This is a genomic window from Clostridium polynesiense (assembly GCF_000820705.1).
GTDB lineage: Bacteria > Bacillota > Clostridia > Clostridiales > Clostridiaceae > Clostridium_AA > Clostridium_AA polynesiense.
This window is the reverse complement of record NZ_CCXI01000062.1, coordinates 1-57671: the sequence shown is the minus strand read 5'-3', so window position 1 is coordinate 57671 and position 57671 is coordinate 1. Positions and strand designations below refer to the sequence as shown.

General features: G+C 32.2%; 59 protein-coding genes, 1 tRNA gene and 3 pseudogenes (1 of these 63 running past the window's edge). 5 read left to right on the top strand and 58 right to left on the bottom strand.

Annotated features, from left to right (window positions below):
• Positions 1 to 1475: the 5' portion of a YifB family Mg chelatase-like AAA ATPase gene (locus TA89_RS05880; RefSeq protein WP_040211707.1), read on the bottom strand. 55 nt of this gene lie to the left of the window's left edge; the window shows 1475 of its 1530 coding nt (coding positions 1-1475); its start codon is at positions 1473 to 1475; its stop codon lies beyond the left edge, outside the window.
• 95 nt (positions 1476 to 1570) lie between these two features.
• Between TA89_RS05880 and TA89_RS05875 the strand changes: the two genes are divergently transcribed.
• Positions 1571 to 1942 carry a YraN family protein gene (locus tag TA89_RS05875; protein ID WP_040211705.1) on the top strand — a complete coding sequence of 124 codons (372 nt, stop codon included), beginning with the start codon at positions 1571 to 1573 and terminating at the stop codon, positions 1940 to 1942.
• Here TA89_RS05875 and TA89_RS05870 read toward each other — a convergent pair whose 3' ends face one another.
• The 20 genes and pseudogenes from TA89_RS05870 to pta form a co-directional block, all read right to left on the bottom strand.
• Positions 1943 to 2749 (bottom strand): ribonuclease HII, encoded by an 807-nt coding sequence (locus TA89_RS05870; RefSeq protein ID WP_040211703.1) that lies wholly within the window; start codon positions 2747 to 2749, stop codon positions 1943 to 1945.
• Between the two features lie 16 nt (positions 2750 to 2765).
• Positions 2766 to 3608, bottom strand: coding sequence for a ribosome biogenesis GTPase YlqF (gene ylqF / locus TA89_RS05865; RefSeq protein WP_040211701.1), 843 nt, complete (start codon positions 3606 to 3608; stop codon positions 2766 to 2768).
• Between the two features lie 71 nt (positions 3609 to 3679).
• Positions 3680 to 4027, bottom strand: coding sequence for a 50S ribosomal protein L19 (gene rplS / locus TA89_RS05860; protein ID WP_040211700.1), 348 nt, complete (start codon positions 4025 to 4027; stop codon positions 3680 to 3682).
• Between the two features lie 118 nt (positions 4028 to 4145).
• Entirely contained in the window at positions 4146 to 4865 is a 720-nt protein-coding gene (gene trmD / locus TA89_RS05855; protein WP_040211698.1) for a tRNA (guanosine(37)-N1)-methyltransferase TrmD, read from the bottom strand.
• Positions 4855 to 5355 (bottom strand): ribosome maturation factor RimM, encoded by a 501-nt coding sequence (rimM, locus tag TA89_RS05850; protein ID WP_040211696.1) that lies wholly within the window; start codon positions 5353 to 5355, stop codon positions 4855 to 4857. Before rimM ends, trmD begins: the two co-directional genes overlap by 11 nt.
• Positions 5356 to 5407: 52 nt before the next feature.
• Complete coding sequence (locus TA89_RS05845) at positions 5408 to 5635, bottom strand: KH domain-containing protein (protein ID WP_040211694.1); 228 nt, start codon at positions 5633 to 5635, stop codon at positions 5408 to 5410.
• 50 nt (positions 5636 to 5685) lie between these two features.
• Complete coding sequence (gene rpsP, locus TA89_RS05840; protein WP_040211693.1) at positions 5686 to 5931, bottom strand: 30S ribosomal protein S16; 246 nt, start codon at positions 5929 to 5931, stop codon at positions 5686 to 5688.
• Between the two features lie 39 nt (positions 5932 to 5970).
• Positions 5971 to 7320: a signal recognition particle protein gene (gene ffh / locus TA89_RS05835; RefSeq protein ID WP_040211691.1), complete on the bottom strand. Its 1350-nt coding sequence runs from the start codon at positions 7318 to 7320 to the stop codon at positions 5971 to 5973.
• A 15-nt stretch (positions 7321 to 7335) separates the two neighbouring features.
• Entirely contained in the window at positions 7336 to 7677 is a 342-nt protein-coding gene (locus tag TA89_RS05830) for a putative DNA-binding protein (protein WP_040211689.1), read from the bottom strand.
• 68 nt (positions 7678 to 7745) lie between these two features.
• Positions 7746 to 8654, bottom strand: coding sequence for a signal recognition particle-docking protein FtsY (gene ftsY / locus TA89_RS05825; protein WP_040211687.1), 909 nt, complete (start codon positions 8652 to 8654; stop codon positions 7746 to 7748).
• Positions 8655 to 8666: 12 nt separating this feature from the next.
• Positions 8667 to 12227 (bottom strand): chromosome segregation protein SMC, encoded by a 3561-nt coding sequence (smc, locus tag TA89_RS05820; RefSeq protein ID WP_040211685.1) that lies wholly within the window; start codon positions 12225 to 12227, stop codon positions 8667 to 8669.
• A 227-nt stretch (positions 12228 to 12454) separates the two neighbouring features.
• Complete coding sequence (locus tag TA89_RS05815) at positions 12455 to 12715, bottom strand: stage V sporulation protein S (RefSeq protein WP_040211684.1); 261 nt, start codon at positions 12713 to 12715, stop codon at positions 12455 to 12457.
• Between the two features lie 82 nt (positions 12716 to 12797).
• The gene (locus TA89_RS05810) at positions 12798 to 13874 is read right to left on the bottom strand and encodes an elongator complex protein 3 (protein WP_040211682.1); all 1077 of its coding nucleotides are present in this window, start codon (positions 13872 to 13874) and stop codon (positions 12798 to 12800) included.
• Complete coding sequence (gene rnc, locus TA89_RS05805) at positions 13867 to 14562, bottom strand: ribonuclease III (RefSeq protein WP_040211680.1); 696 nt, start codon at positions 14560 to 14562, stop codon at positions 13867 to 13869. The genes TA89_RS05810 and rnc overlap by 8 nt, the downstream gene beginning before the upstream one ends.
• A 108-nt stretch (positions 14563 to 14670) precedes the next feature.
• A complete protein-coding gene (acpP, locus tag TA89_RS05800; RefSeq protein ID WP_040211678.1) occupies positions 14671 to 14904 on the bottom strand; it encodes an acyl carrier protein in 234 nt (77 codons plus the stop codon).
• A 101-nt stretch (positions 14905 to 15005) separates the two neighbouring features.
• Positions 15006 to 16010: a phosphate acyltransferase PlsX gene (plsX, locus tag TA89_RS05795; RefSeq protein WP_040211676.1), complete on the bottom strand. Its 1005-nt coding sequence runs from the start codon at positions 16008 to 16010 to the stop codon at positions 15006 to 15008.
• A gap of 53 nt (positions 16011 to 16063) precedes the next feature.
• A complete protein-coding gene (rpmF, locus tag TA89_RS05790) occupies positions 16064 to 16246 on the bottom strand; it encodes a 50S ribosomal protein L32 (RefSeq protein ID WP_040211674.1) in 183 nt (60 codons plus the stop codon).
• A 13-nt stretch (positions 16247 to 16259) separates the two neighbouring features.
• Positions 16260 to 16760: a YceD family protein gene (locus TA89_RS05785; RefSeq protein ID WP_040211715.1), complete on the bottom strand. Its 501-nt coding sequence runs from the start codon at positions 16758 to 16760 to the stop codon at positions 16260 to 16262.
• 153 nt (positions 16761 to 16913) lie between these two features.
• Positions 16914 to 18113: pseudogene (locus tag TA89_RS05780) on the bottom strand (acetate/propionate family kinase).
• 23 nt (positions 18114 to 18136) lie between these two features.
• Complete coding sequence (gene pta, locus TA89_RS05775; protein ID WP_040211672.1) at positions 18137 to 19135, bottom strand: phosphate acetyltransferase; 999 nt, start codon at positions 19133 to 19135, stop codon at positions 18137 to 18139.
• A gap of 194 nt (positions 19136 to 19329) precedes the next feature.
• Here pta and TA89_RS05770 point away from each other — a divergent pair, with 194 nt between their 5' ends.
• Together TA89_RS05770 and ylbJ are read left to right on the top strand one after the other, a co-directional pair.
• Complete coding sequence (locus TA89_RS05770; protein ID WP_040211670.1) at positions 19330 to 20547, top strand: nucleotidyltransferase; 1218 nt, start codon at positions 19330 to 19332, stop codon at positions 20545 to 20547.
• 88 nt (positions 20548 to 20635) lie between these two features.
• Positions 20636 to 21778: a sporulation integral membrane protein YlbJ gene (gene ylbJ / locus TA89_RS05765; RefSeq protein ID WP_040211668.1), complete on the top strand. Its 1143-nt coding sequence runs from the start codon at positions 20636 to 20638 to the stop codon at positions 21776 to 21778.
• Here the strand turns inward: ylbJ and TA89_RS05760 are convergent.
• The 6 genes from TA89_RS05760 to TA89_RS05735 all read right to left on the bottom strand — a co-directional run bounded on the left by TA89_RS05760 (position 21761) and on the right by TA89_RS05735 (position 27468).
• A complete protein-coding gene (locus TA89_RS05760) occupies positions 21761 to 22276 on the bottom strand; it encodes an ATPase (protein ID WP_242850091.1) in 516 nt (171 codons plus the stop codon). The two genes, ylbJ and TA89_RS05760, sit on opposite strands and share 18 nt — an antisense overlap.
• A 10-nt stretch (positions 22277 to 22286) precedes the next feature.
• On the bottom strand, positions 22287 to 22769 hold the full coding sequence (gene coaD / locus TA89_RS05755) for a pantetheine-phosphate adenylyltransferase (protein WP_040211664.1): 483 nt from the start codon (positions 22767 to 22769) through the stop codon (positions 22287 to 22289).
• A complete protein-coding gene (gene rsmD, locus TA89_RS05750; protein WP_040211662.1) occupies positions 22769 to 23329 on the bottom strand; it encodes a 16S rRNA (guanine(966)-N(2))-methyltransferase RsmD in 561 nt (186 codons plus the stop codon). Before rsmD ends, coaD begins: the two co-directional genes overlap by 1 nt.
• A gap of 69 nt (positions 23330 to 23398) precedes the next feature.
• A complete protein-coding gene (recG, locus tag TA89_RS05745; protein ID WP_040211660.1) occupies positions 23399 to 25432 on the bottom strand; it encodes an ATP-dependent DNA helicase RecG in 2034 nt (677 codons plus the stop codon).
• 40 nt (positions 25433 to 25472) lie between these two features.
• A complete protein-coding gene (locus TA89_RS05740) occupies positions 25473 to 27110 on the bottom strand; it encodes a DAK2 domain-containing protein (protein ID WP_040211659.1) in 1638 nt (545 codons plus the stop codon).
• Positions 27111 to 27120: 10 nt separating this feature from the next.
• On the bottom strand, positions 27121 to 27468 hold the full coding sequence (locus TA89_RS05735; protein ID WP_040211657.1) for an Asp23/Gls24 family envelope stress response protein: 348 nt from the start codon (positions 27466 to 27468) through the stop codon (positions 27121 to 27123).
• A gap of 196 nt (positions 27469 to 27664) precedes the next feature.
• Between TA89_RS05735 and rpmB the strand changes: the two genes are divergently transcribed.
• Complete coding sequence (rpmB, locus tag TA89_RS05730; RefSeq protein WP_040211655.1) at positions 27665 to 27856, top strand: 50S ribosomal protein L28; 192 nt, start codon at positions 27665 to 27667, stop codon at positions 27854 to 27856.
• 135 nt (positions 27857 to 27991) lie between these two features.
• Here the strand turns inward: rpmB and TA89_RS18545 are convergent, their stop codons facing one another.
• From TA89_RS18545 to spoIVA, 21 genes and pseudogenes are all read right to left on the bottom strand, one after another.
• Complete coding sequence (locus TA89_RS18545; RefSeq protein WP_187119269.1) at positions 27992 to 28150, bottom strand: hypothetical protein; 159 nt, start codon at positions 28148 to 28150, stop codon at positions 27992 to 27994.
• A 61-nt stretch (positions 28151 to 28211) separates the two neighbouring features.
• Positions 28212 to 28847, bottom strand: coding sequence for a thiamine diphosphokinase (locus tag TA89_RS05725; protein WP_040211653.1), 636 nt, complete (start codon positions 28845 to 28847; stop codon positions 28212 to 28214).
• A gap of 1 nt (position 28848) precedes the next feature.
• Positions 28849 to 29499 carry a ribulose-phosphate 3-epimerase gene (gene rpe / locus TA89_RS05720; protein ID WP_040211651.1) on the bottom strand — a complete coding sequence of 217 codons (651 nt, stop codon included), beginning with the start codon at positions 29497 to 29499 and terminating at the stop codon, positions 28849 to 28851.
• A complete protein-coding gene (gene rsgA / locus TA89_RS05715; RefSeq protein WP_040211649.1) occupies positions 29493 to 30362 on the bottom strand; it encodes a ribosome small subunit-dependent GTPase A in 870 nt (289 codons plus the stop codon). The genes rpe and rsgA overlap by 7 nt, the downstream gene beginning before the upstream one ends.
• Before the next feature lie 92 nt (positions 30363 to 30454).
• Positions 30455 to 32347 carry a Stk1 family PASTA domain-containing Ser/Thr kinase gene (gene pknB, locus TA89_RS05710; protein ID WP_052447338.1) on the bottom strand — a complete coding sequence of 631 codons (1893 nt, stop codon included), beginning with the start codon at positions 32345 to 32347 and terminating at the stop codon, positions 30455 to 30457.
• A gap of 2 nt (positions 32348 to 32349) precedes the next feature.
• Complete coding sequence (locus TA89_RS05705; protein WP_040211647.1) at positions 32350 to 33069, bottom strand: Stp1/IreP family PP2C-type Ser/Thr phosphatase; 720 nt, start codon at positions 33067 to 33069, stop codon at positions 32350 to 32352.
• Between the two features lie 11 nt (positions 33070 to 33080).
• Positions 33081 to 34115 carry a dual-specificity RNA methyltransferase RlmN gene (gene rlmN, locus TA89_RS05700; RefSeq protein ID WP_040211645.1) on the bottom strand — a complete coding sequence of 345 codons (1035 nt, stop codon included), beginning with the start codon at positions 34113 to 34115 and terminating at the stop codon, positions 33081 to 33083.
• A gap of 2 nt (positions 34116 to 34117) precedes the next feature.
• A complete protein-coding gene (rsmB, locus tag TA89_RS05695) occupies positions 34118 to 35443 on the bottom strand; it encodes a 16S rRNA (cytosine(967)-C(5))-methyltransferase RsmB (RefSeq protein WP_040211643.1) in 1326 nt (441 codons plus the stop codon).
• An 8-nt stretch (positions 35444 to 35451) separates the two neighbouring features.
• Entirely contained in the window at positions 35452 to 36138 is a 687-nt protein-coding gene (locus TA89_RS05690; RefSeq protein ID WP_040211641.1) for a zinc metallopeptidase, read from the bottom strand.
• Between the two features lie 2 nt (positions 36139 to 36140).
• Positions 36141 to 37078: pseudogene (gene fmt, locus TA89_RS05685) on the bottom strand (methionyl-tRNA formyltransferase).
• 12 nt (positions 37079 to 37090) lie between these two features.
• Positions 37091 to 37537, bottom strand: a complete 447-nt coding sequence (gene def, locus TA89_RS05680; RefSeq protein WP_040211639.1) for a peptide deformylase — start codon at positions 37535 to 37537, stop codon at positions 37091 to 37093.
• Between the two features lie 19 nt (positions 37538 to 37556).
• Complete coding sequence (gene priA / locus TA89_RS05675) at positions 37557 to 39749, bottom strand: primosomal protein N' (RefSeq protein ID WP_040211637.1); 2193 nt, start codon at positions 39747 to 39749, stop codon at positions 37557 to 37559.
• A gap of 34 nt (positions 39750 to 39783) precedes the next feature.
• Complete coding sequence (gene coaBC, locus TA89_RS05670) at positions 39784 to 40974, bottom strand: bifunctional phosphopantothenoylcysteine decarboxylase/phosphopantothenate--cysteine ligase CoaBC (RefSeq protein ID WP_040211635.1); 1191 nt, start codon at positions 40972 to 40974, stop codon at positions 39784 to 39786.
• A complete protein-coding gene (gene rpoZ, locus TA89_RS05665) occupies positions 40974 to 41192 on the bottom strand; it encodes a DNA-directed RNA polymerase subunit omega (RefSeq protein ID WP_040211633.1) in 219 nt (72 codons plus the stop codon). The genes coaBC and rpoZ overlap by 1 nt, the downstream gene beginning before the upstream one ends.
• Positions 41193 to 41197: 5 nt before the next feature.
• Entirely contained in the window at positions 41198 to 41800 is a 603-nt protein-coding gene (gene gmk, locus TA89_RS05660) for a guanylate kinase (protein WP_040211631.1), read from the bottom strand.
• Positions 41800 to 42069, bottom strand: coding sequence for an extracellular matrix/biofilm regulator RemA (gene remA / locus TA89_RS05655; RefSeq protein ID WP_040211629.1), 270 nt, complete (start codon positions 42067 to 42069; stop codon positions 41800 to 41802). Before remA ends, gmk begins: the two co-directional genes overlap by 1 nt.
• Before the next feature lie 14 nt (positions 42070 to 42083).
• Positions 42084 to 42968: a YicC/YloC family endoribonuclease gene (locus TA89_RS05650; RefSeq protein ID WP_040211627.1), complete on the bottom strand. Its 885-nt coding sequence runs from the start codon at positions 42966 to 42968 to the stop codon at positions 42084 to 42086.
• A gap of 355 nt (positions 42969 to 43323) precedes the next feature.
• The gene (locus TA89_RS05645; RefSeq protein ID WP_040211625.1) at positions 43324 to 44313 is read right to left on the bottom strand and encodes an asparaginase; all 990 of its coding nucleotides are present in this window, start codon (positions 44311 to 44313) and stop codon (positions 43324 to 43326) included.
• 422 nt (positions 44314 to 44735) lie between these two features.
• Entirely contained in the window at positions 44736 to 45512 is a 777-nt protein-coding gene (locus tag TA89_RS05640; protein ID WP_040211624.1) for a PhzF family phenazine biosynthesis protein, read from the bottom strand.
• 237 nt (positions 45513 to 45749) lie between these two features.
• Positions 45750 to 45825: transfer RNA gene (locus tag TA89_RS05635), tRNA-Pro, on the bottom strand.
• Between the two features lie 176 nt (positions 45826 to 46001).
• The gene (gene spoIVA, locus TA89_RS05630) at positions 46002 to 47480 is read right to left on the bottom strand and encodes a stage IV sporulation protein A (RefSeq protein WP_040211622.1); all 1479 of its coding nucleotides are present in this window, start codon (positions 47478 to 47480) and stop codon (positions 46002 to 46004) included.
• A 239-nt stretch (positions 47481 to 47719) separates the two neighbouring features.
• Here spoIVA and TA89_RS05625 point away from each other — a divergent pair, with 239 nt between their 5' ends.
• Positions 47720 to 48748, top strand: a complete 1029-nt coding sequence (locus TA89_RS05625) for a patatin-like phospholipase family protein (RefSeq protein ID WP_040211620.1) — start codon at positions 47720 to 47722, stop codon at positions 48746 to 48748.
• A 110-nt stretch (positions 48749 to 48858) separates the two neighbouring features.
• Here the strand turns inward: TA89_RS05625 and TA89_RS05620 are convergent, their stop codons facing one another.
• The 10 genes and pseudogenes from TA89_RS05620 to ftsZ all read right to left on the bottom strand — a co-directional run.
• On the bottom strand, positions 48859 to 49851 hold the full coding sequence (locus TA89_RS05620; protein WP_040211618.1) for an NAD(P)H-dependent glycerol-3-phosphate dehydrogenase: 993 nt from the start codon (positions 49849 to 49851) through the stop codon (positions 48859 to 48861).
• Between the two features lies 1 nt (position 49852).
• Entirely contained in the window at positions 49853 to 51169 is a 1317-nt protein-coding gene (gene der, locus TA89_RS05615) for a ribosome biogenesis GTPase Der (RefSeq protein WP_040211616.1), read from the bottom strand.
• A gap of 3 nt (positions 51170 to 51172) precedes the next feature.
• On the bottom strand, positions 51173 to 52486 hold the full coding sequence (locus TA89_RS05610; RefSeq protein ID WP_040211614.1) for a radical SAM protein: 1314 nt from the start codon (positions 52484 to 52486) through the stop codon (positions 51173 to 51175).
• A gap of 103 nt (positions 52487 to 52589) precedes the next feature.
• Positions 52590 to 53288, bottom strand: a complete 699-nt coding sequence (gene pgeF, locus TA89_RS05605; RefSeq protein WP_040211612.1) for a peptidoglycan editing factor PgeF — start codon at positions 53286 to 53288, stop codon at positions 52590 to 52592.
• Between the two features lie 98 nt (positions 53289 to 53386).
• Positions 53387 to 53841: pseudogene (gene nrdR / locus TA89_RS05600) on the bottom strand (transcriptional regulator NrdR).
• A 57-nt stretch (positions 53842 to 53898) separates the two neighbouring features.
• On the bottom strand, positions 53899 to 54159 hold the full coding sequence (locus TA89_RS05595; protein ID WP_040211611.1) for a YlmC/YmxH family sporulation protein: 261 nt from the start codon (positions 54157 to 54159) through the stop codon (positions 53899 to 53901).
• Between the two features lie 91 nt (positions 54160 to 54250).
• Positions 54251 to 55024, bottom strand: coding sequence for an RNA polymerase sporulation sigma factor SigG (gene sigG / locus TA89_RS05590; protein WP_040211609.1), 774 nt, complete (start codon positions 55022 to 55024; stop codon positions 54251 to 54253).
• 80 nt (positions 55025 to 55104) lie between these two features.
• Positions 55105 to 55812, bottom strand: a complete 708-nt coding sequence (gene sigE / locus TA89_RS05585) for an RNA polymerase sporulation sigma factor SigE (protein WP_040211608.1) — start codon at positions 55810 to 55812, stop codon at positions 55105 to 55107.
• 58 nt (positions 55813 to 55870) lie between these two features.
• On the bottom strand, positions 55871 to 56620 hold the full coding sequence (locus TA89_RS05580; protein ID WP_052447337.1) for a sigma-E processing peptidase SpoIIGA: 750 nt from the start codon (positions 56618 to 56620) through the stop codon (positions 55871 to 55873).
• A 162-nt stretch (positions 56621 to 56782) separates the two neighbouring features.
• Positions 56783 to 57671 (bottom strand): cell division protein FtsZ (ftsZ, locus tag TA89_RS05575; protein WP_040211607.1); only part of this gene is annotated, 889 nt, incomplete at its 5' end.

Genomic DNA, 57671 nt, shown 5'->3' with positions numbered 1-57671 from the left:
CCTTCCTCAATTAAGTCCTTACCTCTTAAATCGCATATGGTTCTGGCAACTTTCAAAATTCTATCATAGGCTCTTGTGCTTAAATTATAAGTTTCATATATTTTTTTCATAAGTAAAGTACATTTTTCTGAAAGGATACAGAATTTTGTTAAATGTGAATGAGTCATTTCGGCATTGCAGCTGATGTTATTTTTTTTAAACCTCTCCTCCTGTATCTTTCTTGCTGAGATAACCCTATCTCGTATTGTGCTGGAAGCTTCGCTTTTTACATTATTATTGATATCGTTAAAGTTTACAGGAGCTACATAGGTATAAATATCTATTCTGTCAAGAAGAGGTCCCGATAATTTTTTTAAATATCTTTCAATTTCCTTTTCACTGCAGCTGCACTGATTATAGAACTCTTTAAAGGTATATTTTCCACATGGACAAGGATTTAAGGCTCCTATAAACATAAAATTTGCAGGATATGATACTGAGCCTGATTGTCTGGAAATATTTATTAGTCTATCTTCCAAAGGCTGTCTTAGCGCTTCAAGTGACTCTTTTTTAAATTCTAAAAGTTCATCCAAAAACAATACACCCTTATGAGCTAAGGTGACTTCCCCTGCTTTAAGATCATTTCCTCCTCCAATTAATGCGTAGGTGGAAGAGGAGTGATGTGGACTTCTAAAAGGTCTTTTCTTTATGAGGGCTTCTTCAGAATGAACCTTCCCTGAAACGCTGTAAATCCTTGTCACCTCCACCGCCTCATTATAGCTTAGAGGAGGCATTATTGATGGTACACGCTTTGCGAGCATTGTTTTACCGACTCCAGGGGGGCCGAACATAAGTACATTATGACCGCCTGCACATGCTATTTCTAAAGCTCTCTTACAGCTAATTTGACCGATTATATCCTGAAAGTCAAATTCCTGTATAAAAGGTTTTTGTTCATTATTACTATTACAATATGGTAAACAATCTTTAAAGAGAAGAAAGTTTACACACTGTTCCAGAGAAGAGAAGTTATATATCCCTATTTCTTTAATTAAAGAGCATTCTTCTTTATTTTTTTCCGGAACAATAAAATTTTTAATATTGTTTTTGCTTCCTTCCATTACTAGGTTTAAAGCGCCCTTCACCGCTCTTATTTCACCACTTAATGAAAGTTCTCCTATAAATAAATAATTAAATAATTCTTTTTCATTAATATATCCTGAGCAGGCCAATATACCTATTGCTATTGGTAAATCAAACATAGAACCTACTTTTTTTATATTTGCCGGTGCAAGGTTAACGGTTATCCTTCCTATAGGGAAAGTATAACCTGAGTTTATTATTGCAGCACGGACTCTTTCCTTTGCTTCCTTAACCGCCGTATCGGCTAATCCAACTATGTTAAAGCTGGGCATTCCTTTTGCAATATCTACTTCTACCTTAACAAGAAGCCCCTCTATTCCGTAAAGAGCGGCACTGTTTATTTCAATGGCCATAAAATCACCTCTAAATAAAAATTATTGCCACATTAAATAATTTTATAATGACTACATTAATTGTGGTAATAATAAATAATAGGAGGATAGATTCTATGAATGATTTGAGAAAGACCATAGGTAGTTATGGGGAGGAGCTGGCGGTTTTATATCTTGTGAATAATGGATACAGTATAATAAAAAGAAACCTTAGATGCTCTAAGGGAGAAATAGATATTATTGCAGTTAATGGAGAAATAGTTTCTTTCATTGAAGTAAAAAGCAGGTATAACTCAGCATTTGGATTACCAGCGGAGTCTATAACCTGCTTTAAAAAGAATAGAATAATAAGTTCAAGTAAGTATTTCATTCATCGATTGAATTTATATAATTATTATATCAGGTTCGATATTATTGAAGTATATTTTAATCATAGTAATAATGAATATACAATTAGATTTTTAGAGGACGCCTTCAGATTGTTTTAACTAAACAAAATTTCTAACAAAGGATTTTCTATGAATCTCACATATACCCTTATTAGCAATAGCTTCAATGTGTTTTTTGCTTCCATAGCCTGCATTGCTATTAAAATCATAATCAGGGTATACCTTGTGATATTCCTTCATAAGATTATCTCTATATACCTTTGCAATAATTGACGCACAAGCTATACTTGCGCTTTTTGTGTCACCTTTAATAACAGCTTCATTTTTTCCGTTGTAGTCTTTTATCTTATAGCCATCGGAAAGCACAATGTCTGGAGTAATTGGAAGCCCTTTTACCGAGTCTAAAAACACTTTGTTATTGCAAAAGGATATTCCTTTTTCGTCTATAACCTTATTTGAACAGCTGGCTATTGAATAAGCTAAAGCTTTGTTTTTAATTTCCTTTGATATCTCTTCTCTTAATGCCGATGATAAAGACTTTGAATCGTTTATAAACAATATAATATCCGTTAAATCATTTAAGTCTAATATTACAGCAGCCGCTACAATAGGTCCTGCTAAAGGGCCTCTTCCCACCTCATCTACCCCTGCAAGAACTGCATTTTTAGAAAAAGCCTTATCAAAAGAATATAATCTATTAACTCTTTCTATTTCTTGAAGCTTTTTATTCTTTTCTTTAATTAGCTTATCACAAAGCATTTTAACATTTTTTCTGCTGTCGCTTCCTAACAGGGTAGTTAACAGGGTGAAATTATAATCTGTCATATTCAGCAAATCTATATTTTTTATTATGTGACATATTTGTTTATAATTATTATTTAATATTTTTTCATCTATTTCAATCATAATAAATTCCCCCGGTTTAATAAGGTCTTTCTAGGGATATTTTCGAAATTTTCCCAGCTCTGAATTCATCTAAAAGAATAGCAGCAATCCTATTATAGTCTATAGCATTTTTACTCATAATACATCCTCGTTTTAAGGCTATATTGTCTAAATTTTCCAATGAGGAATCTGACAGGTCGGTAAGTTTATATCTTTCCATGAGTTCATTGGGATACAAATTCTGCAGGGTTTCCACAAGCTTTAAAGCAAGTTCCTCGGTATCCATTATCTCGTCTTTTATAGCTCCTGTAAAAGCCAGATTAAGAGCGGCTTCGTCATCAAACTTAGGCCATAAAATACCAGGAGTATCTAAAAGTTCTATACCCATCTTTGTTTTAATCCACTGCTTATTTTTGGTAACTCCTGGTCTATCACCAACCTTAGCAATGGAGTTTTGTGCCATTTTATTTATAAAGGAGGATTTGCCTACATTAGGGATTCCCACTACCATAGCCCTTATAGTGAGGTTTACTACGCCTTTATTTTTCAATCTCTCTAGCTTTTCTTTTAACAGCAGATTAAGCTCAGGTTTAATGTTTTTTAAACCTGTTCCTGTTAAACTATTTGCTTCAATAGCTTTAATGTTATCTTTGCTTAATTCCTTAATCCATTCTTTAGTTATACCTGTTTCGCTTAAATCACTTTTGTTTAATAATATTAATCTGGGCTTAGTGCCGCAAAGCTCTTCTATTTCAGGATTGGAGCTTGATTTAACTATTCTTGCGTCTCTTATTTCTATAACGGCATCTACGAGTTTTAAGTTTTCTTTTATCTCTCTACGGGTTTTCACCATGTGACCTGGAAACCAATTAATAGCCATATGCTATCACATCCTTAAGTATTATTTTGTTATAAGAAAAATGGGACTAAATTAGCCCCATTAATTAGTTTCTATTTAATAAGTTCTTTTACCTTAGCAGCCTTACCAACTCTATCTCTTAAGTAGAATAGCTTAGCTCTTCTTACTTTACCTCTTCTTGTTACTTCGATTTTTTCAATTATAGGAGAATTAACTGGGAAAGTTCTTTCAACTCCGGTGTTATAAGCAAGTCTTCTTACAGTGAAAGTCTCTCTTATTCCGCCGTTTTGTCTTTTAATAACAGTTCCTTCAAACATCTGAACTCTTTCTCTGTTATTTTCTTTTACCTTAACATAAACTTTTACAGTGTCACCTACATTAAATTGAGGTAAGTCATTTCTTAACTGCTCTTGTTCTATGGATCTTATTATATCGTTCATGTGCTTTCCCTCCTTAGCGATGAATTTAACGTTCATGCCTCAATAAAAAGGTAGAGGAACGTCCGTACTAGCACAAAGGTTATTTTAGCATATACACCTGTATAATTCAATATTTATTTTAGCTTTCCTGGAATTTTTTTAATATTTTTTTATCTTCTTTAGTTAAATTATATTTATTATAAAGATCTGGCCTTTTTGCTTGAGTAATCTGCAGAGATTTAGCCTTTCTCCATTTTCTTATATTTTCATGATGTCCGGAAAGCAGTATTTCTGGAACTCTTTCTCTTTGATAAACCTCAGGTCTGGTGTATTGAGGATATTCTAGAAGGCCGTTATAAAATGATTCCTCTTCATAGCTCTCGCTGGAGGAAAGAACACCAGGTTTAAGTCTGCATATGCTATCCACTATAGGTATGCATGCCATTTCTCCACCTGTTAATACAAAATCTCCTAATGAGATTTCTTCGTCAATGTATTTATATATTCTTTCGTCCAAACCTTCATAGTGACCGCACAGAAAGATTAAATTCTTTTCCTCAGAAAGCTCGTTTGCCTTCTGCTGATTAAATGTTTCACCTCGTGGCCCTAGGAAAATAACCTTTCCAGGATTATTTTCCTTAACCGTATTAATACAGTCCACTATGGGCTGAGGAGACATTACCATTCCGGCACCTCCTCCATAAGGATAATCATCTACCTTTTTATGCTTATTTGAAGAATAATCTCTTATATTATATAAATCTATATCTATTATTCCGTTTTTAATAGCCCTTCCTATTATACTGTGCTGGAAAACATCAAACATTTCAGGAAACAGAGTTAAAATACTAATCTTCATCCATCCATTCTCCTACAGGTCTTATAATAATTTTTTTTTCTTTGATATCAATTAAAGGCACAAATTCTTTCATAGCGGGAACTAACACCTCTTTTTTATCTTTCTTTATCCAATACACATCATTGCTTCCGGTTTTTATTACCTCATGAACCTTACCAATGTACTCATCCTTTGTATCGAAGACCTCACATCCTACAAGGTCAGCTATAAAATAAGTATCTTCCGGGAGATTTACTGCATCTTCTCGTCTTACATTGATATATTTGGTTTTGAGCTTTTCACCCTGTTCAATGCTATCTATACCCTCTAATTTAATGATAACTCTATCATTCTGTAGCTTGCACCAGGATACCTTAACCTCTTTATCATCAATAATAACATACTTTAATTTTCTAAACCTTCTAGTATCATCTGTTAATGGATAAATTTTTAATTCCCCTTTAATACCATGAGTATTTATAATTTGTCCAACTGCCAATAAGTCACTCAAATTATCACCACCAAATATTAATAAAAGAGCTAGGATCCCCTAACTCTTTTATTTAGATTATTTCAACTACTACCCTTTTATTTTCTTTTATAGCAGCAGCCTTTACCACAGTTCTGATAGCTTTTGCTATTCTTCCCTGTTTACCAATAACCTTGCCCATATCTTCAGGAGCAACCTTTAATTCAAGTATAATAGATTGCTCTCCGGCAACTTCTTTTACTTGAACTAAATCTGGATTATCCACTAATGACTTAGCTATAATTTCAACTAATTCCTTCATTTATACTTCTGCTGACTATTTAAATGTCAGCAGAATTCACCTCCCGAAAACTATTTGTTAATACCAGCTTTTTCAAATAGCCTTTTAACAATATCAGTTGGTTGAGCTCCATTTTTTACCCATGTAGCTGCTTTTTCTTCGTCGATTTTAATAACTGCTGGTTCTGCAACTGGATTATAATAGCCAATTTCTTCGATGAATCTTCCATCTCTAGGGCTTCTAGAATCAGCAACAACAACTCTATAGAAAGGAGCTTTTTTAGCACCCATTCTTCTTAATCTTATCTTTACTGCCATTTAAATCACCTCCTTCAAGTCTGTCTTATATCAACTAATTCAGAAAGGAAACTTACCGAATAAGCCTTTTTTACTGCTTTTTTGCATTGACTTCATTTGCTTTGTCATTTTATTCATGTTTTCAAAGTCCTTAAGAAGTTTATTCACCTGCTGTACTGTAACACCAGAACCATTTGCAATTCTTCGTTTACGTGAGGGTGAAGCTGATATGAGAGAAGGATTTTTCCTTTCTCTTTGAGTCATGGAATTAATAATAGCTTCAACTTTAGACATTTCCTTCTCGCTTTGACTTAAATCTATACCTTCAAGCTGCTTTGAATTGAATCCTGGAATCATTTCTATTATTTTTGTTAATGGTCCCAGCTTTTTCATTTGATTCATTGCAGATAAAAAGTCTTCAAAGTTAAATTCTTGAGTGAGCATTCTGCTCCCCAATTCTTTAGCTTCTTTTTCATCAATAGCTGGCTGAGCCTTTTCAATTAAGGACAGAATATCCCCCATACCTAGTATTCTTGATGCCATTCTTTCAGGATGAAAAACTTCTATGTCGTTCATCTTCTCACCAAGACCTACAAATTTAATGGGTTTACCTGTAATTTCTCTTATGGAAAGCGCTGCTCCTCCACGAGTATCACCATCCAGCTTAGTTAAAATAACGCCGGAAATATCCAGACTGCCGTTAAAAGAATCTGCGACATTTACTGCATCCTGACCTGTCATTGAATCTACTACAAGCAAAATTTCATTTGGCTTTACTGAACTTTTAATGGATTTAAGCTCCTCCATAAGTTCTTCATCTATGTGTAATCTACCTGCGGTGTCTATAATAACTACATTATTTGCATTTGCTTTTGCATGCTCTATAGATGCTTTTACTATATCTACCGGATTAGTTTTATCACCCATGGCAAATACAGGGATATCAATTTGTTTTCCAACTACCTGAAGCTGTTTAATAGCTGCAGGTCTGTATATATCTGCTGCCACCAGTAGTGGTTTTTTATTCTTTTTACGTAAGTATAAAGCTAACTTACCGCACATGGTAGTTTTACCTGCACCTTGAAGCCCTACCAGCATTAATACCGTTATTCCGCTATCTGAGTAGGCTATCCTGCTTTCTGTTCCACCCATCAAACGTGTTAGCTCTTCATTAACTATCTTAATAACGCTTTGACCAGGAGTTAAGCTTTGTAAAACTTCTGAACCGGAACATTTTTCTGTAACTCTATTAATGAAGCTTTTTACAACTTTAAAATTAACATCAGCTTCCAACAGTGCAAGCTTAACTTCTCTCATGGCTTCTTTGATATCTTTTTCAGATAGCTTACCTTTACCCTTTAGTTTTTTAATTGTGTCCTGAAGCTTAGACGCCAATCCTTCAAAAGCCATGCTGACCCTCCTATATTATAAATCTTCTAATATATCTTCAATATCCTTTACTACTAAATTTAAATCATCTTTGTTTAATGATTTAATACTGCTCAATTTCTCCAAGATTAATTTTTTCTTTTCAGTTAAAGCAAAATTACTTTCCATTAAACCTAATTTGTTTTCATAAGTTAAAAGTTGTTTATAGCATCTTTTAATGGCATCATAAATTGCCTGCCTGCTGGTTTTATTAAGTTCAGCAATTTCTGAAAGAGAAAAATCTTCATTGTAGTAAAGATTCATTATCTTTTGTTGTTTTTCTGTTAAGAGCTCTCCATAATAATCTAGAAGTATGGAAATCTCTACTCTATCTATCATATAATCACCTATCACAAAAATGATAATATCAGATTTAAAATACCCTGTCAAGTATTTTTACTTAACACCTAAAATAATGCATCTGTAAATGCTTGAGAATCAAATTCTTGTAGATCTTCAATTCCCTCACCAACACCAATGTATTTTACAGGAATATTTAATGTGTTTTTAATGGATATAACTACTCCGCCTTTTGCAGTACCGTCTAGTTTAGTAAGTATTATCCCGTCAATAGGACATACCTCCATAAATTGTTTTGCTTGTATAATTGCATTTTGTCCTGTTGTACCATCTAGTACAAGTAAGGTTTCTTTTGTACTTTCGCCGTATTCTCTATCAATAATTCGGTTAATTTTTGCAAGTTCATCCATTAAGTTTTTCTTGTTGTGAAGTCGGCCTGCGGTATCACAGAGAAGCACATCAACTCTTCTGGCTTTTGCAGCTTGTATTGCATCATATACCACCGCAGCGGGATCTGAGCCTTCTTGATGTCTTACGATATCAACACCTGCTCTATTGCTCCATATTTCAAGCTGATCAATGGCCGCTGCTCTAAATGTATCTGCCGCAGCTAATAAAACTTTTTTATTATCTTTTTTGTATTTTGAAGCTATTTTCCCAATGGATGTGGTTTTTCCTACTCCATTGACTCCTATTACAAGCATTACCTTGGGATAATCCTCTGCGGTAATATTACTGCCTTTATCTAATATTTCTCTTATAACCTCTTTAAGGCATGGTTTAATTTTTTCAGGATCATTGATTTTATTTTCTCTTATCTTTTCTTTTAATTTATCTATTATGGTTATAGTGGTGTCCATTCCAATGTCCGATGTTATTAATATTTCCTCCAGCTCATCATAAAGGTCATCATCGATGCTTACTGCTAAGTTAAATAATTCATTTACCTTATCCGTAAGACTGTTTCTGGTTTTATTAAGCCCGGATTTTAGTTTGTCAAAGAAACTGTCTAACATGGTATACCTCCTTTATTTTTTTGATAAATCTAGTGAAACCACTTTAGATACACCTTTTTCCTCCATTGTTATACCGTAAAGTACGTCGCAGGCCTCCATAGTACCTTTTCTATGGGTAATAACTATGAACTGTACACGCTGGGAAAAACTCTTCATAAATTCAGCATATCTGTAAACATTAGAGTCATCTAAGGCCGCCTCAATTTCGTCAAGTATACAGAAAGGAGTTGGTTTCATTTTTAATATTGCAAATAAAAGTGCGATAGCAGATAATACTTTTTCTCCACCAGACATTAAATTGATATTTTGAAGCTTTTTGCCTGGAGGCTGAACATTAATTTCTATGTTTGCTGTGAGTTCATCTCCCTCAGATAATATTAAATCACCGCTTCCTCCTTTAAATAATAACTTAAAGGTTTCATTAAAGTTCTCTTTTAAAATTTTGAAGTTTGTAGAAAATAAATGCCTCATCTTTTCAGTCATTTCATTTATAACATTTAGTAATTCGTTTTTTGCATTTATTAAGTCCTCTTGTTGAGAAGACATAAAACTGTACTTTTCACTTATTTCTTTATATTCCTCTATAGCACCTACATTTACATTTCCTAATAAATTTATGCTTTCTTTTAAGTGTTTTATAGTTCTTTTTACATAATCCATATCTGTAATAGCTATAGACTTCGCTTCTGCCTCTGCATAAGTAAGATTCATTTCCTCATTAAGACGTTTTAAAATGCTCTCTTTCTCCATTTCAAATCTTGCTTTAGCAATTTCAAATTTATGAATTTGCTCCTCCTGTTTTTGAAGAGCAGAAATCTTATCTTCTAATTGAGATTGAATTGCTTTTATTTCATCCTTCAGGGTAACCCTTTTAAATTCAAAGCTTTGAAAATCCTTTTCCATTTTAAGCATTGAATCTTTTAATACATCAATTTCTGATTGTAAAGTCTGTATTTCATTTGTATGTTTTAACTTTTCCTGTGCCATAAGATCAATATCATCATTGAAATGAACTATTTTATTATTATTTGATTCTAATTCCTGAGATATTCTCACCAGTTCATTTATCCTTCCTGATACGATTTCATCCGCCTGAGCCTTTTTAATTTTAAGCTCTGTTAAATTTTGCTTAACCTCATTTATCTCATTTCTCTGAGATGTTAGGAATTTGTCCAATTCTGACAAGGATTCTTTATTTTCATTTTCCTTTTTACTTAGAGCATGAATACTTTCCTCCAATAGCTGTATGTCTTTTAATATATATGAGTTTTTGTTGGATATATCAGTTATTTCTTTTTCAGATACTTTTAAAGAACTCTTAATCCTATTAGCCTCTGAATCTACAGAAGAAATTTTTTCCCTAAGCTTAACTATATCAATATTTTTATAATGTATTTCATCTTTAGAAGAAAGAATAGCATCATCAATGTTTTTATAGTCATTTTTTATTGTCTGAAGATTTTCTGTCAATAAATTTATATTTACTTTAGTATTCTCAAGAGAATTTAATGTATCCTCCAATTCTCTTTTCCTGCTTATTATGCTGGTATTTTTATAATTATTGCTTCCGCCGGTTAAGGCACCTCCAACATTAACTACCTCTCCTGCTAATGTAACTATTTTAAAAGAGTAGCTGCTCTTCTTAGCCACGAGAAGAGCACTGTCCATGTCGCTGCATATTACTGTTCTTCCCAGTACATACTGAATAGCATTATTAAATTTACTGTCATATTCTATAAGTTCACTGGCTATTCCAATATACCCTGCAGTAGACTTGATATTATCGTTGATTGTAAGTTTTCTTCCTCTTATTATTGAAAGGGGAAGAAAGGTAGCCCTTCCAAGTGAATTATTCTTAAGGTACTTTATAAGAAGCTTAGCAGTTTCCTCTTCAATTGTGATTATATCTGAAATTGACCCTCCTAGAGATATTTCAATTGCTGTTTCATGTTCTTTTTGAACTTTTATAATGTCTCCTAAAACAAAAAAACTATCTCTTTTGACTATGAAAGAGTCTTTTTCAGCATGTTGAACCAATGTTTTAACTGCTCTGTTATAACCTTCGTACTGCTTTTCCAAATTGGACAGCATAGTGTAATTTGCTTCCAGTTTATTATACTTGATGTTTTTCTCTTTAAGCTCCTTCTCAATTCTTTCTTTTTCAAGATTCTTATCTTTAAGTTTCTTTCTGAGAGTTAATATGTTATTTTCTAAATCCACTATGTCACTGTTTAAACCTTCAATGGATTTATTGAGACCTGATACTGTGTTTAAATTAATGGCTGCTAAATCTTTATTGTTTGCAATTTGGTTTTCCAGTTCCTTTATTCTTTCGCAATTTTTATCATAGTCGCTTTGAAGAAGCGAACATTTGTTTTTCTTCCCAGAGGCATTTCTAAGCAGTTCAATGGCTTCAGTTCTTAAATTCTCTGAAAGAGACTCTTTTGAGCCAATGCTTTCATTTAAATTTAAAACTTTCTTTTCCAGTTCTAATATCTGCTGTTCCAGAGAAGCTTGATTATTCTGATTAACCTGTAGATCCTTATCTAAGAATTCTTTACTTTCCTTTAATTTCAATAGAGTATTTTCAAGTTCTGATATTGAAGTATTATTTCTCTGAATGTTAGCTTTAATATTAAGGATCTTTTCTTTTAAAATCTGTATCTCATACTCATATTCTTGACATTTTGATTTACCTGAGTAATATTCATTTTTAGCTTCATTATAAAAGGATTCATGTTTATCCATTTCATGGTTCTTATTTTCTAGGTCATTTTTCAATTGACCCTTTAAATACTCCACTTCTTCCATTTGAAGCTTGATATCTTTAATCTTAGTTTCCTCTGTATCAATAGAATTTTTTAATCTTTTAATACTGTCCGTTATAAATGAGATTTCTAATGAATTTAATTCATTGGATAAATCTACAAATTTCATGGCTTTTTCACTTTCAACCCTTAAAGGTTCAAGTCTTTCTTCATAGGTGTTCAAAATATCCTTAATTCTTATTAAATTTTGCTCAGTATTTTGTAATTTTTTTTCTGCTTCTTCTTTTCTGGATTTATATTTAACTATCCCAGCAGCTTCTTCTAATAGTCCTCTTCGTTCCTCAGGCTTACCACTTAAAATTGCATCGATTTTACCCTGTCCAATAATGGAGTAACCCTCTTTTCCTATTCCTGTATCCATAAACAGTTCATGAATATCTTTGAGTCTGCAGTTAGTATTATTAATTAAATATTCACTTTCACCAGAACGGAAAATTCTTCTGGTAATAGTTATATCGCTATAGTCAATAGGTAATTCTCCTGAAGAATTATCAAGGGTCAGTGAAACTTGAGCTAGTCCAACTGGTTTTCTAAATTGAGTACCAGCAAATATAACATCTTCCATCTTACCGCCTCGAAGACTTTTAGCACTCTGCTCTCCTAGAACCCATCTTACCGCATCGGAAATATTACTTTTTCCGCTTCCGTTAGGGCCTACTACAGCGGTAACTCCCTTTTTAAAATTTAATTCAGTTTTATCTGCAAATGATTTAAATCCTCGTATCTCAATAGATTTTAAGAACATATTATTACTCCTTTATCTAGTCAAAGCTACCATTGGTATAAGGCCTATTAAGAAAATGAATACTAACCAAAAAACTAACAATCTGGCTAATTGCTTTCTTTTAGCAGGTTTCATATAATCACCTCATTTTCTCTATTAAGTTTATATTATTATGAACTAAATATCAATATTCTTAGTAATAAAAGTAAGGCCTTAGAGATGTCTCTAAGGCCTGTTATCATCTTAAATTATCTAGGTTCGACAATGAATTTTATAGCTGTTCTTTCCTCGCCTTCAATAGAAATTTCTGAAAATGCTGGAATTACTACTAAATCAATACCGTTAGGTGCTACGAACCCCCTTGTAATAGCAATAGCTTTAACTGCTTGGTTAACTGCTCCTGCTCCTACTGCTTGAACTTCAGCTGTCAGATTCTCCCTTAAGACCGCAGCTAGAGCACCTGCTACAGATTTAGGCTGTGACTGTGCTGATACTTTTAATACTTCCATAATCAATTCCTCCTATAAGTAAGAAAATAATGTAACTAAATTGTAAATTGTTTTACTTATAGTGTTATAATTCTATGAAACTTCAAAATTTCCTTCTATATGGGTCTGTTAACATATATTTATATATCGACAGATAACTACACTCGCAGTCATTAAATATTTTAATTTCGCCTTTTTTAATATCATTTTCTATATTTACTTGTAGAATTATATCGTTTAAATTCTCTAAAGTTCTATAAAAATATTTCTTTTTATCTGCATATAATTTAGAAATATCTTTAGAATTTACATTTATATTATATTTACCTTTTTTTGATTTTAAATAATTAAATATCATATCATTGATTATACTTCCTTCCACCAGTTCCCTGAAGGCAGGATGAAAGGGGCCAGAAATTACATCACCATTAACATTAATGCTTTCTGTAGGCTGTAGTCCGAGTCTAATTATAGGTATATTATTAGCGCAATACATAGTATATAGATGTTTTGTTATACCAACTGCTTCCTCAAGACTATAGGGCTTATATATTCCTCTGTTATACATCATTTCCATAGGAGTATCTTTAATAACCAATGTCGGATATAATCGGCACAAATCAGGTTTCATAGATATGCTTTCCTCTGCAGTTTTAATATCTTTTTCAGGAGTATCACCGGGAAGACCAAGCATTATCTGGTGACCCAAGATAAACCCATATTCTTTTATAAGCTGTGATGCCATTGTAACATCATTTTTATCATGACCTCTGCCTGACAGTTTTAATACTTCATAATCCAATGACTGAACTCCTAGTTCTATGATATCTACAGAGTAGCTTTTTAGATGTTCCAATATCTCAGTATTAATATAGTCAGGCCTTGTAGATAGTCTTATATACTTAACAGCGCCAATCTCTTTATATTTTTTTGCTACTTTCAGCAGTTCTTTCTGCTTCTCTATATTTATTGCAGTAAAGGTTCCTCCAAAAAAAGAAATTTCAATAGTTGCTTCTTTATTAACTATGGTACTTAGATATTCTTTTATTATTTTATCTGCTTTATCCGCTGTTACATCTTCTTCCTTTGAAGCGATAATACTTTGGTTACAAAAAACACAGTTATGGGGACATCCTAGATGAGGGACAAATATAGGTATTATATAATAAGATTTAGACATTTTTCCCCTCCAAGTGTAGTAGAGCTTTTTTTGCAGCACTTTGCTCTGATTCTTTTTTGCTGTAGCCGGAGCCTTCACCCATGATTTTATTTTCAATTAACACTGCAGTATAAAATTTTCTCCTGTGAGGCGGTCCTTCATATTTTACTAAATCATATTTAATTGTTACATCACCTTGTCTCTGCAGGATCTCCTGTAGTCGTGTTTTATAATCCAAAATAATTTGATTATTAGTGGCTTTATCTATAATATCCACAAAGTTATTTATAATAAACTTTTTTACTGTATCAATGCCTTTATCAAGATATATAGATGCAATAACAGCTTCTACACAGTCAGCAAGGAGGGAGGGCCTTTCTCTTCCTCCAGTTAACTCCTCCCCTTTGCTCATTCGTATATAGTTACCTAAATCCAGTTTTTTTGCAATCTCATAAAGAGAACTTTCACAAACGATAAGGGCCCTTAGTTTAGTCAATTCACCTTCGGATTTATCTTTAAAAAAGCTGAAAAGGTACTCAGTTATAGTAAGCTGAAGCACTGAATCTCCAAGGAACTCAAGTCGTTCATTAAACTGAACATTCTTATATTGATTAGCATAAGAACTATGAGTCAGTGCTGTTATTAATAATGCTTTATTTGTAAATTTTATACCTAATTTATTCTCTAAAGAATTAATGCTATTATTCATTTATTAGTTTCAACTCCTGGAAGTATATTCTTCAATCTGCTTTAGAAGTAGATTCAAGAATAAACTTATTAATTTAATAATTAAAGCCCCGAATTAACGGGACTTATATTATTCTTCAGTATGTGACTTTATATATTCCACTACGTCCCCTACTGTAACTATTCCTTCAGCATCCTCATCTGGAATTTCAATTTCAAATTCATCTTCTAATGTCATTATCAACTCAACTATATCAAGAGAATCAGCACCTAGGTCTTCAATGAAGGCAGACTCCATTGTTATAGTATCCTCATCAATACTCAGTTTATCAGCAATTATTGATTTAATCTTTTCGAAAACCATCCCTTTCACCTCCCTAACATATTATATTAAGATAATATTACAGAAATGAAATATTAGTCAATATCATCTTCAGTAATAATTGTTTTTATTTTATTGATGATTTATTCTTCTATATTTAAGTTTTCTACTTCCTGCTTCATTTTATTAATAAAATCATTATCATAGAACTTCTTTGCCTGTCTAATGGCATTTTTAATGGCCAAGGCGTCGGAACTACCATGAGCTTTAATACATATTCCATTGACTCCAATAAAGGGTGCACCGCCGTGTTCTTTATAATCAAATTTCTTTTTAATATTTTGAAACACAGGTTTTAAAAGGACTCCGCCTAATTTGCTCCTAAATGTAGACATTATTTCCTTCTTTATAATGGAAAAAATATTCGAAGCTACTCCTCCATACATTTTTAAAACAGTATTTCCTACAAAACCATCACAAACTAAGACCTGAACATTACCGCTGCTTATATCTCTTGGTTCCACATTTCCTACAAAATTTAAACTAGAGGTAGAAAGAAGCTTATATGCTGCTTTAGTCAATTCATTTCCTTTTTCTTCCTCAGCACCAATATTTATTAATCCTATTTTAGGGTTTGTAACGCCTAAAACATTTTCAAAATAGTTTTTGCCCATAACTGCAAACTGAAGTAAATTTTGAGGTTTGCATTCAGCATTAGCTCCTGAGTCAAGAACCAGAAAATTACCCTTTACCCCTGGCATTAATGGGGCTAAAGCGGGTCTATCTACCCCTTTAATTCTTCCCAAAGTTAACAAAGAAGCTGCAAGAAATGCCCCGGTACTTCCTGCTGATATAACGGCATCACAGGTTCCTTCTTTTACCAATCCTACAGCTCTGTTTAATGTGGAATTTTTTTTCTTTCTTACCGCCTTAACAGGCTGTTCGTTAGGAGAAATTACTTCATCAGCTTTTTCAACTGAAATTCTATTTTTGTCATAGTTATATTTAGAAAGTTCTTTATAGATTACATCTTCATTTCCAGTTAAAGTGATATTTATGTCTTTGAATTCTTCTAAGGCTTTCAAAGCACCTTCAACTACAGCGTGAGGCGCATTATCTCCACCCATACCATCTATAGCTATATTCATATATAATTCTCCTTTTACTTTAATATAAAGAAAAGAAAGTCATATGACTTTCTTTATTTTTCTGACGCAACTACTTCTTTACCTTTGTAATATCCACAACTCTTACATACTCTATGAGCAAGCTTCATTTCATGACACTGTGGACATTCAACAATACCAGGTGCGCTTAATTTAAAAGTTTGAGCTCTTCTAGAATCTCTTCTAGCTTTAGAGAATTTTCTTGCTGGATTTCCCATTTATAACACCTCCTTAATCAGATAAAAACAAGTCCTTAAGCTTTGCCATTCTAATATCAATATCATCCTGTGAGCAATTACATTGAGATTTATTTAAATTTGCTCCGCAGTGTTGGCATAAGCCTTTGCAGTCATTACTGCATAACTTTTTAATGGGAAGAGATAATAAAATATTATTCTTAATAACTTCTTCCATATCTATGCTGTCTTCAGTTATAAAAATAATATCTTCACTTTCCTTTTTAGGATTGTTAGTATATTCTTCAAATATATTTATATCAAAATTTGAAGTATATCTATCCAGACATCTGGTACAGGTAAGTTCTATTACAAAGCTTACCTGTACATCAAAATGAATAATATCCTCTTGAATAGATGCCTTGCCTTTAGCCTTTACAGGAGATTTAAATATAATTTCATCCCCTTGATAAAGGAAAGATTTCATGTTAAAGCTAAGATCAATATCTTTTGCATAGCTTTTTCTTTTGAGTAGTTCATTAAATTCTATTATCATATAATCAACTCTGGGAATACCCTCATGCCATAGCATATTATGCTTAAAAAGCACAGCTCGAGTCTAGAGCGCATTATTCACCCCTTGCAAGTAAATTTACTTTACAAACACAATTTATTATATAGACTAGAATTTTAAAAGTCAAGAAATTTGTTATTTTGAAGAAACAATTTCCATGGTATCTTTAGCAATCATCATTTCTTCATCAGTAGGAATTGTATAAATTTTTACTTTGGAGTCATCAGTATTAATTTCTGTAAGTTTGCCTCTAACTTTATTTTTAGCAGTATCAATCTTTGCACCTAAAAATTCTAATCCCTGGCAAACCGCTTCTCTTGTTTCTGGTGAATTTTCTCCTAGGCCTGCAGTAAATACTATACAATCTACCTTTCCTAACACTGCTGCATAGGATCCTATATATTGTTTTACTTTATAATTAAATAAATCTAAAGCTAATTGTGCTCTTTTATTGCCTTCAGCAGCAGCATTTTCTATATCTCTAAAATCGCTGCTAACTCCTGATAAACCAAGCACTCCTGATTTTTTATTTAATACATCTACTACTTCCTGAGCAGATAAATTTAATTCTTTGCTTAAGAAAGCTGTAATAGCAGGATCGATACTGCCGCTTCTAGTTCCCATTGCTAAGCCTTCAAGAGGAGTAAAACCCATACTGGTATCTACTGAAACGCCGCCTTTCACAGCAGTTACACTTGATCCATTGCCTAAGTGACAAGTAATTATATTTAAGTCTTTAATGTCTTTACCCATAGCCTCTGCAGCTTTAGTAGCAACATACTTATGAGAAGTTCCATGGAATCCATATTTTCTTATTCCATATTCAGTGTAATATTCATAAGGTAAAGCATACATATAAGCCTCCTGAGGCATTGTTTGATGGAAGGCTGTATCAAAAACTGCTACCATTGGTGTATTTGGCATTAATTCCTTGCATGCATTTATTCCTATGATGTTTGGTGGATTGTGCAGAGGAGCTAATTTTACACATTCTTCTAGATAGCTCATAACTGAATCGTCAATTAGTACCGAATTTGCGTATTTTTCTCCTCAGTGAACAACTCTATGTCCTACTGCTGAGATTTCAGACATATCGTTTATTACACCATTTGTCTTATCAACTAATGCATTTAAAACTAATTTTATAGCATCCTTATGGTCTTTCATTGGCTGTTCAATTATAAATTTCTCTCTGCCTTCTACTTTTTGAGTAAGAATAGAACCGTCTATTCCTATTCTTTCTACCAGGCCTTTAGCTAATACAGATTCATTATCCATATTAATAAGCTGATATTTTAGTGACGAACTTCCACAATTAATAACGAGAACTTTCATATGTAACACTCCTTAAAAATAAATTATATATTTTGTGCCTGAACAGCGGTTATAGCTACCACATTAACTATATCTTCATAGGAACATCCTCTTGATAAGTCGTTAATTGGCTTAGCAAAACCCTGACAAACTGGTCCTATAGCCTCTGCATTAGCAAATCTCTGAACCAATTTGTACCCAATATTACCAGCCTGTAAATCAGGGAAAATTAATACATTGGCTTTGCCAGCTACAGGACTGTTAGGCGCTTTTTGGGAAGCTACTTTAGGAACTATAGCAGCATCAAGCTGCATTTCTCCATCTATATGAAGATCCGGTCTCAGTTCCTTTGCGATTTCTGTTGCTTTTCTTACTTTATCTACTAATTCATGATCCGCACTACCCATGGTAGAGAAGGATAACATTGCAACATTCGGTGACATTCCAAATAAGTTTTTAGCGGTTTCAGCAGTTGCAATAGCTATTGAAGCTAATTGTTCAGCATTTGGATTTGGGTTTACTGCACAATCAGAGAATAAAAGCATACCTTCATCTCCGTATTCAGATCCTGGAACAAGCATAATAAAAAAGCTGGAAACTACAGAAACACCAGGAGAAGTTTTAATTATCTGAAGTCCTGGTCTTAATAGATCTCCAGTTGTATGTATTGCTCCAGAAACCATACCATCAGCATCTCCAAGTTTCACCATCATAGTACCGAAGTATAATGGATCTCTAACTATTTTTTTTGCTTTCTCTATGGTCATACCCTTATTTTTTCTTATTTCATAAAATGCGTTAACATAGGTGTCAATTTTATCTGAGGCTTCTGGATCTTCAATTTTAATACCTTCTAAATTTACATTTAACTCAGCTGCTTTTTTCTTAACAACTTCTGTGTTGCCTACTAGAATTACATCTGCTAAGCCATTTTCTTTTATTTTTTGAGAAGCTATTAAATTTCTCTCTTCCTCACCTTCAGGAAGCACTATTCTCTTTCTATCTCTTTGAGCTGCTTCCCAAATATTTTTCATAAGCTCCATGTTTATTTCTCCTTTCAAAGCACACTTGATTACATATATTAATATACAACTTATATGATATACTTTTCAACAATAAAAACATAAAAAGCACTTTATTTGTTAATAATTTATGTACACAATTTAATTTTATGTGTTTTAGCAGTGATTTTAATATATAATTACTAAGTATAAATAATAATTAAAAAGGTGATGATATGAAAACAGCGGCCATAATTTGCGAATATAATCCCCTTCACAAAGGACACATATATCATATGCGTTATACAAAAGAACTAACAGGCTGTGATGCTATAGTTTGCCTTATGAGTGGTAACTTTATGCAAAGAGGCATTCCCTCCATAATGAATAAATGGAACAGGGCTGAAATCGCAGTGCTTTCCGGAGCAGATCTTGTTATTGAGCTTCCTGCTGTCTTTAGTGTATCTTCAGCAGAATTCTTTGCCCAGGGAGCTGTAAAGCTTCTTCAGGATTTATCCATAATAGATTTTCTTTCCTTTGGAAGTGAAAGCGGAGATATAAATCTTATTAAAACTTCAGCAAAGATTATAGGAAGTGAACCTATTGAATACAGGGAGCTTTTAAAAAAACATCTAGATGAAGGACTTCCCTTTGCAAAAGCCCGATCTAAAAGCTTAATAGAATATTTAACTTTAAAAGATATCAACATAAATACAAAGGAAAGCATAGAGAGTTTTATTGAATCTCCAAACAATATTCTAGCGTTAGAGTATTGTAAAGCTCTTGATAAAATAAACAGCATCATTAAACCGGTGACTATAACTAGACATGGAGACGGCTATAACCACAAGGAACTTAGCAGTAACTTTGCCAGTGCTACAGCAATTAGAGAGGCATTGAGGATTAAAAGTCCTGATTTAATTAAGGAACATCTTCCTGATTACACTTATAACAAACTTAAAGAGATTCAGGAAAGTAATTATGAATTCACCTTTGAAGAAGATATGTTTCCTTATTTGAAATATAAGCTTTTATTAAACAATGATTTAAATAAACTTCCTGATGTCTCTGAGGGATTAGATAATAAGATTTATTCCTCCATTATAAATAGTAACAGCCTTAAAGAATTAATATTAAATTCAAAAAGCAAAAGATATACTTATACAAGGTTAAACAGAATATTATGCCAGTATTTTATAGGATTCGATAATTACCAGTTGGATTCCCTAAGAAGAACACCCAGCAGCTATGCAAGAATACTCGCCTTTAATGATAAAGGAAGAATCCTGATAAAAAGGATGAAAAAATCCTCTCAATTAGAACTTATTAATAAAATCCCAAGCAACATCAACAGAATGCTGGAATTAGATATACAGTGCACTAAAGCATACAGTCTTATTAATAAAGCCATTGAACCAAATGACGACTATATAAAAAGTCCTATTTATTTGTAATAGGACTTTTTATATTACTCCCTAGTGATAAATTAATTACGGTCAAAATATAATTAGCTAATCATAAATTAATTTTCCGGGGGTTCTTATGATAATAGTTTCATTGGTTTTAATTGTTATTATTTTAGCATTATTATATACCAAGAGGTTTAATATATTCTACTGCATAGTTTTTACGATGATAATAGTATACCTTCTTTTATATCCCAAGGTATCCATAGAATCTGCCACCTCAGGTTTAAAACTCTTTATGGGTTCAATATTTCCAACCTTGTTTCCTTTTTTAGTGGTATGTAATATGCTTATTTGCTATGATGGCATTAATCTGTATTCAAAAACCGTAGGACCTATTTTGTGTATTCCTCTAAGGTTATCAAAACAGTGTAGTTTAGCTTTAACTATAAGCATTTTATGTGGTTACCCCTTAGGTGCAAAATACAGTACCATTCTCTATGATGAAGGATATATCAGCAGCGAGGAATATGTAAGATTGTTAAATATAGCAACTAATACCAGTCCCCTATTTATAATCGGTTCCGTTGCCACAGTTATGTTTGGGAACACTTACCTTGGGTATCTACTTCTTGTAGCAAACTATCTGTCATGTTTTATAATGTCAATTATACTTTCTCCATCAAAAAGTACTATTAAAATCTCAATAGCAAAGAATAAAAATAATGTAAATTTAGGATTTGCCATGAAGCAATCCCTTGAAGATGCAACAAAAACCTGCATAAGCGTTGCAGGTTTTGTAATATTATTTTCGGTTATCATTCCCATAATAAAAAATAATTATTTATATATTTATTTTACCAATGAACTATCCCAAATATTGAAGCTGGATAAGAATCTATTAAATTCATTATTATTGGGTATGCTGGAAATAACTAACGGATGCTATTTGCTTTCTAAAGCAGAGATTAATCTGGTAGTTAAATTGAGCCTTGCCAGCTTTTTATGCAGTTTCAGCGGATTTTCCATATTAGCACAGGTACATTCCTTTTGTTATAAGCATTCCTGTTTTAAATTTTTTAGATATTTATATAGAAAAATGCTTCAGGGTATTATAAGTTTTATTATAACTTTCTTTGTGGTTTCTGTTAGTTTAAGCACTGTTTCAGCCTTTAGTAACGGCAATGCAGGTAATTCAGTAATATTAATCCCCTTTATGGTATTACTTGTGCTAAGCTTATTTATATATGTAGTTGATGTTTTATTTGATAGATCTTAATTCTTTTATGTTTTCCCGTATATCTGAAGAAGAACTTGAAATATCCTCTGTCAGCTGAACTGCTAAATTTTCCACATTCACTTTTATAGAATTAATGATTTCATTGGTTTTAAGTTCTAATTCTTTTTCCAGCTGGCACAAGATTTCATCTGCATAATCTCTAGCGCCCAATCGAATTGCCTTAGCATCTCTTTGAGCTGCGCTGATTATTTCCTGGCCTTTAATTTGAGCTTCTTTAGTGATATCATGATTTTCCACCTGTTTTTTAATCATGTCCATAGTATCATTTTTTATTGTCTCATACTCTTTTTTTGCTTCGGCCATTATTCTTTCTTTTTCACTAACGATCCATTGAGCCTTTTTTATATCATCAGGAAGATAATTAAATATCTGATCTAGAACTTCTGTGAGTTCTTTTTTGTCAACAAGTACCTTTCCAGTGATAGGAACCTTTGGAGCCGACTCCACAATATCCTGAAGATATTCTAATAGCTGCATAACCTCCATACTAATCACCTCTAAACTTATTTAAGATATCTTTTATGATTTCATCAGGAACAAGATCTTTTAAACATCCTCCAAACTTTGCAACCTGCTTTATAGATGATGAACTAATAAAAGAATATTGGGAATTAGTCATCATAAAAACAGTTTCGATGCTGGGATCTAATTTGTTATTCATCAATGCCATTTGAAATTCATATTCAAAATCTGAAAGAGCTCTAAGGCCCTTAATGATAACATTTGATTGTTTTTCCTTCATATAGTTTACTAGTAATCCGTTAAAACTTTCTACTTTTACATTCTTATACGGTTTTACGACTTTTTTTATCAATTCTACTCTTTCTTCTGTGGTAAAAAGATTATTTTTATCTACATTGATAAGAACTGACACAATTACTTCATCAAATATTCTAGAGCTTCTTTCTATTATATCCAAGTGTCCTTTGGTAATAGGATCAAAGCTGCCAGGATAAACTGCAACTTTCATTATTGCTCCTCCTCGTACTTATAAAAACAAACAGTAGTGTTTCCGTATTTTCTCTTATTAGACAGCATTAATTCATTAATTCCTTCGTATATATCCTCAGAAGAATCAATCTTTGTTACTATAATTCCATCCTTATCTAAAAGCTGGTTTTTATAGATGAACTGGATTGCTTCCGGTATCATGTTTTTTAAATATGGAGGGTCTATAAAAATCACATCAAAAACCTTATTCATATTGCTGAATTTCTTCAGAGCAGAATAAGCATCTGTATTGTAGCTAAAACAGAAATCATTAAATTTTAGATGGTCAATATTCTGTTTTAAATAGGGATAGGTTGTAGAACTCTTATCAATAAGATGACATTCTTTTGCCCCTCTGCTTGCTGCTTCCAGCCCTAAGCTTCCTGTACCAGAAAACATGTCAAGTACTATTGCTTCAGGTATGTATCCCTGAATTATACTGAACATAGATTCCTTAACTCTGTCAAGAGTTGGTCTTGTTTCACTGGTAGGAGGTGAAAATAGCTTTCTTCCCTTTGCTTTTCCTGAAATTATTCTCATTTGAACTCTCCTTCACTGTCATATTTAAAATTTTAGCATAACTAATGGAAGTTTACAATTTTTTGTTGTTTAATTAAAGCAGATGTATTTGGAATTGATTTCTAAGTTATTTAGTATTTCAGTTTTGATTTTAACTTCTTCTGGTAATATGGAATTATATATGGTTTGTGCTTCCAAATTAGCAGCCTTTAATATATTAGCATCGTTTAATATATCAGCTATCATAAATCCACTATCACCATGTTGCCGTGTACCGAAAATTACTCCTGTACCTCTTAGTTTCATATCCTGCTCAGATATGAAGAAGCCGTCGCTGCTTTGTACCAATGTTTCCATTCTTTTTTTAGTAATATTATTTTTAGCATTAGCCAGCAGTATACAATAAGATTCGTATTCCCCTCTCCCTACTCTGCCTCTAAGCTGGTGAAGTTGTGAAAGTCCGAACCGCTCTGCATTTTCAATTATCATTACGCTGGCATTAGGAACATTTACTCCAACTTCAATAACTGTAGTAGAAATTAATATTTGAGTGGAGTTTTCTTTAAATCTATTCATTATACTTTCTTTTTCTTTAGGATTCATTTTCCCGTGGAGAATTTCAATATTGTAATGCTGAAAGAACTTTTCTTTCAACTCTTCGTATAAAGCTTCAACAGATTTAAGCTCTAATTTTTCATTATCTTCGATTAGAGGACATACAATATACACCTGCCTTCCTTTTTTCACCTCGGCTTCAGCGATATTATATGCACTACTTCTATGATTTAAGTCATAAAACAAAGTTTCAATTTTTTTTCTTCCTGGAGGAAGCTCATCTATAACTGAAATATCTAAATCATTGTATAGATATAATGCAAGAGTTCTGGGTATTGGAGTTGCAGTCATTACTAAAACATCTGCTTCTTCATTCTTATTTATCAACCGTCCCCTTTGATTTACACCAAAACGATGCTGCTCATCCGTAATTATTAAACCTAGATTAGAAAATACTACATCCTCTTCAATCAGAGCATGAGTACCTATTACTAGTGCAGGTTCATCTCTTTTCAGCATCTCTTTAATTCGTTTTTTTTCTGAGAGGCCAGTGCTTCCAGTTAATAGATAAACATTCATATTAAAGTTTTTGAAGAGTTTTTTACTTTCTTTATAATGCTGTTCTGCCAGTATTTCTGTGGGTGCCATAAAAGCAATCTGATAACCATTATAATATATATTTAAAGAAGCAATTAAGGCAACTATGGTTTTACCGCTTCCCACATCTCCTTGAACTAATCTATTCATAGGGTAATTTCTCTTTTCGTCTATAAGTATTTCCCTGACCACTCTCCTTTGGGCCTCTGTTAGAGCGTAGGGTAAACTTTCCTTGAAAAGTGATAACTCTTTAGTCATTGTAAAAGGGATTCCTTTTTTACTGTTTTTTAAATGATGTTTTATCATTATCAGTTTTAAAGAATATGAAAAAAGCTCTTGAAATTTTAACCTGTTCACAGCCCTTGATAGTTCCGTAGAATCCTTTGGAAAATGAATGTTTCTTATTGCAGTATCAAGAGGCATTAAATTGTACTTTTTTATTATTCCTTCAGTTAGATTTTCCCTGATTTTTATATTGTCCAGAACTCCATGAATGAGTTTGGATATAATTTTATTGCTTAATGCATCTTTTAGAGAATATTTCGCAATAATACCTTTTTCCTGAAGGAGATTTTTACTTATAATTGGATTTATAATTTCAAGATTATTTCCTATCCTTTTATATTTACCTAGAAGAAATAATTTTTCTCCCTGTCTATAAGCTTTTTTTATATAAGGCTGATTAAACCATTTTCCATATACTATATGATTATCCTGCTGAAACCTTAGAGTAGTTAATAATTTTCCGCTCTTTACTCTTATTTCTTTATCTACTCCCATGTATGTGCACTTTAGAACATATTTCTCATCCTCATTAAAATTTGACAAATCCATATCTTGATTAACGAATTCATAGTCTCTGGGAATGTATAAAAGCAAATCTAAAATTGTGTAAATACCACACTTTTTAAGAGAAGCGGCGGTTTTAGGTCCTACTCCTTTTAAATTTGAAATATCCATATTTATGTTCAATTCATCACCTCTAAATAAAAAAATCGCCTTAGGCGATTTTTTATTCTACAGAAATAATAAAATAATAAAGTGGCTGGTCGCCGTTATAGCTTTGTACATCTAAATCCGGATAATTTTCTAGCTTAGCACGAAGTTCTTCAGCTTTAGCTTCGTCGCATTCTTTACCATAAAATAAAGTAATCAATGCCGAATCTTCATTTACCATATGCTGAATTAACTCTTCAGTTACTTTATAAACGTCCTGTCCAACTTCTTTTATTTTACCTTCTAAAAGTCCTAAAATGTTTCCTTCTTTAATTTCTATTCCATCCATCTCAGTGTCTCTTACAGCGTAGGTTATAGAACCAGTAGCAACTGTGCTTATAACTTCATTCATTTCGTTAATATTATCCTGAAGTTCCGTCTCCGGATTAAACATAGTTAAGCAGGATACACCTTGAGGAATTGTTTTAGTTGGGATAACAACAATATTTTTTTCGCTTATTTCTGCTGCTTGCGTAGCTGCCATTATAATATTTTTGTTATTTGGAAGTATGAAAATATTTTCTGCATTTAGCTTATCTACACACTCTATAATATCCTGAGTGCTTGGATTCATAGTTTGGCCGCCTTCAATAACAAAGTCCACACCTAAATCCATAAATATCTTTTTAATCCCTTCACCGGAAGCTACTGAAATAAAACCGAATTTTTTAGGTTCTTCATTGGCTGCTTCTTCTGATGCATATTCTTTTTCTGCTTGGGAATCTTCTACAATAAGACTTCTATGTTCTTCTCTCATATTATCTATCTTTATCTTAGATAATTCTCCAAGGGCAACTGCTTTTGATAAAACTGTACCTGGATCATTGGTATGGATATGCACTTTTATTACATCTTCATATCCTACTACTATCATTGAATCTCCATACTGATTGATGGTATTTTTAAATTCTTCTGCTTTTGAGCTGTCGCCTAATATTATAAATTCAGTACAATAACCAAATTTAATATCATGATCTTGTAAATTGTGAGCAACAGAAACATTTCCTGATGCCTTGTGATATTCTTCTATTGTTGCTTTTATATCCTGATTTAATGCTTCGTACATTCCCTGAAGCAGAATAAAAAGCCCCATTCCACCAGAGTCAACTACTTTTGCTTTTTTTAAAGCTGGAAGCATTTCAGGAGTTTTATCCAATACAATTTTTGCATGAGTGCATACTTCTTCCATAAGCTCTGTCATATCAGTCTTAGTAGAAGCAACAGCACTTTCTCCAGCACCTCTAATCACTGTTAATATAGTTCCCTCTGTAGGCCTCATAACTGCTTTATATGCAGACTTTGCCCCTTCTGTTAAAGCTTGTGCAAATTCCTGGGCATTTACCTCTGTTTTATTTTCAAGTCCTTTAGAGATTCCTCTGAGTATTTGAGAAAGTATTACTCCTGAGTTACCTCTGGCCCCCATTAAAGCACCTTTAGCAAGAACTTTTGAAGCCTCACCAATAGATTTTATTCCCTTATTTTCTATTTCCTTTACCGCTGCTCTAAATGTCATTGACATATTTGTTCCTGTATCTCCATCTGGTACCGGGAACACATTCAGTGAGTTTACATATTCTTTTTGCTGTTCCAGCTTATTGTTAGCATGAACAACCATATTGTAAAACTGCTCACCATTTATCTTTAAGTATTCCATCTTCAACCTCCTAGACTCTCACCGCTTGAACATTCACTGTAATTGTTGATACTTTAAGTCCAGTGTAATTTTCAACGTTATATCTTACTTTTTGAATTATATTATTTGCAATAACGGAAATTTTAGTACCGTATTCTACCATAACGTATAGATTTATATATAACTCATTATTTTTAAAATTTACTTTTACACCTTTGCTTAAATTTTCAATTCTCATTAGTTCCCATAATCCTTCAGTGGCGCTTTTAGATACCATACCAACTACACCGTAACACTCCATAGTGGACAGACCTACTATTTTTGCAATTACTTCTTCTGAATAAGATATGTGGCCGTTGTCATTAGAAAATCCTAACATTTCTAAATCCTCCTTATTAACTGATATAGTCTATTCTATATTAATATCTGCATTAATTCAATAATTAACAAGTAAATTTAGTTTTTAAATTAATATAAAAGCACATTTTGCTTGCAAATTTTATGAAATCTGTGCTAAAATATAATTTGTCTTAAAGAGGAACTTATCTTCCGTAATCAAGGAGGTGTTTTTTAATATGTCAAGAAAGTGTGAAATATGCAACAAGGGTGTTGTATCTGGAGTTCAATACAGCCACTCACATCGTCAATCCAAGAGAACTTGGGTACCTAATATAAAGAAAGTTAAAGCAGTTGTTAATGGAACACCAAGAAGAGTCCATGTTTGTACAAGATGCTTACGTTCTGGAAAAGTTGAAAGAGCAATATAGCTAATAAAAAATGCAATTGAAAATACAATTGCATTTTTTATTTTATAGCTATTTTTTTAGTATAAACTTTATAATCTTCGATAAAAACCTCGGAAGCTTTATTGCAATTATCTTCATCCTACCCTCCACTGGAAATTACTTATGTTCTGCGAGATTCCAGCCAATGTATATTAAAACAGAACCTGCAATTATAATCCATCCCCAAAAGGGCATAAACACAGCTAGGAGTAGCCCAAGACCTACTGCAGCTACGGCAATTCCAATTTTATTTCGTATTTTACGGTTTAAGCCCATTTTAAATCACCTGTATCATGCTATGTAATATTATATGCCAAATACAGCTGTGGTGTGCTTTTTAATCCTTGGGAAGAATGACCATTAATATACCTTCTGTAAAGGTAATTTCCACCTCTGAATCATTTATTACGTTTGACACGGTGAAAGGGCTCCAGGGCTTCAGGTTATATCCCTTAAGAGGATATTTTACTCCTTTAAGGTTTATATTAGAAACTTCAGAGGAATAGGCCTGAAGTGAAATAAGTTTTCCTTGTTCACCTTTCAAAAATAAAGGCTTATCTATTAGAAATATTTCATTATTTTCATCCTTTATTACTGCTTTAACATTTCTATCTAAGCAGAGTTTCAAAAGTCCCAGATTCCCTAAAAGATGATCCACTCTGCTGCCTGTACATCCTAACATTATAATTTCGTCAGGATTTTGCTCTAAAGCTTTATATACACAAAGTTCTGTATCTGTATAATCTTTTTCAGCCGGAAATTTTTCTATTTTTACTTCATTCTGCTTAAATGCTGTTAATGCTTCCTGAGATATAGAATCTAGGTCTCCTATTAATATAGTAGGATTCAACCCGGCATTAAACAGGTATTCTCCGCCTTTATCTGCACAAATAACATAATCGCTTTCTCCGTATTCTTTAATAAGAGTTTCTTTCTCTGGCAGTTTTCCACCGCCTATAATTAGAATTTTCATTTTAGGCATTTCCTTTTAATACAGCAATATTTTTTTCCATTTCGTTATTTCTAAATACAGATGAACCGGCAACGAGAATTTCTGCACCAGCTTCCTTTATAGATTTGATATTTGTTTCATCTACTCCGCCGTCCACTTCAATTAAGGCACTGCTATGAGTTTCTTTAATAAGCTCTTTGAGCTCTATGATTTTTGAAGTAGTATATTCAATATACTTTTGACCTCCAAATCCAGGGTTTACAGACATAATTAATACTAAGTCTAAATTAGGTAGTATGTATCTTAAAGATGACACAGGTGTAGCAGGATTAAGCGCAACTCCTGCTTTAATACCAAAGCTTTTAATATAATTTACTGCTCTGTCAAGATGTTTTTCTGCCTCATAATGTATAGTAATTAAATCTGCCCCTGCTTTTACAAAATCTTCAATATACCTTGAAGGCTCGGTAATCATTAAGTGTACATCAAAAGTAAGTTTAGTCATATCTCTAATTGACTTTATAACAGGAATTCCGAAGGAGATATTAGGAACAAAATGCCCATCCATTACATCGATATGGAGCAAATCTGCTCCTCCTTGCTCTAATCTTTTGATATCAGCGCCAAGCTGAGAAAAATCTGCTGAAAGAATAGAAGGTGCTATTTTTACCATCTATTATTCCTCCTTTCACTTATTTCTTGTAAATATTTTATATAAAAATCATATCTTTGTTTAGTTATTTTACCATTATCTACAGCTTCTCTAACCTTGCAACCCGGTTCTTTGTAATGAATACATCCTCTAAATTTGCAGTGGGTATCAAAATCATTAAATTCAGGAAAATAATTTTTAAGTTCGTCTTTTTGTATATAGTTTAATTCTAAGGTTGAAAATCCAGGGGTATCCACTACTAAACCGGAATGTACTTCGATGAGTTCACTATGCCTCGTAGTATGTTTCCCTCTGCCGATCTTTTCACTAATACTTCCTGTTTCCATATGATTTTTCCCTAAAAGTTTATTTAAGAGTGTTGATTTGCCAGCACCAGAAGGTCCGCACAAGACAGTAATATTATCAGTTAGCCTGCTAACCAGTCTGTTGACTCCTATACCGCTCTTTGCGTTAAGATATTCTATTTTATAACCGGTTCCCTTAAAGGTTTCGTGAATCTTTTCTTTTTCAAATTCATCTACTAGATCAATTTTATTAAAGCATATAACTGGAGTGATATTCTTATGTTCACATTGAATGAGGAATTTATTTAATAGCTCAAAGTTTAAGTCGGGATTTTTTAAAGCAAAAACAACAAAAGCTTGTGTTACATTTGCTACTTGAGGCCTAAACAGTTCTGAGGTTCTGGGTAAAATCTTTTCAATAACCCCTTTTCCCTTCGCTATTGATATTTCAACCTTATCCCCCACCATAGGGGGAGTTTCCAAATACCTGAATTTACCTCTAGCTTTACATTCCACAACTTCGTTTTCAGTTTTAATATAATAAAATCCGCCTATACCTTTTATAATTATTCCCTGCATAGTACCTCCATTAAATAAGTATATACTTTATAGTATACTTTTTTTGTGTTTCAATGCAATATAAAAGTATCGGCTGAACCGATACTTTTATATTATTGTTCTTTAAACTCTATTATTAATTCTCCGTTTTCTTCAACGGTTTCTGTGAAATTCACTATGACGTCTTTTTTTGATGGTTTTTCATTTTTAAGTCCTTTATAGGATACTTTTAGATTATACTCTTTAACTAACTTGTTAAGATTAGCCTCGGCTTCTTCAAATTTTTGATTTTTAGATATATATGCTCCAACATTTACTGTTTTTGGAGTATATTTGCCGATAGATACATCTACAGAAGTACCTTTCTCCACTTTATCATTAACCTTTTTATCCTGATATATTATTTTTCCGTCTTCTTCCTTATTATCAGTAGCTTTTGTACTTACATTGCCTAATTTAAGATTATAGGATTCCAGTAGATCCTTAGCCTGAGATTGAGTTAGCTTTATAAGAGACGGCACTGTAACAAAAACCACTTCTTTGCCTTTGCTAACGACTAAATCTATTTTACTGTCTTTTTTTACTTCTTTACCAGCAGAAGGTGATTGTCTTATAACCACATCTTTAGCAATATCATCGCTATATTCATAAGTAACTTCTCCAAGCTCTAAATTAGCAACTTTTAATATCTGTTTAGCTGCATTGATATCTAACTTTTCCAGTTCAGGCGCCTTGATCATAGGCGCTCCTCCGCTAATTACGACTGTAACCGTGGAATTTCTCTTCACTTCAGTATTAACATCAGGGTTAGCAGAAATTACTGTACCTTCTGGTTCATCACTTTTAATAGTATCCATTATGGTCATATTTAATCCTAGATCTTTAAGTTTCCCTTCAGCGTCATCTTTATTCATACCTATTATTTGCGGAACCTTAATATTTTCAGGAGGTTTAGGTTTAGCACCCCTTAAAGTTAACGATGCAGCTAAAACACCTAAAGAAACCATTAATAGAGCTAGAAGCGTTAATAATATAATTGTTTTTCTTTTCTTTTTTGGTGATTTTTCTTCTTCATCATCTTCATCATCTTCGTCTTTTTCTTTAGCTTTCTTAGAATTCTGAGGATTTACAGGTGCCATAATCCTTGTATGATCATCATCAAAGCTGTTATTAACCACACTAAAGTTCACATCATTTTTTATTTTCACTAAATCATTTAATAGGTCTCTGACGCTTTGATATCTCTTTATAGGTTCTTTTTCCATAGCTTTTAAGATTAAATCATTTAAGACATCGGGAATTTCAGGAGTATATTTATTTGGTGGTACTACCTCCTCCTGAATATGTTTTAATGCTATTGAAACTGCGTTATCTGCATCAAAGGGAATCTTTCCTGTAACCATTTCATAAATCACTACACCTAAGGAGTATATATCTGTTCTTTCGTCTACATAAGACCCCTTCGCCTGCTCAGGTGAAAAGTAATGTGCTGAACCTAAAACTGCAGTTGTATGTGCAACTGTACTTGAAGATACTGATTTAGCTATTCCGAAGTCAGAAACCTTAACGATTCCCTCCTCAGTAATAAGAATATTCTGAGGCTTTACATCTCTGTGTATTATATTGCTTTTATGGGCACATTCAAGAGCTTTTGCAATTTGAATTGCAATTTCCACAGCAGGCTTGCTCTGTATCTTACCCTGTTCTTTTATAATCTGTTTTAATGTCTTGCCTTTTACATACTCCATAATGATATAGTGAATATCATCCTGAGTACCTACATCATACACTCCAATAATATTATTATGGCTCAAGTTAGCAATTGCAGTAGCTTCTTTTTTAAATTTATCAACGATTTCGTCATTAGAGGAGAATTCTTTTTTTAATATTTTAACAGCATTGAATCTATTAAGCTTAAGGCATTTGGCTTTATAAACTTCTGCCATTCCGCCTTCCCCTATCTTTTCAATTAGTTCATATCTATCACCGAGTATTTTCCCTATCATAATTAATCCTCTCCTCCGACTATCACTACAGATATATTATCTCTTCCGCCACGTTGTTTAGCTAAGTCAATAAGTTTTTCACAGCTTTCCTTAACATTGCTGGAAGACTTGACTATATGGTATATCTCCTCTTTATCTACTTCGTTGGAAAGTCCATCTGTACATAAAATTATATATTCATATTCTCTTTTACTCAAATCATATAAATCTACTTCTAATTCTTTATATATTCCTACAGATCTAGTAATATAGTTTTTGTTAGGATGGTGTAAAGCCTGTTCTTCAGTAATGGAGCCTTCGTCCAGCAGTTCCTGAACTAAAGAATGATCTCTGGTTATTTTGGTAATACCTGTACTATCAACTAAGTAGCAGCCGCTGTCTCCAACATTTGCTATATGAAGTATATCCTTAGATATAAAGCATGCTGTAACAGTGGTTCCCATTCCATTACAATCCTCAATCTTACAGGAATATTCATGAACTTCTTTATTTGCTTCTTTAAATGATTTTACTAAAATTTCCTCTATGTTATATTTGTCAATATTATCCTTAATGAATTTCAAAATAGTTTCTACAGCCATTTTACTTGCTATTTCACCAGCATTATGTCCACCCATACCATCTGCAATAACAAATAATTTATACTTATCATTTATCTCATAATCAATATAGTCTTCATTCAAACTTCTTACATTACCGATATCAGTTAATAATCCCACCACTTAAAACACCCCTATTCATACCTTTGAGATTCAATGTAACTTCTCCTTAGCTGACCGCAAGCAGCATTGATATCTGAACCCATCTCTCGTCTAATGGTAGCTTCAATACCATTGTTTTTCAAGATGGTTAAAAATTTATCTACTGATTTTAAGCTTGATTTCTTAAATACTTTTTCTTTTATTTCATTTATAGGTATTAAATTCACATGACAGAGAATATTTTTTAGTAAGCTAGAAAGTTTTTCAGCTTCTTCTGCCGAATCATTAACGTCTTTTACTAAAGCATATTCAAAGGTAATACGCCTGTTAGTAATCTTGGTATAATAATTACATGCATCTAATAAATCTTTTATAGTATATTTATTTGCAATAGGCATTATTTCTTTTCTCTTTACATCATCCACTGCATGAAGAGAGATTGCAAGAGTTATTTGGTACTTCATATCCGCCAGCTCATAAATCTTTGGAACTATTCCGCAGGTAGATAAGGTAATATGTCTCTGACCTATATTGAGTCCTTCTGATGAAGTAACTAAATCAATAAATTTAATTACGTTATGGAAATTATCCATAGGTTCTCCGCTTCCCATCAATACAACATTTGAAATACGTTCTCTTATCACGCTTTCAGCAAGTAGAATCTGTGATAATATTTCACCTGAGGTTAAATCCCTAATTCTTCCTTCTATAGTAGATGCACAAAATTTACATCCCATTCTACAGCCAACTTGAGTAGAAACGCATATAGAATTTCCATATTGATATTTCATCACTACACATTCAACTATGTTGCCATCTTTATAAGCCGCAAGCAGTTTTATTGTCCCGTCTTTTGAAGTATATTTTTCAATAAGTTTTGGAATGCCAATATAAAAGTAGTCATTTAATTTATATATAGTGCCTGTATTTATATTTTTCATATCTTTAAAATCCCAGATCCCTTTATATAACCAATCAAAAACCTGCTTTGCTCTAAAAGCATTTTCGTTATTGGAAATCATCCATTCTTTTAGTTCTTTTAAAGATAAATCAAGTATATTCTGCATTATTAACACCCACTAGTTTTAATCAATTTAGCTATAAAGAATCCATCCATATACTTATTAGGAAGTATTGTAATGTATCCTTCTTCATGGTAGATTATGTTATCAGCTTTTCCTATAAAAATAGGTTCTAACTTCATATTGGGAAACTTTTTCAACAGCCATTTTATATTATGTTCATTTTCGCTTTTATTTAACGTACAGGTAGAATAAAGAAGTGTGCCATTTTCCTTTAAATATAAAATAGCATTATTAATAATGGCTTTTTGTGTTTCCACTAAGCTTTTGAATTGATGAAAGGTCTTATTCCACTTAATTTCCGGCTTTTTTCTTATAATACCAATTCCGGAGCAAGGAACGTCTATAAGTATTTTATCAGCTGTATTAATAAATTCTTTTTTCAGTTTAGCGGCATCCATTTTTGCCAACTTTATATTGCTAATACCAAGTCTTTCAGCATTATCCTTAATAAGATTCAACTTACCTTCATGTATATCGAAAGCCAATAATGTACCTTTGTTTTCCATCAATTCTGAAATGTGAGTGGATTTTCCTCCAGGAGCTGAGCATAAATCCATGATTAAATCATTACTGTCAGGATTAATCAATGGTGCAACAAGCATTGCACTTTCATCCTGCACAGTTATATACCCATCTATAAATAAGGGGTTTGATTCTATGCTTCTTCCCTTGATTATTCTGATAGCATCAGGAGAAATCTCACCACTTTCTACATCGTAATCAAAATCTTCAAGCTTATTAAAAGCATCCTGAAAATTTGTTTTTAATGTGTTAACCCTTACTGTTATGTTTGGGTTTTGATTTAAGCCGCTAAGGATAGATTCAGCTGTCTCTCTTCCGTATTGTGTTAAAAACAGCTTAACCATCCAGGGCTCAAAGGAGTAATTAAAGCAAAGTGAATCTAAATCACTTTTTGGTATATACTTAAGCCGCTTTCTTAAGTGGTTTCTTAAAATACCATTAACCAGTTTATGGAGACCTGGAAAACTTTTTTTTGATAAATTTACCGCTTCATTTACTACAGCATATTCAGGTATTTTATCTAAATATATTAATTGATAAAAAGAAACTCTAAGTATATTTAAAATATGTTTTTCTACAGAACTTATATTCTTTGATAAGTAAAGGCTCATGGTATTATCAATGGAATACTTATATTTAATAGTTCCATAAACCAATTCTGTTACTAATGCTTTATCTTGAGAATTAAGCTCGGAATTTTTTAATTCTTTTCCTAATATAATGTTTGAGTAAGCACCATTATATAAAATTTCATCTAATATATGCACTGCTAGTTCTCTTGCTTCCATGGTACCCCCTAATCTCTATTTCTGTTGCTTAACGCTATCAATCTAAATAACTGAGAAATAGCCATAAGAGTCGCAGCTACATATGTCATTGCTGCTGCATTTAAGACTTTTTTTGCAGAAATTACCTCATCATTTACAAGTATGCTTCTATCCGCTAAGATTCTTATAGCACGCTTTGATGCGTCGAATTCAACGGGAAGTGTAATAAGCTGAAATAATACTACCCCGGAAAAAAGTAGAATTCCGAAGGTTGTTAAAGATGGATAACCCAATATTATTCCAAGAAAAAATAACATCCATGAAAAATTAGATCCTATATTAGCTAAAGGAACGATAGTATTTCTAAGGACTAAAGGAGTGTATGACTCTTTATGCTGAATTGCATGACCTACTTCGTGTGCAGCAACTCCAATAGATGCAACGGAAGTACTGTGAAATACACTTTGTGAAAGTCTTAAAACTCTATTGCGGGGATCATAGTGGTCAGTTAAATTTCCACTGACCTGTTCTATACTTATATCTTGCAAACCGGATTCATTGAGAAGCATTCTAGCCACTTCTGCAGCAGTATATCCTTTGGTGCTATGAACTCTTGAATACTTGTTAAAAGTTGAGGATATTTTTGTTTGAGCCCACAAAGATATCAAAAGTGCAGGAATTAATATAATCATCGTTTCGTCTAAATAACCATACATAACTAATTCTCCTCTCCTAATATCATGTTTATTTCAATGTCATTTCCGTTCAAGTACTCACTAACATTTAAGGGCTTAGAATTTGGAAATTGTAACTTTTTAATCAGCAATGTTCCTTTTCCAGTTGATACTTCAATCCCCTTTTTAGAGACTTTTAAAATTTTCCCGGTTCAAAAGTCACTTCAGTATTAACAATTTCACTTTGGTGTATTTTCATAGTTTTATTTTTGTAATATGTGTATGCTACTGGCCATGGATTAAGACCACGAATTAAATTGTGTATATCTTCAGCTGTGTCTCCCCAATGGATTTTTGCAATTTTTTTATCCAGCATTGGCGCATAACAACTTAGATTATTATCCTGTTTAACCGGAGAAATTGTTCCGTTACTTAATCCTTCTAAGGTTTCAATTAAAAGGGAAGCGCCGCTTTCTCTCAATAGATCATGCAGTTCCCCTGCTGTGATATCATCATTTAAATCAATCTTCTCAGAGAGAAGCATGTCTCCAGTATCTAATCCTGTATCCATAAGCATTGTAGTGTTTCCAGTTACTTTTTCACCTTTTATTATACACCAATTCAAAGGTGCTGCACCTCTATATTTGGGAAGAAGAGATGCATGAAGGTTTACACAACCAAACTTAGGTATAGATAGAATTTCTTCAGGTAAGATCTGACCAAAAGCCACAACTACTATAAAATCAGGATTATATTCTTTAATTAAATCTACGATTTTAAGGTTGTTTTTTAATTTTTCAGGCTGTATCACAGGCAAATTATTTTTTAATGCAAGCTCCTTTACCGGTGACATAGTCAGCTTATTCCCTCTGCCTTTAGGTCTATCCGGTTGTGTAAAAACACATTGAACTTCATGGCTTTCAATTAGTGCCTGTAAAGCTGGGACCGCAAAATCAGGAGTTCCCATAAATATAATATTCATAGTGCATCACCCTTATTTATTATTATTTGTCTTGTCTATAAATAAAATTCCATATAAATGATCATTCTCATGACAGATTGCTCTTGCAAATAATTCTTCAGCTTCCAGTACGAACTCTTCTCCATTTTCATTTAATGCTTTAACTTTTACTTTAAAGGGTCTTTCTACTTCCCCCTGTTGATTAGGTATGCTTAAGCAGCCTTCCACATCAATTTGTGATCCGCTGGTCTCTAAAATTTCAGGATTAATGAACACTTTAGGTCCTTCACCCACATCAATTACAAATATCTTTTTGAGTATACCTACCTGTGGGGCAGCTAAACCAACTCCATCAGCTTCATACATGGTATCAATCATGTCCTTAATTAAAGTGCGTATTCTATCATTTATTTTATCAACATTTTTGCTTTTTTTTCTTAAAACATCATCACCAATTACTCTAATATTTCTTAATGCCATAAAAAATGTTCCTCCTAAATTATAATAAACTGTTTGGATTAATATCTATATTTATTCTTATATCACTATATACATCCTTTATCAAGTCATATACTCTATTTTTAATTAAAGCCGCTTTGTGGTTATCTATTATACCTTTAATCAAAATCTGCCATCTATACATACTCTTTATTTTGGAAATAATGCATGGTGAAGGCCCTAATATTTCATATTGACCATCCTTAAATTCCTCTTTTAGATTTATACCTATATCGTTAATTTTCTTTATAAGTAAATTTTCATTTTCAGAGCTTAAATTAATAGATAGAATTCTTGAAAAAGGAGGATTATTCATAGCCTTTCTAATTTTAATTTCACTGTCAAAAAAAGAATCGTAATCATAACTTTTTGCAAACTGCAGACTGTAATGGTGGGGGCTGTAGGTTTGCACTATTACCTTGCCCGGTTTCTTTCTTCTTCCTGCTCTGCCAGCAACCTGTGTTATAAGCTGGAATGTTTTTTCAGCTGAACGATAATCCGGAAGATTTAAAGATAAGTCAGCAGATATCACTCCAACTAATGTTACATTTGCAAAATCCAATCCTTTTGCTATCATCTGGGTTCCTAAGAGTATATCAGCTTCTCCTTTTTTGAATGTGTTGTATATATCTTCGTAAGAATTCTTCTTTCTGGTAGTATCAAAATCCATTCGAAGGGTTCTTGCATCAGGGAAAACTTTCTTTATTTCATTTTCAAGCTTTTCGGTTCCGATGCCAAAGTACTTCACATATTTGCTTTTGCACTGAGGGCAGATATTACTTGATCTTTCTCTATGACCACAGTAATGACAAACTAAATTTCCATTATTGTGATAGGTTAATGAAATATCACAGTTAGGGCATTTAAATACATAACCGCATTTTCTACAGGATACAAAAGTTGAGTATCCTCTCCTATTTAAAAATAGTATAATCTGCTCTTTTTTATTTAGTCGCAAATTTATATCCTCAACAAGCTGCCTGCTGAACATAGATCTATTGTTATTAGCAAGTTCTTCTCTCATATCTATCAATGTTATTAAAGGCAGACTAGCACCATCTACTCTATTTTTCAAATTAATGAGGTTTATGCTGTTATTAAATGTTTCAAAATAGGTTTCAATACTAGGAGTTGCTGAACCTAACACTACTTTACATCCCTTTTCTTTGCTTAAATACCTTGCAACATCTCTTACATGATATTTAGGATCGCTATCTGACTTATAGCTATTTTCATGTTCTTCATCTATAACTATAAGCCCTAAATCCGAAAAAGGCAGAAAAATAGCTGAACGGGCTCCTATTGCTAATTTAACCTTACCCTGTTTAACTCTAAACCATTCATCATATCTCTCTCCATCAGAAAGCTTACTATGAAAAATAGCTATATCTTTTCCAAATCGTCCTTTAAATCTTTCAACCATTTGAGGGGTAAGAGATATTTCCGGAACTAAAACTATAGAACTTTTTTTCTTACTCATATAATGTTCAACTAAATTCATATATACTTCAGTTTTACCGCTGCCGGTTATACCATTTATAAGAAAAATCCTCGAATTGCTGTTAATAACAGTATTTACAGCTGATTGCTGCTCAGTGTTTAATACTTTCTTTTCGTAATTTTCATATTCTCTTACATTATATCTGTTTACTATTTCATCGGAAGTTGATAAATACCCATGTTTAATTAGTGTATTTACTGGGCTTACAGATATGCTCAGCTTTTCGATTAACTCATTCTTATTAAATATCCCCTGATTGTTTTTAACTGTTTCGTATATCTCTTTATATGGAGATTTAATGTATTTGTCCTTTAATTCCTCCGAAGTATATAAAACAGTTTTTGTTTTTCTTTTGGCACCACTGATTATACCTGGAGGCAAAAATAATTTTAATGCCTCTAGGTAAGTTGAAAGATAATTTATTTTTATATATTCAATTAAACTTATATCATTTAATGTAAAGAGTTGAGTCTTTTCTTTTATTGAATGAATTTCTTTTATATTTTTAACATCGGATTCAAGACTATCCATTAAGTTGTATACAAACCCTAATATAAGCTTGTTAGATTTACCAAATGGAATTTTTATGATCTGTCCTATTTGAATATCCAGTTCAAGCTCTTTAGGAACCTTATAATAGAATATTTTATCCAATAGAATAGATTCATTATTAACAACTATTCCTGCAAACATTCAGTTCACACCCTTTATAAAATAAAAAAGCGCATTAGCGCTCTTTCATGATAAAATCAAAAAGATTTCTAGCAATATCTCTTTTATTCATTTTATCCAGCGTTATTGTCTCACTCGTTTTTGAAATGATAGTAACTCTGTTACTGTCAGATTTAAAACCTCCGTCCTTTTGAGTGATATCATTAGCAACGATATAATCGAGATTTTTTCTAAGAAGTTTATCTTTAGCATTATAAATTATATCACTGCTTTCTGCAGCAAATCCAACTAATACTTGATTTTGTTTTTTTTCTCCAAGTAGTTTAAGTATATCTGTATCTTTTAATAGTTCTAAATTAAGAGTATTGGAGCTTTTTTTAATTTTTTCTAAGCTATATTCTTTAATTTTATAATCAGATACAGCTGCGCTTTTTATAACTATATCCATATCTCCGTAAATATTAATTACTTCGTTAAGCATTTCGTTATTAGTAACTACATTAATAACTTTTATATTTCCAGGAGGTTTAATATTAGTAGGACCAGTTATTAATGTAACCTCCGCTCCTCTATCTCTTGCCTCTTTAGCAATGGCATAACCCATTTTACCGCTTGAATGATTGGTTATATATCTAACAGGATCTATAGGTGCCTGAGTCGGTCCTGCTGTGATAAGCACTTTTTTACCCACAAGATCTTTGGGGGTATATAAAAATGAATCTACAATTTCTACTATAGCTTCAGTATCTTCTAATTTTCCTTTACCTACATCTCCGCATGCCAATCTTCCACTTGCAGGCTCAATGAATTTATAATTAAACTGTTTAAGCTTATTAATATTCTGTTGAACAATAGGATTGGCATACATTTGTGTATTCATTGCCGAAGCAAAAATAACTGGAGCTTTAGTAGCCATGATTGTAGTAGATAGCATATCATCAGCAATTCCGTTTGCAACTTTGCCAATAATATTGGCAGTTGCAGGTACTACAAGTATTAAGTCTGCTTTCTGAGCTAATGATATATGCTGTATTTCCCAGGCTTTAGGCTCTTCAAACATATCTGTTATCACCATATTTTGGCTAAGAGATTGAAAGCTTAAAGGGGTTACAAATTCACATGCTGCTTTAGTCATTATAACATGGGTTTCATAACCTAGTTTCTTCAATTTGCTTATAACATCTAATGCTTTATATGCAGCAATGCCTCCAGTAACTCCTACTACAATACATTTGTTATTCATTATTATTTAAAACCCTCTTTCAATGCCTCGTAGCTTATACAACCTTGATTAACTTCATTTATTGCAATGGTTAAAGCTTTATTTGATTTAATGTCAGCAAGTTTATCCTCTCCGTCGATTATTTGCCTTGCTCTTTTTGATGTTACAATAACTAATGAATATCTATTATCAACCTTATCTAGTAAGTCAACTATAGATGGGTTTATCATAGAATTTATCATTCTAATCACTCCTTTAAATCTATATAATCATTAATAACTCTGCCAACTCTGCATTTTTCTGCGGTTATAATTCCTTGAATTTTATTTACTGATTCTTCAATAGTCTCATTAACCACTGCATAGTCATACTTTGATATAAAATTTATCTCCTGATAAGCAGCCTTAAATCTTGTAGTTAAAGATTCAGGGGTTTCACTGCCTCGTTTTATAATTCTTTGTTTTAGTTCTTCCATTGAAGGAGGAAGTATAAATATAAATATAGCTTCAGATACCTTTTCTTTAATTTTTAACGCTCCTTGAATATCTATTTCTAATATCACATCTTTACCTGAATTAAGAACAGATTCAACCTTTGATTTTGGTGTGCCATATAAATTGCCATAAACTTCTGCGTACTCTAAGAAATCTTCATCCTCAATCTTTTTCAGAAAGTCCTCTTTGCTTATAAAAAAATAATTTACTCCATCAATTTCACCTACTCTAGGGCCTCTAGTTGTAGCAGATACTGATATCCAGCAATTATTCTTTTTAACAAAATCCTTACAAATGGTTCCTTTACCTGCACCTGACGGTCCAGAGATAACAATAAGTAAGCCTCTTTTTGTCATTATTCATCGACCTCGTCAATAACTTCTTCTTTTGAGGATAATCTGTGAGCAGCAGTTTCCGGCTGAACAGCAGATAGAATTACATGATCACTGTCAGTTATTATAACAGCTCTAGTCCTTCTGCCATATGTAGCGTCGATAAGCATACCTCTGTCCCTTGCTTCTTGTATAATTCTTTTGATAGGTGCAGATTCTGGACTAACTATTGCAACTAATCTGTTTGCAGAAACAATATTGCCAAATCCGATATTAATTAATTTTATACCCATAATATTCCTCCTGGTTATTCGATATTTTGAATTTGTTCTCTTATCTTTTCTATGTTGTTTTTAATATTCAGAGCAAAATTTGTAATATCAAGATCAGAAGATTTAGAAGCTATGGTGTTTGCTTCTCTATTCATCTCTTGTACTAAAAAATCAAGTTTTCTTCCAATAGGTTCTGTATCGTCTAAAGTATTTAAGAACTGTGATATATGACTGTATAAACGTGTTATTTCTTCATCTATGCTAGATTTATCCGCAAAAATTGCTAATTCTAAACTTAATCTGTTTTCATCTATAGGAACACTATCCAAAAGTTCGGATAATCTTTCTGTAAGCTTTGTTTTATAAGCTCTAACCACTCTATCAGAAAGCTTTTCAATGTTTTCCACATCAACCTTTATTAATCTGCATTTCTCCGTTAAATCATTTTTGAGTTTTTCTCCCTCTCGGCGTCTCATGTCCAAAAGCATATTTAATGCAGAACTAATAGAATCCTTTATATCTTCCCAGATATCATCTATATTTTCTTCTTTTTCTTCAGTATAAATAATATCAGGAAATCTAGCAACTAAGGATATGCTTATATCATTTTTAATGTCATATTTATTTTGAAGTTCTTGTAGACAGGATACATAACTATCCGCAAGATTTTGATTAAGTTTTGCAACAACATCAGATTTGTTATAGTTTTTATAACTTATAAAAACATCTACCTTGCCTCTGCTTATATTTTCGCTTATAAGTTTTCGAATTTTATCTTCCAAGGAAAATAAACTTTTTGGCATTTTAACATTTAAATCTAAAAAACGATGATTAACACTTCTGATTTCAACCATAAAAATTTTATTAGAAGAATCATTATCTGTAGATGCTCTTCCAAAGCCTGTCATACTATTAATCATGTTGTGACGCCTCCTTTGGTCTTATCAGTTCATAGTACCTATTATACAAAATAAATCCTTTAAATATCAAGGGTTTTTGTTAAATTGCTCCATATATCTTTTGTTTTTTCCTTTTTTCCTATTAGTCCTATATACATTAATGATATATTTCTTATATTTGTGAATATTATTTAGTTGTTTTTCTGGTTTAACTTATTTTTTAAATATAGTTTACATAATTTATATTTTGTATAATAACTATTTCATATTATTATTCTAATAATTAAGTATGCCATTACAGTAAATTTATATACCTTAAAATAAAAACAAACAACTGAATTTTAAATTGCTATTGATCCAGTTGCTTGCTTTTGCTTTAATATGCATATAATCCATGTTCAAAGATGTCTTTTACTTTATTAATGTCTTGTGTATGACTCAATGCTACTATTAGTTTGATTCTTGCCTTCTGGCCAGGCAGAGTATCTCCAAAAATTACTCCCAAATTTCTTAACTCTTTGCCTCCACCGTGGTATCCATAAGAATCATATACCCTGCCTTCAAAGCATCTTGATACAATTACTACGGCAATTCCTTTTTTAATGGCTCTTTCAATACCATCTACCATTAAAGGAGGTATATTTCCCCTTCCCATCCCTTCAATTACTATTCCTCTATCTCCCTGCTCAATACAGAAATCTATAAATCTAGAATCCATTCCAGCGACACATTTAATTAAAGATACATTGCAATCAATACTATCAATATTTATAGGGGAAGTTCTTATACTATTTCTATAAAAGATCACTCTATTGTTATCTACCATGCCTATAGGACCGAAATTTGGAGTTCTAAATGCGTTTAGTGCCATAGAATTTGCTTTTACCACTTCTGATGCGCTGTTTAAATCTCCGTTAAAACAAACAATTACCCCACGATTCTTAGACTCTTCATCAATTGCTGTACAAATGGATGTAGCTAGGTTAAAGGGACCATCATATCCCAGCTCAGAACTGCTTCTCATGGAGCCGGTGAATATTATAGGTTTATAAGTATCTACAGTTAAATCAACGAAGAAGGCTGTTTCCTCTAATGAATCTGTGCCATGGGTAACCACTATACCGTCTATATCTTCTCTTTCAGCCAGTTCTTTTATGAATTTGGAAAGATCTAGCATAATTTTCGGGGTTATATGCGGACTCGGCAGTGATGAAAAATTATATGATGTAATTTTAGCAAACCTTTCTATTCCTGTTACCATAGCCATTATTTCTTCTCCGGTTAATCCAGGAACAGCAGCCTTTAATTTAGGATCCACTTTCATTGAAATAGTGCCTCCGTTAAAAACCACAGCAATATTCTTCATAATATTCCTCCCTAAAACTGCAATATATTAGTATTTTAATTTTATAAATTGATTCCTCTTATATTTTAGCTTAATTTAATCAATTTAACTATATAAATTTAAAAATCACTTATATTTTTTCTTACATATGAATTAATAAAAAATCAGATGATATCCCTAAATGAGATTTCATCTGATTTTTATTATTTAACCTATTGTACCTTTTGGTTTGTGTCTTTTCATTTCCTCTTCATAGATAGTATCAGGTTTTGAATTCTTGTTACTTACCTGTTTTGAACTTTTTTTACCTTCTCTATGGCTCATAACCTTCTCCTTTTATAAAAAATATAGTTAAGATGATATTAATTATATTTTTTACATATAGGAAGTTAATTATTCTATTTTATTAATTAAAATCATATTATATAAGATTATTAAATATACTAAGGAAGTATTTCTCCTTTTAAATACAATACAGCTTTTCCGCTTATTAAAACCCTTTCTTCAAGGAATTCACAGTACAATAATCCTCCTCGTTTAGACAGCTGTTTTGCAGTCATTTTGTTTTTATGTAATTTTTCATACCATAATGGTATTAAGGTACAATGTGCAGATCCTGTAACCGGATCTTCATCAATCCCCTGTTTTGGGAAAAAGCATCTTGAAACGAAATCTACTTCCTTCCCTCTAGAGGTAACTATTACTCCTGTGACATCAGCAATGTTTTTTATTTCCTTAATATTAGGACTTAATCTTTTTACTTGCTCTTCATTTTCAAGTATAAATACATAATCCTGTGATAAATAAGCTTCTTTAGGTTCCACTCCTAAGATATTACCTATATTTTCAGGTATATGGACTTTTTCTGTTTTTCTTACTGGTAAATTTAAAATATATGTGTCATTCTTTCTTTCCACTTTTAAAATTCCGCTTAGAGTATGAAACTCCATATATAAAGCACCAATATCAATGAAGTTTGAAATAACAAAAGCAGCTCCTAAAGTAGCATGTCCACATAGATCTACCTCTTCTGTTGGTGTAAACCATTTTAGTTCATAATGATTTGAACTTTTAACTACAAAAGCTGTTTCCGATAAATTATTTTCGCAAGCAATATTCTTCATGGCTTTATTATCAATCCATTCATTTAATACACAAACTCCTGCAGGATTGCCTCTAAAAACAGTGTCTGTAAAGGAATCTACAATATAGTATTTCATTATTTACTCCCCCTAAAATTCTTAATTATATCATATAATTCTATGTAAACATTTTCAATGCAATGTAAACTAATTTTAACCATCCTAAATATAATGTTCGAAAAAATAGAATATTCAGATTTATATTTACTCAATTAAAGGTTTTAGTTTTTAGACCCAAATTCACACCCAAATTGCAAAAACTAAGAAAAATAAAAGACCGTAGAACGTTGATATATCAGCATTCTACGGTCTTTTTGGTCTGGGTAACTGGATTTGAACCAGCGACCTCATGAACCCCATTCATGCGCGCTACCATCTGCGCCATACCCAGATATTCTTTGGTTAAATCTTAAGCACAATAAATATTATAATGGAAGAGTGTAATATTTACAAGAGAATTATTACATCATTTTAATATTTTAAACGGACGGAATCAAGTGATCCGCCCATTTAAATTTACTGTAACTCTAAATATCTAATATAAGATGACAGCCACCTTATAAATTACTATAATATTATACAGATTAAGCCGCCATTTCCTTCATTTATTATTTTCTGAAGGGTTCTTTGTATTTTACTTTGAATATCTTCAGGCATTTTATAAAGCTTATTTTGAAGTCCTTCCTTAACCAGCATCTCTAAGGATTTACCAAACATGTTACTTTGCCAGAATTTAGCCGGATCACTTTCAAATTGCTCTAATAATGATTTAACAAGCTCTTCACTCTCTTTTTCGGCCCCTACATATGGCGTGATTTCAGTTTGTATATCCGCTTTAATAAAATGTAGAGATGGTGCACTTGCTTTTAGTTTAACACCATATTTATTACCATTTTGTACTTTTTGAGGCTCTTCAAATTTCATCTCAGAAAGTTGTGGAGCAACCAATCCGTATCCATTTTCTTTAACGTCTTTTAAAGCATCTGCCACCTTATCATATTCAATTTTTGCATAATTGAGTTCTTTGATTACATTTAAAAGCTCATTCTCACCGCTTATAGGATAGCTGCAAATTTCACTTAAAATATCATAGAATATTCCTTTTTTAGGGTGTAATTCTATTCTTGCAATACCTTCTCCCATATTCATTTCAGCTATATTAGAACTTCCCAAAAATTCTTCCTGTATATTATTATCTAAGAAATTCTTAATGTCACGTACTTTAAATATGTTTTTAGCCATATCCTTTACTATGTTAATAAAATCAATCTTAAGCCAGTGGGATGGTTCTAATTTTTCAATCCATTCAGGCATATCTATATTAATTTCTTTAATAGGGAATTCTTTTAGTATTCGTCTGAAAAGATTGTTTACATCCTCTTCATTCATATGAAGCACATCCATGATTTCAACTGGAACATCATACTTGCTTTCAATCTCTTTCTTAAGCTCTAAAGTTTCTTCAGCTTCTTTATGAGAGGAATTAAGTACTATTATAAAAGGCTTATTTATCGCCTTAAGTTCCTTTACTACCCTTTCTTCAGCATCCACGTATTCACTTCTTGCAATATCAGTAACTGAACCATCTGTAGTAATTACTAATCCAATAGTAGAATGATCATTGATTACTTTACGGGTTCCAATCTCTGCTGCATCTTCAAAAGGTATCTCGTAATCAAACCATGGAGTCATAACCATTTTAGGATTTTCACCTTCTAAATACCCAAGAGCCCCCTTAACTATATATCCCACGCAGTCTACCAGTCTTACTCTAAATTTAATACCCTCACCAACATTAACTTCCACAGCTTCGTTAGGTACAAACTTAGGTTCAGTAGTGTGTATACTTTTTCCTGATCCGCTTTGTGGGAGCTCGTCTTTTGCTCTTTCTTTTTTATATCCGTTTTCGATTTTAGGTATAACCATCATATCCATAAATCGTTTTATAAATGTCGATTTACCTGTTCTTACAGGACCAACAACCCCTACATATATGTCTCCCTGGGTTCTTTCAGCTATATCTTTGTATATATTAAAATTATCCAAGATATTCCCTCCAGTTTTAATATTAACACTATATATATATTTAATTTTAAAATGAAATATAACTTTGATTGTTTATTTATTTTCAAATTAAATTCATATAATTCTAAAGCTCTACAATCAGTTTATTTTTATTAGCATATATATTTATGTAAAATAATTTTGTAACAGCGTATATAATAGAAGTAAGCAAAGTATTAGTCATAAAGTAATAAAAATTTTTTATAACACGAGGTTATATTATGAATAATGAAAATTATAAAATTGCCGATGCTGTTTTCGAAGGAGGAGGGATAAAAGCCATTGCATTTGTTGGAGCTTTAAAGGCTATGGAAGAAAAGGGGTATGTATGGAGATATTTAGCCGGTACCTCTGGAGGTGCAGTAGTCGCCTCACTAATAGCTGTAGGCTACACTTCTTCAGAAATTTTGTCTATAGTGAAGAATATGGACTTTACCAAAATGAATGATAGAAAATTTATCTCAATTCCCTTTATTAGTGATATGTATAACTTGATCTTTAATAAAGGTATATATGAAGGAGTTTACTTAAAAAACTTTATTGACACCCTTTTAAGTACTAAGTTAAAAAGAAGTAAAAAATCTCCTGTAACTTTTAGAGATTTAATGGATCCTTTGGAAGATGGAGTTCTTTTAGATAATTATAAGTATAAGAAAAAATATAAACTTCATATTATAGCTTCTGATATAACAAATGGAAAATTGATGATACTTCCAGAGGATATAAAAGACTATGGTATTGAACCAGAGGATTTTCATGTAAGTGAAGCAGTAAGGATGAGCTGCAGTATTCCATTCTTTTATAAGCCTGTATATTTAAAGGATACCAAAACACACACAACATCCATCATAGTGGATGGAGGCCTTCTAAGTAATTATCCTGTATGGCTTTTTGATGTTAAAGATAAACCTAAATATCCAACCATAGGTTTTAAGTTGAGCGGTAGCAAAACAGTTCAAGGTGATGAAAATATCACAAATTTAATAAGCTATGGTAAAAAAATAATAAAAACCATGCTGGAGTCACAAAATAATATGCATATTAAAGAAATGGATTATTTAAGAACAATTAAAATTGACCCCAAAAACTACCATACAACTGACTTTATAATAAAAGAAAAAGATATTCTAAATCTTTATGAAAGTGGGGAATATTCTGCTAATAGTTTTTTAGAAAACTGGGAAGATAATTATAAAGCCCATTTAACCTTGAGAAAAAATCACAACCATATAGAAAATATCATTATTTAAATTTACTTCTCCCACTTCAATTAAAAACACAAGGCATTTTAAATCTGCCTTGTGTTTTTATATCTGATTTCTAGACTGCTGATAAATCTATTTCAATAATTTAATTAAAATCAATAAGTCTCGCTTTTTTTGTCTCTGGACATGAGTTCCTCTACTCCATCTTTAGGATCTTTACCATCAAAAAGAACTTTATACAAAATATCTGTTATTGGCATCTCCACATTAAGTTCTTCCTTGACTTTATAAAAAGCTCGACAGGCTTTAACCCCTTCCACTACCATACCTACTTCTTTAAGGGTTTCATCCAGGTTCATACCTTTGCCAATAAGTATTCCAGCTCTTCTATTTCTGCTGTGAACACTTGTACAGGTAACTATTAAATCTCCCATTCCCGTTAGTCCAGAGAAGGTTTCTGCTCTTCCCCCCAGCTTCTCACCAACCCTGATAATTTCTGCCATACCTCTTGTCATTAATGCTGCCTTGGCATTGTCACCAAATCCAATGCCATCGCATACTCCCGCTGCTAAAGCAATTATATTTTTAACTGCTCCCCCTATTTCTACACCTACAATATCATCATTTGTATAAACTCTGAATTGAGGTGACATAAATAAATCCTGAACCCTCTCAGCACAAGTCATATCCGTTGAAGAAACAACTACTGTAGTGGGTATATTGGCCATAACCTCTTCTGCATGGCTGGGACCTGACAATATTACAACTGGATTATCCAATTCATCGGATATAACTTGCGATAGCCTCATATTTGTCCCTTCTTCTATACCCTTCGCAATGCTTATAATAATTGCTTCTTCAGGAATTATACCTTTAATTTTAGAACATAATTCTCTTATAGCATGTGAAGGAACAGCCAAAACTATATAACTGCTGTCTTTTACAGCTTCCCTTATACTATGATAAGCAGTGATCATATCTGGAATATATATATTTTTTGAATATTTAGAATTCCTTCTATTAATATTTATGTTGTTAATTACAGACTCATTTCTATCCCAAATGCTTATCTCAATTCCTTTTGATGCAAGTAACAGGCTTAGTGCAGTTCCAAAGCTCCCTGCACCTAAAAAAGCAACTTTGGTCATATTATTCTTTCCTTTCTCTATATTCTATCTTAATTCCAGTACCTTTAAAATCAAAGCTTTCTCTGATTTGATTTTCAAGATACCTTTCATAAGAAAAATGTAGAGAATTCTTATCATTTACAAAGAATATAAAAGTTGGAGGTTTTATTGATACCTGAGTGGCATAATAAATCTTAAGTCTTTTTAATCCAACCACTGGAGGTTCTTTCATAAGTACAGCTCTGTTGACCACTTCGTTGAGGACACCTGTTGAAATTCTCTTTGAGTAGTTTCCGTAGCACATTTTAGCGAAGTTCAAAACTTTATGTATTCTTTGTCCGGTGAGAGCAGAAATAAATAGGAATGGTGCATAACTTATAAAAGAAAGCTTAGATGCTATATCCTTTTTATACTTATCCATTGTCTTGTCATCTTTTTCTATAAGATCCCATTTATTAACTATTATCATTATAGCTTTATTCTGTTCATGGGCATACCCTATTATCTTTTCGTCCTGGTCAGTAACCCCTTCTTCTGCATCTATTATTAAAATACACACATCTGATCTGTCAATAGCTGTAAGAGTACGAACTACGCTGTATCTTTCAATCTCTTCTTTAACTTTACTTTTCCTTCTCAATCCCGCAGTATCTATCAATATGAATTTACCAAGCTCATTTTCTAGATAACTATCTACAGCATCTCTTGTAGTGCCAGGAATATCGCTTACAATTACTCTATCTTCACCTAAAAGCTTATTAATCAAGGAGGACTTTCCTACATTAGGCTTACCCACTACCGCAATTCTAATATACTCATCCTCTTCTTCTACTTCATCATAATCTTTGAAGTACTCAACAACCTTATCAAGCATATCCCCTAGACCTAATCCCTGTGTTGAAGAAATAGTAATAGGATCCCCTATGCCTAAATTATAAAACTCATAAGCATTATTTTCATCTTTTAAAGAGTCTATTTTATTTACCACTAAAACAATGTTTTTATTACTCCTTCTAAGCATCTCTGCAACTTCATAATCAGCTGGAGTAATCCCTTCTTTTCCATCCACAATAAATATTATTACATCTGCTGTTTCAATTGCTACCTTAGCCTGCCTTCTCATCTGAGAAAGTATTACATCATCACTGGCAGGTTCTATTCCTCCGGTATCAATCATTGTAAAATTGTATCTTAGCCATTCTGCCTCGGCATATACCCTGTCTCTAGTAACACCAGGTTTATCTTCTACTATGGAAATTCGTTTCCCGGCAAGTTTGTTAAACAAGGTGGACTTACCTACATTCGGTCTTCCTACTATGGCCACTATTGGTTTTGCCATTTTTTATTCCTCCTTTAAAGCATGGTTTATCTTGTCAATTAGATCTTCTCCTGTGTAATCAACTATAATAACTCTGCCTTGTGCTGTTTTTTCAATATCTTCTACAGTAATGTCATCTAAAAATACAGTATCTTCAGCCCTCAGCATATTTCTTGGTATAATTATATTACCTTTTATTTTGTTTAATTTCAATGAATTAATTATATCTTTTCCTGTGAGCAATCCAGCCACTGTTATGGTTTCTCCAAAAAAATGGTTAATTACCTCCAGTACCTTTATTTGAATTTTATCATTTCTATTCATTATTATATTTGCGGTTTCTCGAATTTCTTTATAAGCGGAATCACCTGTTATAAAGCATAATTCCCCTGATATCTTCAAATCCAATAACTCAAGGCTATTCTTTATATTTTCTCTTAATATTCTTATCATTCCAACTCCGTCTTCCAGCTGATGAAAATCACCATAAAATTCTTTTTCAGGTAATTCTTCTTCAGCTAAAACATAAAATTCATCGGATAATCTTATAAATGGACGTCCTATTTCTTTTATGTATTTATCCTGAAGAGCCTTTATGTTAATTAATTCCTCTTTTGCTGTAATTTTATTAAAGCCGCATATTTCAGAAAGTCCCTCTCTATATTTGGTAATTCCTACTGGAACAGCAGCTACATTTTCAATACCTGGATATAATTTATAAAGATCCTCCACAGTTTTTATTAATTCATCACCGTTGTTGATGCCTGGAACTGTCACTATTTGGGCATTGATCTTTGTTCCTGCCTCTGCTAAACGTTCCAGTCTTTCATATACATTACCTGCAAATCGGTTATTCAGAATTTTCTTTCTAAGCTCCGGATTGGTAGTGTGAACTGAAACATTAATAGGACTTATTCGATATTTAATTATTCTGTCTATATCATCATCATTCATATTTGTAAGTGTTACGAAATTTCCTTGTAGAAAAGAAAGCCTTGAATCGTCATCCTTGAAATACAGTGACTTTCTCATACCCTTTGGCAGCTGGTCTATAAAGCAAAAGATACATTTATTGCTGCAGCTTCTTGCTTTATCCATAATAGCAGTTTCAAATTCTACTCCGAAATCCTCATCATAATCCTTTTCAATCTCAAGGCTCCACAGTTCCCCATTTTGTTTTTCAATTTCAATTTCTAAATACTCATCTGTCATTAAAAATTTATAATCAATTATATCTTTAACTTCATTACCATTAACAGATACCAATCTGTCTCCGTTTTCAATTCCTAATTCCATGGCAATACTGTTGGGTTTTACCACTGAAATTTTGTTTTTCATAATTCCACCTCTATTTAACATTTGTCATTAAGTTATATTACATTAATTGGTCTGTATAGTCAATAAAAATGGCTTTTAAGCCTGCCTTAACAAAGTTCCCTTTCTATTTAAAAAACATGAATGAGAAGTTTCTGCCGCTTTCTGCATCATCTCTTCTATAAGAATGAAATTTATATTCCATAGAACATTTAGTGCAATAGGGTGCTTCTAGTACCTGAGATGGTTTAATTCCTATTTTCCGCATTTCATCTTTAATACATTTGTTTAAATCTAAATAATTTGCTGTAAAAACATCCTCACTGTATCCTTTATTTAAAAACCTTTCTTTCAGCTCATCCCCTACTTCATAGCAGCACTTTCTAATATGAGGACCAATATAAATAATCATATTTTCTTTGCTGCATCTGTAACCCTCAATCATTTTATTAATAGTTTCACTCAAAATGTTATTAAATGTACCTTTCCATCCACTGTGTACTGCTGAAGCAACTTTTTTATGGTGGTCATATATTAATATTGGAACGCAATCTGCTGTAAAAACACCAACGGCAGTTTTAGATTCATTTGTTATGAGAGCATCTCCTTGTTGAAGATGTTTTTTTATATCCAGCACTATGTTACTGTGTATCTGTTCAGCATACGCTATACTGTTTAACTTAAAGATTTTTTTCAATGTACTTTCTATTTGATGTATATTTTTGATATTTATATTTAGATTGTTATCTGCAGTAGAAAAAACGAAAACTCCATCTTTATAAGTGTCTACAAGAAAAATATTTTCTTCAATATTTAATATATTCATTATCTTAACCCCTAACTTTTATTTTAAAATAATTATTTAGTTTATGTTTTCTTATATTACGAAAATTATAAATAAGCCAAACCTCCTCAAGGTTTGGCTTATCTCTTATTCATTAAATTTCTAATTTCCTCCAAAAAAGTGTTTACATCAGTAAACTGCCTGTATACAGAAGCAAACCTTACATAGGAAACCTCATCGATTTTTTCAATCTTTCCATAACCAGCTCACCTATAAAATCTGATTTTACTTCCTGTATCATTTGATTGCTTAGTATTTTTTCCACTTCACCTGCAATTTCCTCAATTTGATTAATAGAAACAGGTCTTTTTTGACAAGCTTTAATTAATCCGCTTACAATTTTATTTTTGTCAAAATTTTCCCTTGTGGAATCTTTTTTTATAACCTGTATAGGTATATCTTCTATTTTTTCATAAGTTGTATATCTTTTACTGCATTTTAAGCATTCTCTTCGTCTTCTAATAGCTGTATAATCTTCTGTAGATCTTGAGTCCACAACTTTACTTTCTTCAAAACTACAAAATGGACACTTCATCGATTCACACCCTTTGTCAGTAGTTAACTATATTATACATATAACTAACATAAATTTCTACATACTCACCGTATTTTTATCTTCACCTTTTACCAATATAACATCTACTCCTATCTTGATTATGCTGCTCCAAGGAATCTCCATCAATTCGAATTTGCTGAGCCAGTTGCTTTTATTTACTGGTATAAGGATAGAAATAACTTTATAATCTTCACAATCTATCTTCAAATCTTTTATATAACCTAATTTTACTCCACTTGTTATATTTATAACCTCTAAAGAACGTATATTATTAATTGAATGCAGTTCGTTTTCCATTTTATCACTCCTCTATTTAATGTTATTACATATTATGAAATAACATTAATATTTAGAATGAAGCAAATAAAAAAAGAGCCACAAAGGACTCTTAAACATATTTTCTCATATGTCTTAAAGCGGTCTTTTCAAGCCTTGATACCTGTGCTTGAGATATACCTATTTCATCTGCCACCTCCATTTGTGTACGACCATTGAAGAATCTTAATGTTAAAATCAGTTTTTCTCTAGAATTCAGTTTTTTCATAGCTTCTTTAATAGATATATTTTCAAGCCATGAATCGTCTAAATTTTTATTATCACTTATTTGATCCATTACGTATATGGCATCTCCACCATCGTGGTATATTGGTTCGAAAAGAGATACCGGATCCTGTATTGCATCTAATGCAAAGACTACCTCCTCTCTAGGCACATTTAATTCCTTTGCTATTTGAGAAATAGTGGGTTCTTTATTATTTTCGTTTATAAGTTTATCTCTGACTAATAAAGCTCTATATGCTATATCTCTCAATGATCTGCTTACTCTTATCGCATTATTATCCCTTAAATATCTTCTAATTTCACCGATTATCATTGGTACAGCATAGGTAGAAAATCTAACATTTTGTTCTAAGTCAAAGTTATCAATAGCTTTCATAAGGCCGATACAGCCTACCTGAAATAAGTCATCCACGTTTTCCCCTCTGTTGTTAAATCTTTGTATTACACTGAGGACAAGTCTTAAATTACCTTTAATGAATGTTTCTCTGGCACTTTCATCACCATTTTTCATAGCTATTAATAATCGCTTCATTTCTGCTTCTTTTAATACCGGAAGCTTTGAAGTATTTACTCCACAGATTTCAACCTTATTTATCATCATAAAAGTTCAGTCCCTTCAGAAGTAATTATAACTTCATTAAAATTATCTCCTGAGGAATATTTTTTATACTATAGACAAACTTATACCATTCTACTTATTTCTTTTTTTAGTCTTTTTATTATTCTTTTTTCTAATCTTGATATATATGATTGTGATATTCCCAGCATATCTGCAACCTCTTTCTGGGTTTTCTCTTTTGTTCCGCATAGTCCAAAGCGGAGCTTAACTATTTCTTTTTCTCTTTCATTTAGCTTTTTCATTGCTGTAAATAATAATTCCTTATCAACCTCATCTTCAATAAGATTATATACGATATCATTATCTGTACCCAGAATGTCTGAAAGCAGAAGCTCGTTGCCGTCCCAGTCTATATTTAAGGGTTCATAGAAGGAGATTTCAGCTTTAACCTTTGAATTCCTTCTTAAATACATTAAAATTTCATTTTCTATGCACCTTGAGGCATAGGTTGCAAGTTTAATTTTTTTCTCAGGATTAAAGGTGTTTACTGCTTTTATAAGTCCTATGGTACCTACTGATATTAAATCCTCAACCCCTACACCGGTATTTTCAAACTTTCTGGCTATGTATACAACTAACCTAAGATTTCTTTCAATAAGCACGCTTCTTACATTTTCATTACCTTGTATCAATTGGTTTACAAAATTATCTTCTTCATCTTTAGATAATGGAGGAGGAAGAGCATCGTTACCTCCAACGTAATATAGTTTCTTTATAAATATTTTCAGCTTGTAAAGTATCCTATTAATAATCAATGTAATATTTATCATTATTTTCCCTCCTATATTATTCCCCTTGATAGTAAACCGTTAAATTCAGATTCTCTGCTCAGCTTTTCAGAAGAAAAGCATATAACCGCATTAATAGTTTTCTTTCACCTTTATTTATTAAAGTGATTTCCTCCGGTATAAAACCTTTTAAAATACCCACTGAGCCATCCACAAGTTTATAAGAGATCATATACTTTTTATTTTCTAACAGATAAAACTCTCTTAATATTTCCTTTTCAACAATGATTACCGGAAGGTTGGTCGCCGGTTCTCTTAATTCATTTCCAGTATCAAGAAAAGCATTAAAGGATTTTCTGGTACCTTTATGAAATACTTCAAGTTTATATACATAGTTTTGTATTTCAGCCCTATCTTTAATAAAACAAAATAACCTATCCATAATTAAATAAAAAATAATAATACTTAATAAGAGCTTTTTGTAAGAATAGTTTTCTATACTGTATTTGTTAGAAATAGTATTAAAGGAATTTTCCATAAAAAAACAAAATCCAGCCAGTAAAAAAGATACTAATAAATAAATAGATGAAGCTTTTACGTTAAATATAAAATCCTTTTTTCTATAAGCTATACTCACTATTATATAAGGAAATAACAGTTTAAAAGGCAACTGGCTTAAAAAACTAAGACTTGGAATTATAAGAGTTAAAGTATACAATGCAGAAATAAAAGAAGCTGTATGTATATATAAATACTTTTTATTGATTTGCAGAACTTTAGCAGTGATTACCATTATAAACATACTTACTAAATAATTTTCAATTAAAAGCACATCAATATATATCTTCATAAAACTCACCTACTATATTTTTTATTATATAACTTAAGGCGATATTATTTTGTCATTTTATACCTTAGATGTATTTTTTTATAGTTTAAATTATTACATAAAACCTCAAAAAAATAGATGAGCCTCTGAGAAGCTCATCTATTAATATATTCTAAGTATTTATTATCTTCTTTGCCTTCTTAAAAAAGCAGGTATATCTAAATTATTATCATCGATTTCTTTTTCAGGAGCAGCCTCTTCCTCAGGCTTCGTAGTATTACTAAATATAGAAGGCTGAACTTTCGGCTCACTATTCTTAGCTTTTTCCTTTTCAAAGCCTGTTGCAATTACAGTTATTCTAATTTCATCCTTAAGATTCTCGTCTATAACCGCTCCAAAAATTATGTTAGCATCAGGATCTGCTGCTTGCTGAACTATTTCTGCTGCTTCATTGATTTCTAATAAACCTAAATCTAAACCTCCTGTAACATTCAGCAATACTCCTGTAGCTCCAATAATAGATGTTTCTAAAAGTGGGCTTGAGATTGCCTGCTTAGCTGCTTCCTGAGCCCTATCATCTCCTGAACCTTTACCTACTCCCATGTGAGCAAGTCCTTTATCCAGCATAACAGCCCTTACATCGGCAAAGTCTAAATTTACAAGACCAGGAATAGTTATAAGATCAGAAATACCTTGTACACCCTGTCTTAGTACATCATCTGCAAATTTAAATGAATCTAATAAAGTAGTTTTCTTATCTACCATACTTAATAATCTTTCATTTGGTATAGTGACTAAAGTATCTACTCTCTTTTTTAAATTTTCTATACCCATGTCAGCGTGTAGCATCCTTCTCCTTCCTTCAAAAGGGAAAGGTTTTGTTACAACACCAACTGTTAATATTCCTAAAGACTTAGCTATCTCAGCTACCACCGGCGCAGCACCGGTACCGGTTCCCCCGCCCATTCCTGCAGTTATAAACACCATATCTGCACCTTTTATAGCTTCGGAAATTTCTTCTTTACTTTCTTCTGCAGCTTTTTGACCTATTTCAGGATTAGCCCCCGCTCCT

What these genes read in the sequence shown, in the direction of transcription:
- TA89_RS05875 (WP_040211705.1), top strand. Translation starts at nt 1,571, where the DNA reads ATGAATGATTTGAGAAAGACCATAGGTAGTTATGGGGAGGAGCTGGCG.
- TA89_RS05870 (WP_040211703.1), bottom strand. Translation starts at nt 2,749, where the DNA reads ATGATTGAAATAGATGAAAAAATATTAAATAATAATTATAAACAAATA.
- ylqF (WP_040211701.1), bottom strand. Translation starts at nt 3,608, where the DNA reads ATGGCTATTAATTGGTTTCCAGGTCACATGGTGAAAACCCGTAGAGAG.
- rplS (WP_040211700.1), bottom strand. Translation starts at nt 4,027, where the DNA reads ATGAACGATATAATAAGATCCATAGAACAAGAGCAGTTAAGAAATGAC.
- trmD (WP_040211698.1), bottom strand. Translation starts at nt 4,865, where the DNA reads ATGAAGATTAGTATTTTAACTCTGTTTCCTGAAATGTTTGATGTTTTC.
- TA89_RS05845 (WP_040211694.1), bottom strand. Translation starts at nt 5,635, where the DNA reads ATGAAGGAATTAGTTGAAATTATAGCTAAGTCATTAGTGGATAATCCA.
- rpsP (WP_040211693.1), bottom strand. Translation starts at nt 5,931, where the DNA reads ATGGCAGTAAAGATAAGATTAAGAAGAATGGGTGCTAAAAAAGCTCCT.
- ffh (WP_040211691.1), bottom strand. Translation starts at nt 7,320, where the DNA reads ATGGCTTTTGAAGGATTGGCGTCTAAGCTTCAGGACACAATTAAAAAA.
- TA89_RS05830 (WP_040211689.1), bottom strand. Translation starts at nt 7,677, where the DNA reads ATGATAGATAGAGTAGAGATTTCCATACTTCTAGATTATTATGGAGAG.
- ftsY (WP_040211687.1), bottom strand. Translation starts at nt 8,654, where the DNA reads ATGTTAGACAGTTTCTTTGACAAACTAAAATCCGGGCTTAATAAAACC.
- smc (WP_040211685.1), bottom strand. Translation starts at nt 12,227, where the DNA reads ATGTTCTTAAAATCTATTGAGATACGAGGATTTAAATCATTTGCAGAT.
- TA89_RS05815 (WP_040211684.1), bottom strand. Translation starts at nt 12,715, where the DNA reads ATGGAAGTATTAAAAGTATCAGCACAGTCACAGCCTAAATCTGTAGCA.
- TA89_RS05810 (WP_040211682.1), bottom strand. Translation starts at nt 13,874, where the DNA reads ATGTCTAAATCTTATTATATAATACCTATATTTGTCCCTCATCTAGGA.
- rnc (WP_040211680.1), bottom strand. Translation starts at nt 14,562, where the DNA reads ATGAATAATAGCATTAATTCTTTAGAGAATAAATTAGGTATAAAATTT.
- acpP (WP_040211678.1), bottom strand. Translation starts at nt 14,904, where the DNA reads ATGGTTTTCGAAAAGATTAAATCAATAATTGCTGATAAACTGAGTATT.
- plsX (WP_040211676.1), bottom strand. Translation starts at nt 16,010, where the DNA reads ATGAATATAGCTATAGATGGTATGGGTGGAGATAATGCGCCTCACGCT.
- rpmF (WP_040211674.1), bottom strand. Translation starts at nt 16,246, where the DNA reads ATGGGAAATCCAGCAAGAAAATTCTCTAAAGCTAGAAGAGATTCTAGA.
- TA89_RS05785 (WP_040211715.1), bottom strand. Translation starts at nt 16,760, where the DNA reads ATGATAATAGAATTTAATGAACTACTCAAAAGAAAAAGCTATGCAAAA.
- pta (WP_040211672.1), bottom strand. Translation starts at nt 19,135, where the DNA reads ATGGAGCTTATGAAAAATATTTGGGAAGCAGCTCAAAGAGATAGAAAG.
- TA89_RS05770 (WP_040211670.1), top strand. Translation starts at nt 19,330, where the DNA reads ATGAAAACAGCGGCCATAATTTGCGAATATAATCCCCTTCACAAAGGA.
- ylbJ (WP_040211668.1), top strand. Translation starts at nt 20,636, where the DNA reads ATGATAATAGTTTCATTGGTTTTAATTGTTATTATTTTAGCATTATTA.
- TA89_RS05760 (WP_242850091.1), bottom strand. Translation starts at nt 22,276, where the DNA reads ATGCAGCTATTAGAATATCTTCAGGATATTGTGGAGTCGGCTCCAAAG.
- coaD (WP_040211664.1), bottom strand. Translation starts at nt 22,769, where the DNA reads ATGAAAGTTGCAGTTTATCCTGGCAGCTTTGATCCTATTACCAAAGGA.
- rsmD (WP_040211662.1), bottom strand. Translation starts at nt 23,329, where the DNA reads ATGAGAATAATTTCAGGAAAAGCAAAGGGAAGAAAGCTATTTTCACCT.
- TA89_RS05740 (WP_040211659.1), bottom strand. Translation starts at nt 27,110, where the DNA reads ATGGAATACTTAAAGATAAATGGTGAGCAGTTTTACAATATGGTTGTT.
- TA89_RS05735 (WP_040211657.1), bottom strand. Translation starts at nt 27,468, where the DNA reads ATGTTAGGATTTTCTAATGACAACGGCCACATATCTTATTCAGAAGAA.
- rpmB (WP_040211655.1), top strand. Translation starts at nt 27,665, where the DNA reads ATGTCAAGAAAGTGTGAAATATGCAACAAGGGTGTTGTATCTGGAGTT.
- TA89_RS18545 (WP_187119269.1), bottom strand. Translation starts at nt 28,150, where the DNA reads ATGGGCTTAAACCGTAAAATACGAAATAAAATTGGAATTGCCGTAGCT.
- TA89_RS05725 (WP_040211653.1), bottom strand. Translation starts at nt 28,847, where the DNA reads ATGAAAATTCTAATTATAGGCGGTGGAAAACTGCCAGAGAAAGAAACT.
- rpe (WP_040211651.1), bottom strand. Translation starts at nt 29,499, where the DNA reads ATGGTAAAAATAGCACCTTCTATTCTTTCAGCAGATTTTTCTCAGCTT.
- rsgA (WP_040211649.1), bottom strand. Translation starts at nt 30,362, where the DNA reads ATGCAGGGAATAATTATAAAAGGTATAGGCGGATTTTATTATATTAAA.
- pknB (WP_052447338.1), bottom strand. Translation starts at nt 32,347, where the DNA reads ATGATAGGGAAAATACTCGGTGATAGATATGAACTAATTGAAAAGATA.
- rlmN (WP_040211645.1), bottom strand. Translation starts at nt 34,115, where the DNA reads ATGCAGAATATACTTGATTTATCTTTAAAAGAACTAAAAGAATGGATG.
- rsmB (WP_040211643.1), bottom strand. Translation starts at nt 35,443, where the DNA reads ATGGAAGCAAGAGAACTAGCAGTGCATATATTAGATGAAATTTTATAT.
- TA89_RS05690 (WP_040211641.1), bottom strand. Translation starts at nt 36,138, where the DNA reads ATGTATGGTTATTTAGACGAAACGATGATTATATTAATTCCTGCACTT.
- def (WP_040211639.1), bottom strand. Translation starts at nt 37,537, where the DNA reads ATGGCATTAAGAAATATTAGAGTAATTGGTGATGATGTTTTAAGAAAA.
- priA (WP_040211637.1), bottom strand. Translation starts at nt 39,749, where the DNA reads ATGTTTGCAGGAATAGTTGTTAATAATGAATCTATTCTATTGGATAAA.
- rpoZ (WP_040211633.1), bottom strand. Translation starts at nt 41,192, where the DNA reads ATGATAAATTCTATGATAAACCCATCTATAGTTGACTTACTAGATAAG.
- gmk (WP_040211631.1), bottom strand. Translation starts at nt 41,800, where the DNA reads ATGACAAAAAGAGGCTTACTTATTGTTATCTCTGGACCGTCAGGTGCA.
- remA (WP_040211629.1), bottom strand. Translation starts at nt 42,069, where the DNA reads ATGGGTATAAAATTAATTAATATCGGATTTGGCAATATTGTTTCTGCA.
- TA89_RS05650 (WP_040211627.1), bottom strand. Translation starts at nt 42,968, where the DNA reads ATGATTAATAGTATGACAGGCTTTGGAAGAGCATCTACAGATAATGAT.
- TA89_RS05645 (WP_040211625.1), bottom strand. Translation starts at nt 44,313, where the DNA reads ATGAAGAATATTGCTGTGGTTTTTAACGGAGGCACTATTTCAATGAAA.
- TA89_RS05640 (WP_040211624.1), bottom strand. Translation starts at nt 45,512, where the DNA reads ATGAAATACTATATTGTAGATTCCTTTACAGACACTGTTTTTAGAGGC.
- TA89_RS05625 (WP_040211620.1), top strand. Translation starts at nt 47,720, where the DNA reads ATGAATAATGAAAATTATAAAATTGCCGATGCTGTTTTCGAAGGAGGA.
- TA89_RS05620 (WP_040211618.1), bottom strand. Translation starts at nt 49,851, where the DNA reads ATGACCAAAGTTGCTTTTTTAGGTGCAGGGAGCTTTGGAACTGCACTA.
- der (WP_040211616.1), bottom strand. Translation starts at nt 51,169, where the DNA reads ATGGCAAAACCAATAGTGGCCATAGTAGGAAGACCGAATGTAGGTAAG.
- TA89_RS05610 (WP_040211614.1), bottom strand. Translation starts at nt 52,486, where the DNA reads ATGAAAAACAAAATTTCAGTGGTAAAACCCAACAGTATTGCCATGGAA.
- pgeF (WP_040211612.1), bottom strand. Translation starts at nt 53,288, where the DNA reads ATGAATATATTAAATATTGAAGAAAATATTTTTCTTGTAGACACTTAT.
- TA89_RS05595 (WP_040211611.1), bottom strand. Translation starts at nt 54,159, where the DNA reads ATGGAAAACGAACTGCATTCAATTAATAATATACGTTCTTTAGAGGTT.
- sigG (WP_040211609.1), bottom strand. Translation starts at nt 55,024, where the DNA reads ATGATGATAAATAAGGTTGAAATCTGTGGAGTAAATACTTCAAAGCTT.
- sigE (WP_040211608.1), bottom strand. Translation starts at nt 55,812, where the DNA reads ATGATAAATATTACATTGATTATTAATAGGATACTTTACAAGCTGAAA.
- TA89_RS05580 (WP_052447337.1), bottom strand. Translation starts at nt 56,620, where the DNA reads ATGAAGATATATATTGATGTGCTTTTAATTGAAAATTATTTAGTAAGT.